52 protein-coding genes, 2 pseudogenes and 1 riboswitch (1 of these 55 cut by a window edge) are annotated in these 56,038 nt (G+C 71.3%); of the genes and pseudogenes, 26 read left to right on the plus strand and 28 right to left on the minus strand.

Annotated elements, in window-relative coordinates; all coding sequences use genetic code 11:
* Positions 1–120: 120 nt before the first annotated feature.
* Positions 121–843 carry a M50 family metallopeptidase gene (locus tag ACWC9T_RS22730; protein ID WP_449822871.1) on the minus strand — a complete coding sequence of 241 codons (723 nt, stop codon included), beginning with the start codon at positions 841–843 and terminating at the stop codon, positions 121–123.
* 138 nt (positions 844–981) lie between these two features.
* On the opposite strand from ACWC9T_RS22730, the gene ACWC9T_RS22735 reads away from it, so the two are divergent.
* The 8 genes and pseudogenes from ACWC9T_RS22735 to def form a co-directional block, all read left to right on the plus strand.
* Positions 982–1,734, plus strand: coding sequence for an SOS response-associated peptidase (locus ACWC9T_RS22735; protein WP_449822872.1), 753 nt, complete (start codon positions 982–984; stop codon positions 1,732–1,734).
* A gap of 54 nt (positions 1,735–1,788) precedes the next feature.
* A complete protein-coding gene (locus ACWC9T_RS22740; RefSeq protein WP_449822873.1) occupies positions 1,789–2,427 on the plus strand; it encodes an alpha/beta hydrolase family protein in 639 nt (212 codons plus the stop codon).
* Positions 2,428–2,735: 308 nt separating this feature from the next.
* Positions 2,736–3,479, plus strand: a complete 744-nt coding sequence (locus ACWC9T_RS22745) for a sigma-70 family RNA polymerase sigma factor (protein WP_449822874.1) — start codon at positions 2,736–2,738, stop codon at positions 3,477–3,479.
* Positions 3,476–3,769, plus strand: a pseudogene (gene rsrA / locus ACWC9T_RS22750) (mycothiol system anti-sigma-R factor); the annotation flags it as partial. The gene ACWC9T_RS22745 and the pseudogene rsrA, both read left to right, overlap by 4 nt.
* 482 nt (positions 3,770–4,251) lie before the next feature.
* Positions 4,252–5,685 carry an HD-GYP domain-containing protein gene (locus ACWC9T_RS22755; RefSeq protein ID WP_449822875.1) on the plus strand — a complete coding sequence of 478 codons (1,434 nt, stop codon included), beginning with the start codon at positions 4,252–4,254 and terminating at the stop codon, positions 5,683–5,685.
* 59 nt (positions 5,686–5,744) lie between these two features.
* On the plus strand, positions 5,745–7,064 hold the full coding sequence (locus ACWC9T_RS22760) for an HD-GYP domain-containing protein (protein WP_449822876.1): 1,320 nt from the start codon (positions 5,745–5,747) through the stop codon (positions 7,062–7,064).
* Between the two features lie 284 nt (positions 7,065–7,348).
* On the plus strand, positions 7,349–8,335 hold the full coding sequence (locus ACWC9T_RS22765) for a tetratricopeptide repeat protein (RefSeq protein ID WP_449822877.1): 987 nt from the start codon (positions 7,349–7,351) through the stop codon (positions 8,333–8,335).
* 141 nt (positions 8,336–8,476) lie between these two features.
* Positions 8,477–9,016, plus strand: a pseudogene (gene def, locus ACWC9T_RS22770) (peptide deformylase); the annotation flags it as partial.
* A gap of 61 nt (positions 9,017–9,077) precedes the next feature.
* Here def and ACWC9T_RS22775 read toward each other — a convergent pair.
* The 3 genes from ACWC9T_RS22775 to ACWC9T_RS22785 all read right to left on the minus strand — a co-directional run bounded on the left by ACWC9T_RS22775 (position 9,078) and on the right by ACWC9T_RS22785 (position 11,206).
* Entirely contained in the window at positions 9,078–10,115 is a 1,038-nt protein-coding gene (locus ACWC9T_RS22775; RefSeq protein WP_449822878.1) for a ferritin-like domain-containing protein, read from the minus strand.
* Positions 10,116–10,505: 390 nt separating this feature from the next.
* A complete protein-coding gene (locus ACWC9T_RS22780) occupies positions 10,506–10,778 on the minus strand; it encodes a hypothetical protein (protein ID WP_449822879.1) in 273 nt (90 codons plus the stop codon).
* Positions 10,775–11,206, minus strand: coding sequence for an ATP-binding protein (locus tag ACWC9T_RS22785; protein ID WP_449822880.1), 432 nt, complete (start codon positions 11,204–11,206; stop codon positions 10,775–10,777). Before ACWC9T_RS22785 ends, ACWC9T_RS22780 begins: the two co-directional genes overlap by 4 nt.
* A 216-nt stretch (positions 11,207–11,422) precedes the next feature.
* On the opposite strand from ACWC9T_RS22785, the gene ACWC9T_RS22790 reads away from it, so the two are divergent.
* The 3 genes from ACWC9T_RS22790 to ACWC9T_RS22800 all read left to right on the plus strand — a co-directional run bounded on the left by ACWC9T_RS22790 (position 11,423) and on the right by ACWC9T_RS22800 (position 13,958).
* A complete protein-coding gene (locus ACWC9T_RS22790; protein WP_449822881.1) occupies positions 11,423–12,280 on the plus strand; it encodes a helix-turn-helix domain-containing protein in 858 nt (285 codons plus the stop codon).
* A gap of 17 nt (positions 12,281–12,297) precedes the next feature.
* Entirely contained in the window at positions 12,298–12,486 is a 189-nt protein-coding gene (locus ACWC9T_RS22795; RefSeq protein ID WP_449822882.1) for a DUF397 domain-containing protein, read from the plus strand.
* Between the two features lie 299 nt (positions 12,487–12,785).
* Positions 12,786–13,958 (plus strand): protein-L-isoaspartate O-methyltransferase family protein, encoded by a 1,173-nt coding sequence (locus ACWC9T_RS22800; protein ID WP_449822883.1) that lies wholly within the window; start codon positions 12,786–12,788, stop codon positions 13,956–13,958.
* A gap of 3 nt (positions 13,959–13,961) precedes the next feature.
* Here the strand turns inward: ACWC9T_RS22800 and ACWC9T_RS22805 are convergent, their stop codons facing one another.
* The 5 genes from ACWC9T_RS22805 to ACWC9T_RS22825 all read right to left on the minus strand — a co-directional run bounded on the left by ACWC9T_RS22805 (position 13,962) and on the right by ACWC9T_RS22825 (position 21,997).
* On the minus strand, positions 13,962–14,978 hold the full coding sequence (locus ACWC9T_RS22805; protein ID WP_449822884.1) for a ribonucleotide-diphosphate reductase subunit beta: 1,017 nt from the start codon (positions 14,976–14,978) through the stop codon (positions 13,962–13,964).
* Positions 14,978–17,383 carry a ribonucleoside-diphosphate reductase subunit alpha gene (locus ACWC9T_RS22810; protein WP_449822919.1) on the minus strand — a complete coding sequence of 802 codons (2,406 nt, stop codon included), beginning with the start codon at positions 17,381–17,383 and terminating at the stop codon, positions 14,978–14,980. Before ACWC9T_RS22810 ends, ACWC9T_RS22805 begins: the two co-directional genes overlap by 1 nt.
* A gap of 194 nt (positions 17,384–17,577) precedes the next feature.
* Positions 17,578–17,740: riboswitch (cobalamin riboswitch) on the minus strand.
* 41 nt (positions 17,741–17,781) lie between these two features.
* Positions 17,782–19,500, minus strand: coding sequence for a glycosyltransferase family 39 protein (locus ACWC9T_RS22815; protein WP_449822885.1), 1,719 nt, complete (start codon positions 19,498–19,500; stop codon positions 17,782–17,784).
* Complete coding sequence (locus ACWC9T_RS22820; RefSeq protein WP_449822886.1) at positions 19,500–20,573, minus strand: glycoside hydrolase family 26 protein; 1,074 nt, start codon at positions 20,571–20,573, stop codon at positions 19,500–19,502. The genes ACWC9T_RS22815 and ACWC9T_RS22820 overlap by 1 nt, the downstream gene beginning before the upstream one ends.
* 5 nt (positions 20,574–20,578) lie before the next feature.
* Positions 20,579–21,997: a glycosyltransferase family 2 protein gene (locus ACWC9T_RS22825; RefSeq protein ID WP_449822920.1), complete on the minus strand. Its 1,419-nt coding sequence runs from the start codon at positions 21,995–21,997 to the stop codon at positions 20,579–20,581.
* A gap of 435 nt (positions 21,998–22,432) precedes the next feature.
* Here ACWC9T_RS22825 and ACWC9T_RS22830 point away from each other — a divergent pair, with 435 nt between their 5' ends.
* From ACWC9T_RS22830 to ACWC9T_RS22840, 3 genes are all read left to right on the plus strand, one after another.
* Positions 22,433–23,650: a ricin-type beta-trefoil lectin domain protein gene (locus ACWC9T_RS22830; protein WP_449822887.1), complete on the plus strand. Its 1,218-nt coding sequence runs from the start codon at positions 22,433–22,435 to the stop codon at positions 23,648–23,650.
* 379 nt (positions 23,651–24,029) lie between these two features.
* A complete protein-coding gene (locus tag ACWC9T_RS22835; RefSeq protein WP_449822888.1) occupies positions 24,030–25,040 on the plus strand; it encodes a LamG domain-containing protein in 1,011 nt (336 codons plus the stop codon).
* 159 nt (positions 25,041–25,199) lie between these two features.
* Positions 25,200–26,894 carry an ArnT family glycosyltransferase gene (locus ACWC9T_RS22840; protein WP_449822889.1) on the plus strand — a complete coding sequence of 565 codons (1,695 nt, stop codon included), beginning with the start codon at positions 25,200–25,202 and terminating at the stop codon, positions 26,892–26,894.
* A 37-nt stretch (positions 26,895–26,931) separates the two neighbouring features.
* Here ACWC9T_RS22840 and ACWC9T_RS22845 read toward each other — a convergent pair whose 3' ends face one another.
* From ACWC9T_RS22845 to ACWC9T_RS22865, 5 genes are all read right to left on the minus strand, one after another.
* A complete protein-coding gene (locus ACWC9T_RS22845; RefSeq protein WP_449822890.1) occupies positions 26,932–27,426 on the minus strand; it encodes a GNAT family N-acetyltransferase in 495 nt (164 codons plus the stop codon).
* Positions 27,427–27,690: 264 nt separating this feature from the next.
* Entirely contained in the window at positions 27,691–28,488 is a 798-nt protein-coding gene (locus ACWC9T_RS22850; RefSeq protein ID WP_449822891.1) for a histidine phosphatase family protein, read from the minus strand.
* A gap of 155 nt (positions 28,489–28,643) precedes the next feature.
* Positions 28,644–30,254, minus strand: a complete 1,611-nt coding sequence (mctP, locus tag ACWC9T_RS22855) for a monocarboxylate uptake permease MctP (RefSeq protein WP_449822892.1) — start codon at positions 30,252–30,254, stop codon at positions 28,644–28,646.
* Positions 30,251–30,514, minus strand: coding sequence for a DUF3311 domain-containing protein (locus ACWC9T_RS22860; RefSeq protein ID WP_449822893.1), 264 nt, complete (start codon positions 30,512–30,514; stop codon positions 30,251–30,253). Before ACWC9T_RS22860 ends, mctP begins: the two co-directional genes overlap by 4 nt.
* A 405-nt stretch (positions 30,515–30,919) precedes the next feature.
* On the minus strand, positions 30,920–31,711 hold the full coding sequence (locus ACWC9T_RS22865) for a GntR family transcriptional regulator (protein ID WP_449822894.1): 792 nt from the start codon (positions 31,709–31,711) through the stop codon (positions 30,920–30,922).
* Positions 31,712–32,047: 336 nt separating this feature from the next.
* On the opposite strand from ACWC9T_RS22865, the gene ACWC9T_RS22870 reads away from it, so the two are divergent.
* The 6 genes from ACWC9T_RS22870 (at position 32,048) to ACWC9T_RS22895 (ending at position 40,178) form a co-directional block, all read left to right on the plus strand.
* Positions 32,048–33,334 (plus strand): extracellular solute-binding protein, encoded by a 1,287-nt coding sequence (locus tag ACWC9T_RS22870; RefSeq protein WP_449822895.1) that lies wholly within the window; start codon positions 32,048–32,050, stop codon positions 33,332–33,334.
* Positions 33,335–33,423: 89 nt separating this feature from the next.
* Positions 33,424–34,452, plus strand: coding sequence for a carbohydrate ABC transporter permease (locus ACWC9T_RS22875; protein WP_449822896.1), 1,029 nt, complete (start codon positions 33,424–33,426; stop codon positions 34,450–34,452).
* On the plus strand, positions 34,449–35,276 hold the full coding sequence (locus ACWC9T_RS22880) for a carbohydrate ABC transporter permease (RefSeq protein ID WP_449822897.1): 828 nt from the start codon (positions 34,449–34,451) through the stop codon (positions 35,274–35,276). Before ACWC9T_RS22875 ends, ACWC9T_RS22880 begins: the two co-directional genes overlap by 4 nt.
* A 6-nt stretch (positions 35,277–35,282) precedes the next feature.
* Positions 35,283–36,836, plus strand: coding sequence for a glycoside hydrolase family 3 protein (locus ACWC9T_RS22885; protein ID WP_449822898.1), 1,554 nt, complete (start codon positions 35,283–35,285; stop codon positions 36,834–36,836).
* Positions 36,837–37,043: 207 nt separating this feature from the next.
* A complete protein-coding gene (locus tag ACWC9T_RS22890; RefSeq protein WP_449822899.1) occupies positions 37,044–38,102 on the plus strand; it encodes an SIS domain-containing protein in 1,059 nt (352 codons plus the stop codon).
* Positions 38,103–38,657: 555 nt separating this feature from the next.
* Positions 38,658–40,178: a sensor histidine kinase gene (locus ACWC9T_RS22895; RefSeq protein ID WP_449822900.1), complete on the plus strand. Its 1,521-nt coding sequence runs from the start codon at positions 38,658–38,660 to the stop codon at positions 40,176–40,178.
* A 495-nt stretch (positions 40,179–40,673) separates the two neighbouring features.
* Here ACWC9T_RS22895 and ACWC9T_RS22900 read toward each other — a convergent pair whose 3' ends face one another.
* Together ACWC9T_RS22900 and ACWC9T_RS22905 are read right to left on the minus strand one after the other, a co-directional pair.
* Positions 40,674–40,925 (minus strand): WhiB family transcriptional regulator, encoded by a 252-nt coding sequence (locus ACWC9T_RS22900; protein ID WP_014138019.1) that lies wholly within the window; start codon positions 40,923–40,925, stop codon positions 40,674–40,676.
* A 369-nt stretch (positions 40,926–41,294) separates the two neighbouring features.
* Positions 41,295–42,266, minus strand: a complete 972-nt coding sequence (locus ACWC9T_RS22905; RefSeq protein WP_449822901.1) for a diacylglycerol/lipid kinase family protein — start codon at positions 42,264–42,266, stop codon at positions 41,295–41,297.
* 50 nt (positions 42,267–42,316) lie between these two features.
* On the opposite strand from ACWC9T_RS22905, the gene ACWC9T_RS22910 reads away from it, so the two are divergent.
* Positions 42,317–42,733, plus strand: coding sequence for a hypothetical protein (locus ACWC9T_RS22910; RefSeq protein ID WP_449822902.1), 417 nt, complete (start codon positions 42,317–42,319; stop codon positions 42,731–42,733).
* A gap of 71 nt (positions 42,734–42,804) precedes the next feature.
* On the opposite strand, the gene ACWC9T_RS22915 is transcribed toward ACWC9T_RS22910, so the two are convergent.
* The 6 genes from ACWC9T_RS22915 to sodN all read right to left on the minus strand — a co-directional run bounded on the left by ACWC9T_RS22915 (position 42,805) and on the right by sodN (position 46,279).
* On the minus strand, positions 42,805–43,797 hold the full coding sequence (locus tag ACWC9T_RS22915; protein ID WP_449822903.1) for a SigB/SigF/SigG family RNA polymerase sigma factor: 993 nt from the start codon (positions 43,795–43,797) through the stop codon (positions 42,805–42,807).
* A gap of 152 nt (positions 43,798–43,949) precedes the next feature.
* Positions 43,950–44,360 (minus strand): anti-sigma regulatory factor, encoded by a 411-nt coding sequence (locus tag ACWC9T_RS22920; RefSeq protein WP_449822904.1) that lies wholly within the window; start codon positions 44,358–44,360, stop codon positions 43,950–43,952.
* Positions 44,361–44,590: 230 nt separating this feature from the next.
* The gene (locus ACWC9T_RS22925) at positions 44,591–45,067 is read right to left on the minus strand and encodes an N-acetyltransferase family protein (protein WP_449822905.1); all 477 of its coding nucleotides are present in this window, start codon (positions 45,065–45,067) and stop codon (positions 44,591–44,593) included.
* Between the two features lie 9 nt (positions 45,068–45,076).
* Positions 45,077–45,460 (minus strand): nuclear transport factor 2 family protein, encoded by a 384-nt coding sequence (locus ACWC9T_RS22930; protein WP_396246991.1) that lies wholly within the window; start codon positions 45,458–45,460, stop codon positions 45,077–45,079.
* Positions 45,461–45,575: 115 nt separating this feature from the next.
* Positions 45,576–45,767: a hypothetical protein gene (locus ACWC9T_RS22935; protein WP_449822906.1), complete on the minus strand. Its 192-nt coding sequence runs from the start codon at positions 45,765–45,767 to the stop codon at positions 45,576–45,578.
* Positions 45,768–45,883: 116 nt separating this feature from the next.
* Positions 45,884–46,279: a superoxide dismutase, Ni gene (gene sodN, locus ACWC9T_RS22940; protein ID WP_030057980.1), complete on the minus strand. Its 396-nt coding sequence runs from the start codon at positions 46,277–46,279 to the stop codon at positions 45,884–45,886.
* Between the two features lie 265 nt (positions 46,280–46,544).
* Between sodN and sodX the strand changes: the two genes are divergently transcribed.
* A complete protein-coding gene (gene sodX / locus ACWC9T_RS22945; protein ID WP_396247145.1) occupies positions 46,545–46,907 on the plus strand; it encodes a nickel-type superoxide dismutase maturation protease in 363 nt (120 codons plus the stop codon).
* On the opposite strand, the gene ACWC9T_RS22950 is transcribed toward sodX, so the two are convergent.
* On the minus strand, positions 46,908–47,504 hold the full coding sequence (locus ACWC9T_RS22950; protein ID WP_449822907.1) for a CGNR zinc finger domain-containing protein: 597 nt from the start codon (positions 47,502–47,504) through the stop codon (positions 46,908–46,910).
* 207 nt (positions 47,505–47,711) lie between these two features.
* Between ACWC9T_RS22950 and ACWC9T_RS22955 the strand changes: the two genes are divergently transcribed.
* Positions 47,712–48,047 (plus strand): hypothetical protein, encoded by a 336-nt coding sequence (locus ACWC9T_RS22955; RefSeq protein WP_449822908.1) that lies wholly within the window; start codon positions 47,712–47,714, stop codon positions 48,045–48,047.
* 54 nt (positions 48,048–48,101) lie between these two features.
* Positions 48,102–48,431 carry a hypothetical protein gene (locus tag ACWC9T_RS22960; RefSeq protein WP_449822909.1) on the plus strand — a complete coding sequence of 110 codons (330 nt, stop codon included), beginning with the start codon at positions 48,102–48,104 and terminating at the stop codon, positions 48,429–48,431.
* A 71-nt stretch (positions 48,432–48,502) separates the two neighbouring features.
* Here ACWC9T_RS22960 and ACWC9T_RS22965 read toward each other — a convergent pair whose 3' ends face one another.
* The 4 genes from ACWC9T_RS22965 to ACWC9T_RS22980 all read right to left on the minus strand — a co-directional run bounded on the left by ACWC9T_RS22965 (position 48,503) and on the right by ACWC9T_RS22980 (position 52,635).
* Positions 48,503–49,306: an amino acid ABC transporter ATP-binding protein gene (locus tag ACWC9T_RS22965; protein ID WP_449822910.1), complete on the minus strand. Its 804-nt coding sequence runs from the start codon at positions 49,304–49,306 to the stop codon at positions 48,503–48,505.
* Positions 49,303–50,277, minus strand: coding sequence for an amino acid ABC transporter permease (locus ACWC9T_RS22970; RefSeq protein ID WP_449822911.1), 975 nt, complete (start codon positions 50,275–50,277; stop codon positions 49,303–49,305). The genes ACWC9T_RS22965 and ACWC9T_RS22970 overlap by 4 nt, the downstream gene beginning before the upstream one ends.
* Before the next feature lie 37 nt (positions 50,278–50,314).
* Positions 50,315–51,238, minus strand: coding sequence for an ABC transporter substrate-binding protein (locus ACWC9T_RS22975; protein ID WP_449822912.1), 924 nt, complete (start codon positions 51,236–51,238; stop codon positions 50,315–50,317).
* Between the two features lie 470 nt (positions 51,239–51,708).
* Positions 51,709–52,635: an ABC transporter substrate-binding protein gene (locus ACWC9T_RS22980; protein ID WP_449822913.1), complete on the minus strand. Its 927-nt coding sequence runs from the start codon at positions 52,633–52,635 to the stop codon at positions 51,709–51,711.
* A 572-nt stretch (positions 52,636–53,207) separates the two neighbouring features.
* Here ACWC9T_RS22980 and ACWC9T_RS22985 point away from each other — a divergent pair.
* Together ACWC9T_RS22985 and ACWC9T_RS22990 are read left to right on the plus strand one after the other, a co-directional pair.
* Positions 53,208–54,404 carry an NAD(P)-dependent malic enzyme gene (locus ACWC9T_RS22985; RefSeq protein ID WP_449822914.1) on the plus strand — a complete coding sequence of 399 codons (1,197 nt, stop codon included), beginning with the start codon at positions 53,208–53,210 and terminating at the stop codon, positions 54,402–54,404.
* 92 nt (positions 54,405–54,496) lie between these two features.
* Positions 54,497–55,459, plus strand: coding sequence for a zinc-binding dehydrogenase (locus tag ACWC9T_RS22990; RefSeq protein ID WP_396246999.1), 963 nt, complete (start codon positions 54,497–54,499; stop codon positions 55,457–55,459).
* Positions 55,460–55,520: 61 nt separating this feature from the next.
* Here ACWC9T_RS22990 and ACWC9T_RS22995 read toward each other — a convergent pair whose 3' ends face one another.
* Positions 55,521–56,038, minus strand: partial view of a PadR family transcriptional regulator gene (locus ACWC9T_RS22995; RefSeq protein WP_449822915.1) — the 3' portion only. The gene runs 508 nt beyond the window's last position; 518 of the gene's 1,026 nt are visible here — the last part of the coding sequence; the start codon falls outside the window, past its right edge — the gene reads right to left on this strand; it ends in the stop codon at positions 55,521–55,523.

A 56,038-nucleotide genomic window follows, 5' to 3' on the forward strand; every position in this document is an offset into this window, starting at 1 on the left:
GGCGCTCTGACCCGGTGCCGACGGTCGGCGCTCCGGCGCTCGTGCCTCGCTGGTCGCTTCTCCCTTTCGGCACCGGCGCGCCCCTTCGGCTCGGGACGGCCCGTCGCTCCCGCGGTGGGGTCACAGGGGTTGGAGGAGCCAGCTGGCGCCGAGGGCGAGGCAGGCGAGGGCGACGAGCAGGAAGACGGTGACCCAGGCGAGGGCGGGGACGTGGGTGAGCCGGGCGAGCTGGTCGGCGTCGGAGTCGCGGGCCCAGCCGATCCGGCGCTGGTGCTGGAGTTCCAGGACGGGGCGTACGGCGCCGAACAGCAGGAACCAGCAGCCGAGGTAGGCGAAGCCGGCCTGGACCTGGGCGCTGCCGAACCAGGAGACCAGGAAGAAGGCGCCGCCGGCGACCAGGACGGTGAACAGGCCGAAGGCGTTGCGGACGCGGATGAGCAGGGCCAGCAGCAGGGCGACGGCGAGCCACAGCAGCAGGGTGATCCGGTCGGCGGCGAGCAGGGCGGCGCAGCCGAGGCCGAGCAGGGCGGGGGCGGTGTAGCCCGCGGCGGCGGTGAGGACCATGCCGGGGCCGGTGGGGCGGCCGTAGGAGAGGGTGAGGCCGGAGGTGTCGGAGTGCAGCCGGATGCCGGCGAGTTTGCGGCCGGTGGCGAGTGCGGCGAGGCCATGGCCGCCCTCGTGGGCGATGGTGACGGCGTTGCGGGCGACGTGCCAGAGCGGGCGGGCGAGGACGGTGAGCAGGGCGGCGGCGCCGGTGGCCAGGACGAGCCAGCCGGGCGGGGCGGTCTGGGTGCCGGTGACCTGGTTCCACAGGGCGCCGAGGTTCTGGTCGTTCGGGTTCATCGGGGGGTCTGCGCCTCCGTTCGCTGCGTTGGGCCGTTCGGGGCAGCCTCCCATGCGGGGACGGGTGGGCGGGAACGGGCGGTTCCGGCCGGTGGATGAGGAAGTGGTGAGGAGGGGCGGCGTGGCAAGCTGGCCCGCATGTGCGGTCGCTTCGCAGCCAGCAGCAAGCCCGAGGACATCGTCGAGCTGTTCGACGTGGAGTTCTGGGATCCCGGGGAGGCCCTGGACCCGAACTGGAACGTGGCGCCGACCAACAGCGCGTTCGTGGTGCTGGAGCGGCTGTCCAAGGAGCGGGCGCGGCCGGTGCGGCAGCTGCGGGCGCTGCGCTGGGGACTGGTGCCGCAGTGGTCGAACTCCGCCGAGACGGCGGTGAAGATGATCAACGCCCGGTCGGACACGGTGCACGAGAAGCCCGCGTACCGGCAGGCCTTCGCCTCGCGGCGGTGCATCCTGCCGGTGGACGGCTACTACGAGTGGCAGATGGTGCCGGGCGAGCGGGGCAGGGCGCGCAAGAAGCCGTTCTTCGTCTCCCGGGCGGACGGTGTCCCGCTGGCGCTCGCCGGGCTGTACGAGTTCTGGCGCAACCGGGCGGTGCCCCCGCAGCATCCCGAGGCGTGGTTGGTGACGTTCACGATCGTCACCACGGACGCCGAGGAGGCGCTGGCGCCGATCCACGAGCGGATGCCGCTGTTCCTGGACCGCGAGTCGTGGGGCGAGTGGCTGGATCCGCGGCCGGGCGACCCGGACGGGCTGCGCCGGCTGCTGATACCCCCGCCGCCCGGCGCGCTGCTGGCCACGCCGGTGTCCCCGGCGGTCGGCAACATCCGCAACAACGGCCCGGAGCTCAAGGAGCCGTGGGCCGAGGCCGAGTACGAGACCACCCTGTTCTGAGAATTGATGCACCTGAGAACTGACGGAGTCCGACCTTTCCTTGGAGCCGCCAAGATGACCACCTCCGAACTCGTTGCCACCGAGGCCGGCGAGGCCCGGATCACCTACCACCGGGCGGTCGCCCCGAAGGCCGTGCTGGCGCTCGGGCACGGCGCGGGCGGCGGGATCGAGGCCCGGGACCTGGTGGCGTTGGCCGAGCGGCTGCCGCCGCGCGGGATCACCGTGGCGCTGGTCGAGCAGCCCTGGCGGGTGGAGGGCCGCAAGCTGGGCCCGGCGCCGAAGACCCTGGACCTGGGCTGGCGGCCGGTGGCCGAGCACCTGGCCGGGCAGGGGCTGCCGCTGGTGGTCGGAGGGCGCAGCGCCGGGGCGCGGGTGGCCTGCCGTACGGGGGCGGCGACCGGGGCGGTGGGGGTGGTGGCGCTGGCGTTCCCGCTGCACCCACCGGGCAAGCCGGAGAAGAGCCGGGCGGAGGAGCTGCTGGAGTCGGGGCTGCCGACGCTGGTGGTGCAGAGCGCGGCGGACCCGTTCGGCGGGCCGGAGGAGTTCCCCGAGCTGCCGCAGGGGCACGAGCTGGTGGGGGTGCCGTACGGCAGTCACGGGTTCGCGGTGCCCAAGCGGGCGCCGATGGGGGAGGACGAGGTGCTGGGGCTGGTCTGCTCGGCGGTGGGGGACTGGGTGCTGCGGCTGGTGTGAGCGCTTCGCCGCCGGGACGGCTGTGAGCAGGGAGTTCGCAGTCGCTCACCCCTGCGAGTGAACGGGGTGCGGGGGCGGGAATGCGGGCGGGGTGTCGGTGGTTGTCGTCTCCGTCAGCACGAGTCACCGGGTGAGAGGTAGGGCAGATGGGTTCGATCGCGTGCCCGGAACGGCCTGAGGAGCGCGAGGTCGCAGCGGCGTTCGCCCCCTCCTGGTCGGAGTGGCTTGACGCGGGCGAGAAGCCCGTCAGCCCGATATCCTCCATTTCTGGGCGGCCCGCCGTGGGCCGTGCCCGTCATGCCGAGGAGGTGGGTCCGGTCGTCGGGACCGAGCACGAGGCCGAGCCGGGCCGTGGCCCGGACGAGGGCCTGCCTGCGGACGAGGCGCTCACCGGTGAGGAGCTGGCCGAGGCGATCGGCGAGGACACCTTCCGGGTGTCGGCGGAGGAGACCGAGGTGGCCCGGCGGGAGCGCTTCGAGCGCGACGCCCTGGGCTACCTGGATCCGATGTACTCGGCGGCGCTGCGCATGACGCGCAACCCCGCGGATGCGGAGGACCTGCTCCAGGAGGCGTTCGCCAAGGCGTACGCGTCCTTCCACCAGTTCCGTGAGGGTACGAACCTCAAGGCCTGGCTGTACCGCATCCTCACCAACACGTTCATCAACTCGTACCGCAAGAAGCAGCGGGAGCCCCAGCGCACCGCGGCGGAGGAGATCGAGGACTGGCAGCTGGCCCGGGCCGAGTCGCACATGTCGACCGGTCTGCGCTCGGCCGAGACCCAGGCGCTCGACCACCTCCCCGACAGTGATGTGAAGGACGCGCTCCAGGCCATTCCGGAGGAGTTCCGGATCGCCGTCTATCTCGCGGACGTAGAAGGCTTTGCGTACAAGGAGATCGCGGACATCATGGGTACTCCCATCGGTACGGTGATGTCCCGGCTGCACCGCGGCCGCCGTCAGCTGCGCGGCATGCTGGAGGATTACGCCCGTGAGCGCGGGCTCGTCCCGGCCGGCAGCGGGGCAGGGCAGGAAGCGAAGGGCTCGGGCTCATGAGCTGCGGCGATCCGCACGAAACGGAGTGTGGCGAGGTCCTCGACCACCTCTATGAATTCCTCGACAACGAGATGCCCGAGGGCGACTGCGCCAAGCTGCGCGTGCACTTCGAGGAGTGCTCGCCCTGCCTGAAGCAGTACGGGCTGGAGCAGGCGATCAAGGCGCTGATCAAGCGTTCCTGCGGCTGCGACGACACCCCGGCCGACCTGCGCAGCAAGGTCCTGGCCAGGATCGACTCGATCCGGTCCGGACAGCGTTCGGGCGAGCAGGTGGTGGTCGCCGTGGAGACCTCGGCCGAGGTGCACGTCGAGTCCGCGCGGCCGGCGCCGACCCTGGCGCAGGAAGGCGCGGCCGAGGAGCCGGCCGTGCGCCCCGGTGCGCCGGTCGAGGCCGCCGCCCAGGCGGAGTGACCGGCCGGTCGACGCGCGGCGTGACGGCCACCGGCCGGGCGAGGTAGTCCGTCGGCCCGTCGACGAGGGTGGGCCGAGCGGTTCGGGCAAGGAGTTCAGCGGCCCCGGGAGCGTGCGCTTCCGGGGCCGCTCCCGTTCTGCCCGCATGCGCCGTCACTCGTTCGAGTGAGTTGGTGGTGCGCCAACTGCGCCATTGCGCGATCATGCGTCCCCGCGCCCGGACGGCGGCCTATCCTCCTGACGGACGCTCACCGTCGGTATCCCCGGCGCGTTGAGGCAACACGGGCCCGGATGGCGGGGAGGTCGAGATCGCTACCGACAGTGGAGGCGCGACCCTGCCGCAGAGCGCGGCGCGCTACCTGGTGGCCGTCCCGGTGGCGGCGCTGTGCTGCCTGCTGCCGCTACTGCCCGCCGCCGCGGCGCCCGGGGTGCCGCGCTGGCTCGGCCACCCGGTGGACTGGCCCAAGGTCGGGCTGCTGGCCTTCCTGCACGGCTGCTGGGAGTCGCTCGCCCAGGGCCTGCCCGCCCCCTGCCGACTCCTCGTGCGCCGACTGCTGCGCCGCCCCGCGCCGGCGGAGCGAGCGCCGGCCCGGCCCGGGGTGAACGCCTTCTTCCCGGTGCTGTTCGCCGGGGTGCTGATGCTCCCGCCGGCTGCCGCCGCCCTGGTCGCCGCCCCCGCCGCGCTGCTCGGCGGCCCGGCCGGCCCCGGCTGCCGCCGGCGCCAGCTGTTCAACGGCTCCCAGCTCGCGCTGTGCGCCTTCGCCTCCTCCGTCGCCTTCCACCTGCTGCGCGGCCCGCAACTGCTGCTCGGCTCCCGCTTCCCGGCCGCGCTGCTGCCCGGCTTCGCCGCCGTCGCCGCGTTCTGCCTGGTCAACGGCGCGGTGGTGGGCGTGATGCTGATGCTCAGCGAGGGCCGCGGGGCCGGGGTCGTGCTGCGCGGGGCCTGCTCGGTGTGTGGGCTGCCGGTGCTGGTGCACGCGGCCGGCGGGCTGATGGTCACGGTGCTCTGGCAGGGCCCGTACGGGGCGTTCGCCGCGCTGCTGGCGCTGCTGCCGCTGTCCATCTCCGCCTGGGTGTTCGCCCAGGGCCAGCGCGAGCAGGACGCCCACCAGGCCACCGTGCAGTCGCTGGTGCAGGCAGTGGAGATCAAGGACGCGTACACCCGCGGCCACAGCGAACGGGTCGGCCGGGCCTCGGTGCTGATCGCCACTCAGCTCGGCATGGAGGCCGAGCGGCTGCGCACCCTGCGCTTCGCCGGGATCCTGCACGACGTCGGCAAGCTGGGGGTGGCCACCGAGTTGCTGCGCAGAAACGGTCCCCTCAGCGAGGACGAGCGCCGGGCCGTGGAGATCCACCCGGTGTACGGGTACGAGCTGGTGCGCGGGATCGACTTCCTCGGCGAGGCGCACGCCGGGATCCTGCACCACCACGAGCGGATGGACGGGCGCGGCTACCCCAGCGGCCTGGCCGGCGAGCAGATCCCCGAGTTCGCCCGGATCATCTCGGTCGCCGACGCCTTCGACTCGATGACCTCCACCCGCTCCTACCGGCGCGGCCGCCCGGTCACCGAGGCGGTGGCCGAGCTGGAGCGCTGCTCGGGCAGCCAGTTCGACCCGGCCATGGTGCGGGCGCTGATCGACGCGCTGGCCGTGCACGACTGGCAGCCGGTGGTGCACTCCGAGGACTGGGTGCGGGCCGTCCCCGACATCCCGCTCGGGGTGCCCGAGCCGGCGCGGGCCGCGCCGGTCCGGGTGCCCGCCCAGGGCAGGAGCGTCCCCGCGGCCGGGCAGCTGTGACGGGCCCCAGGCCGGGCGGCCCCGGGCGCGTCGGCTCCGCCCGTACCGCGTCCGCCCGTATGCCCGGTCGTGCGGCCCGCGCCGTGCACACCGCCCGCGCCGTGCACACCGCCGCCGTCGTACTGCTGGCGTTCGCGCTCGGCACGGTCGCGCTGCGCGGGGTCGCGGAGCCGGGGGTCGCGCTGGCGTTCACCGCGTTGATCGCGCTCGGCGAGTGCGTCCGGATCACCCTTCCGGGCGACCGCGAACAGGCGCCCATCGGCGCGGCCGGTGCGCTGGCGTACGCCCTGCTCGGACCGCTGCGCGGGGTGCCGACCGCGCACGGCACCCTCCAGGTGGTCGCGGTGACCGGGGCCGGCCTGCTGCTGGCCTGGCTGCCCGGCCTCGCCCTGCCGCACCGCCCCGAGCGCCCGCACCGGCGCCCGCCCTGGGCCGACCCGGCCCGCCGGGACAGCGCCGCCCGCCGGCTGCTCGCGGTCGGCTTCGCCGCCGCCGTCTTCCAGCCGCTCTACAACGGCGGCCCGGTCGACCGCTTCTCGCCCGAGGGCCCGGCCTACGGGGCGTTCCTGACCACCGTCGCCGCGCTGGCCGCGCTCTGCGACGCCACCCTGGCGGCGCTGCTGCGCTGCTCCGCTTCCGGGCTGCGGTTCCCGGCGGCGCTGGAGGACGAGCTGCGCTCGCTGTTCGGGATCGGCTCGGCGATCGTCGCCACCGGGATGCTGGTCAGTCTCGCGGCCGGCGAGGTCGGGCTGTGGGCGCTGCCGCTGTTCTGCACCCCGCTGCTGCTCGCCCAGGTGTCCTTCCGGCGGGCCGCCGCGGTGCGGGCCACCACCGGGCAGACCATCGCGACCCTGGCCCGAGCCACCGAGGTGGCTGGCTACACCCCGCACGGGCACGCGCGCAGGGTCGCGGACACGGCGTGCGCGCTGGGCCGCGAGCTGGGGCTGGGCACCCGGGAGCTCGCCCTGCTGGAGTACGCGGCGCTGATGCACGACGTCGGCCAGCTGTCCCTGGTCGAGCCGGTGCCGGACGGCGCCACCGCGCTGCTGCCCTGCGACGAGCAGCAGCGGATCGCCCGCCTCGGCAGTGAGGTGATCAGTCGCACCGGGGTGCCCCGGCAGGTCGCCGAGCAGGTCGCCCGGCTGGCCGATCCCTGCTCCGGACCGGTCGGCGGCGAGCGCCCGGTGCCGCTCGCGGCCCGGATCATCCGGGTCGCCAACGCGCACGACGACCTGCTGACCGCGGCCCGCGGCCGGGGCGTCGGCGAGGCGGTGGGGCGGCTGGAGGCGCTGGAGGTGCTGCGGCTGGGGCGCGGCCGGGTCTACGACGCCCGGGTGGTGGACGCCCTGGCCCGGGTCGGCGGGCAGACGCGCGGCTGAGCGCGCCCCGGGCGCGGGCGCAGCGGCGGCCGGGTCGGGGTGGAGGCCCGCTCGGCCTCCGATCGGGCCCGCGCGGCCAGGGGTTGAGGAGGCGTGCTCCGACGGGCAGGCTGGGGAGGGGCGGGCCCCAACCTCGGCGGTGGGGAGCGCGGGCGGGGGCGGGCGTGGTTGGATGCGGTCGTAGCGTGGAACACCGACCCGGAACACCGGGACCCGGGACCCGTCGAGGACGGGACGGGCCCGGCGGTACGGGACTTGAGCGGATGACGACGGCAGGGACGAACGTGAGGATCTTCCACCGGGCACGGCACCGGCCGTCCGCCACCTGGCGGCAGACGACCGACCGGGCCTTCACGCTGATCGGCGACGGCCGCTACGAGGACGCCGGCGCCCTGCTGGTGATGGCCGCCGACCTGGAGCCCTGGCTGTCCGACTCCTGGTTCAACCTCGCCCTGCTGCACAAGTTCCGCCGGGACTGGGAGCAGGCCCGCTCGGCCGGCCTGCGCGCCGTCGCCCTGCTGGACCGCGAGCACGGCGCCCCCGACTGGTGGAACCTCGGCATTACCGCCACCGCACTGCAGGACTGGCCGCTGGCCCGCCGCGCCTGGCAGGCGTACGGGCTCAGGCTGCCCGGTGGCCCCGGCGTGGACGGCCCGGTCAGCCTCGACCTCGGCACCACCCCGGTGCGGTTGTCCCCGGACGGCGAGTCCGAGGTGGTGTGGGGCCGGCGCCTGGACCCGGCCCGGATCGAGGTGCTGTCCATCCCGCTGCCCTCCTCCGGCCGCCGCTGGGGCGAGGTGGTGCTGCACGACGGCGCCCCGCACGGCGAGCGGGTCACCGACGGCGTCGCCTACCCCGTCTTCGACGAGATCGAACTGTGGGCGCCCTCCCCGGTGCCCACCTACGTGGTGCTGCTGCAGGCCGCCACGGCCGGTGACCGGGACGCCCTGGAGCGGCTGGTCGCCGACGCCGGCTACGCAGCCGAGGACTGGACCTCCTCGGTGCGGCTGCTGTGCCGGGCCTGTTCGGAGAGCCGGATGGCCTCCGACGACGGCGTCGTCGCCCACCACGACCCGCACGACGACGGCGACGCCGCCCACCCCGGGCACCTCAGCCACCTCAGCCAGGGCGGCGCCGCCGGGATGTCCTGGCTGGTCGAGCGCGAGTGCGGGATCGCCGCCCCGGCGCACCTGGTCCGCACCCTGCTGGACCGCTGGGTCGCGGCCTCCCCCGGGAGCCGGGCTTACCGGGATCTCGAAGAAGTCTGCTGAGTACCCTGGTGAGGTACGCGTAGACCTATGGAAGCGGAAGACATGGCGGAGCAGCACGACCACGAGCACGAGCACGACGTGGAGGGGGCGGCGCCCGAGGCGCCCGTCAAGGTGATCGGTGAGGAGCCCGACCTCACCAAGGGCACCGCGCGTCCGATCACCGTCGTGGGCAACCCGGTGCTGCACCGCGAGGTCAAGGACGTCACCGCCTTCGACGCCGAACTGTCCGCGCTGATCGACGACATGTTCCAGTCGATGTACGCCGCCGAGGGCGTCGGCCTCGCCGCCAACCAGATCGGCGTGGACCTCAAGGTCTTCGTCTACGACTGCCCGGACGACGAGGGCGTGCGCCACATCGGCCACGTGATCAACCCGAAGCTGGAGGAGTACCCGGCCGACCGCCGCCGCGTGCTCGACGACGGCAACGAGGGCTGCCTGTCCGTCCCCACCGCCTACGCCGAGCTGCCGCGCCCGGACTACGCGGCCGTGACCGGTGTGGACAAGGACGGCAACCCGATCCGGGTCGAGGGCACTGGCTTCTTCGCCCGCTGCCTCCAGCACGAGACCGACCACCTGTACGGGTTCCTCTACATCGACAAGCTGTCCAAGCGCGACCGCAAGGACGCGCTGCGGCAGATGGCCGAGGGCACCGCGCGCTACGCGACCGTGCCGAACGAGTAACGGCTGCTTGCACGTTGAAGGCCGGTGCGGACCCGTCCGCACCGGCCTTCGTGCCGTCCGGTTACACCAGGAGCCACTCGGGGCCGTAGGTGGAGCGGGGGTCGGCGGGGAGCTTGACGACCTCGATCTGCTGAGCCGTGTCGCGCATCTGGAACATCAGGCCGATCGCGGTGCCGATCGCGGACGGGTCGTCGCTCCAGGCGTGTTCGAGGGCGCGCAGCATGTCGCTGTACTGCTGGTTGAAGGCGTCCAGGAGCTTGGCGGTGGGCTGGTCGGGCGAGTTGGGGTCGCCTTTGCGGGGCCAGCCGCCCCTGGGCACCCGGGCGACCGGGGAGGTGTCCGGCAGCGGGACGTCGGCGCCGGTGAACTCCCACTTCTGCGACCCGTCGTTGAAGACGAGCTTCTTGCCGACGGCGAGTTCCTTGAAGGCGTAGTAGTGGGCGAGTTCGCCCGGGACGTTGGGGAAGGGGTCCTCCGGGGAGGCCGTGGTCCCCTCGCCCTGGGTCTGGATGACGTGGATCGCGCTCAGCACGTCGTCGATGGTGTTCATCGGGTTGATGACGCGGTTCCCGATCGAGGTGGTCACCTGCCGCTGACCGGTGAGGAGGTGGGCGTACCTGGGGAAGACGTTGGCGATGCGCTGGTAGAAGGCGCCGATCGTGTTGCCGTCGACAGCGAAGGCGAGCGGGTTCTCGGGCTTCTCGATGTCGGAGAAGAGCTTGGCCGAGTCGCGGGTCAACCCGCTGAGGTAGACCTCCAGCCCGGGGTTGACGCCACCGGGAAGCTCGCCCGGGTACTTGGGGACGGCGGCGGGGTCGGTGACGACGACGGTGCCGCCGATGCTGGTGAGCATGTTGCAGACCAGTCCGAAGTGCGCCATCTCGTCGAGGATGATGTCGTGGACGGTCTGGCGGACGGGCTTGGTGTTGTCCGGGTCGGTGATCGACCAGAGGGCGGTGGCGTACGGCGGGACGGTGGCCAGCTCCAGCAGGATCGCGTGCTGGAGGGCGTCCTTGAGCTCCTGTTCGGTCCAGTCCTCCTCCGCCATGCTCATGAGCTGGACGATGCCGTCGCCCGCGTAGTCCAGAACCGTGGCCATGGGTGCCCCTTTCGTTCGACTGTGCGCCGGACGGTAACCGGGGGCCGGTCGTGCGCATGCGCGGGAAGCCGGTGTGGCCCGGGAGTTCATTCGGACGGGCGGCGCGCGGGGGCGGGGAAGCCTGCGGCTTCGTCGGAGGGCCGTCCAGGGCGGCCGACAAGATCACCGGCCGGCGTTGCCGGCGTTGCCGGGGTCGTCCGGGCCGCCAGGGCCGGGGACGCCATGCTGAGCGAGGCCCGGCCCCGCGCACCGGGGTGGGAGGACCACGGCTGACGCGGTGCGCAGGAAGTCGGCGGGGCCTGATTTCCTGCGCACGGCACCGCGCGGGTGTGCCGGCGCCACCCGGCGTGAACTCGGTGTTGAGGAGCGCGCGCAGTGGTGCGGGGGCGTTCAGGGGTGGTGGGTGGTGATGGTGATGGGGTGGGCGGTCCAGTCGGTCATCTCGCCGACGTAGAGGGTGGTGCTCCAGCTGCCGCTGCGGGTGAGGCAGCGGGCGACGCCGTTGCCGCCGCCCGGGCCGATGCAGCAGCGGATGAAGTCCCGGTGGGCCTCGCGGATCGGGAGCGTGCGCACGCGCTCCCAGAGGACGGGCAGCGCGTGGTCGAGGCTGGGGAAGAGGGCGGGCGCCATGATGCCCACGATCCCGGCCCGGACGGCGCTCACGCGGCGGCCGCCTCAGGGGTGATGTGACACCAGATGAACTTGCCGATGCCGCCCTCGCGCGGGGAGCAGCCCCAGCTCTGCGCCAACTCCTGGACGAGGAACAGGCCCCGGCCGGCCTCGTCGGAGTCCGAGGCGTCGCGGAACGTGGGCTTCTCGCTGTCGGCGTCGTGCACCTCGATGCGGAGGGTGTTGTCCGGGGAGAGATGGAAGCGGACGAAGACCAGGCGGCCGCGCGGGGTGCGGGCGTGCTGCACGGCGTTGGTGACGAGCTCGCTGACCAGCAACTCGCCGGTGGGGAGGAGGGGTTCGCCGGCGGGGTGGGGGAGGAGGAAGGAGCGGAGCTCCTGGCGGGCGGTGCGGGGGGACTTGCGGTGCCGGGGCAGCCAGCAGGTCTGCTCGGTGGGGATGGTGGAGACGGTCTCAGGCATGGCGGGGCCACCTCTGGAGTGTGCAGGTGAGAGCGGCTGAAGAAGGCATGGGGATGCCCGGGGGAGAGTCGCCGTGATCACTCTGTGGCGATCCAGTGACTACGTGTAGTAGCTTGCATCCGCTCGCGTTCCATTCGCAACTGAGACTTTGGAACTCGTTCCAAGATTCTTCTGCGGCGGTACGCTTGTACTGGTCCAGGTGTGAAAGGACGTCAAATGAGCGATGTGCGGCCGACGGTGCGCCGTCGGAGGCTGGCTGCCGCGCTGGTGAAGTTGCGAGAAGAGGCGGGCAAGACGCCCGAGGAGGCGGCGCAGCGGATCGGTTGCCATCGGACCAAAATCAGCCGGATCGAGAACGCCAGATTGGGAATCTCGCTTGGCGAGCTGCGTGATCTGTTGACCTTCTACGGCGTTGTTGACCAGGCGTACGTCGATGACATGGTGGCTATGGCTCGTCGCGGTCGCGAGCCGGGCTGGGTGCAGCGTGCGAGCTTGGCGAGGCCGTCATACTCGGATTTCATCGGCTATGAGGAGACGGCTGACTACATCCGGTCGTTTCAAAATGTGCTGGTGGCAGGCCTGCTGCAGACCCCGGACTATGCCCGAGCTGTGCTTCAGGCGCGACCGTCCACGCTGAGCAAAGACGAGGTGGAGGCCCTCGTAACTGCTCGGATTGCGCGGCAGGAGGTGTTGAACCGTGCCGATCCGCCACGTGTTTGTGTGATCGCAGGGGAAGCGGCGCTGCGAGTCCAGGTAGGCGGAGTGAAGGTCATGAGCCAGCAGCTCGACCGGCTCTTGGAGATGGCGGAGCGGCCCAACATCGAGCTGCAGATACTGCCGGATCGGGCCGGAGCGCATGCCGGGCTGATGGGGGCGTTCGTCTTGTTCAGCTTTCCTGTGTCGACATACTCGGACGTCGTGTGCGTCGAACATCGAACGGGGACGCTTTACATGGAGACTCCGGCGGAGACTGAGGACTACACGCTGATCTTCGATTCGCTTCGCTCGATCGCCTTGAGCCCGGCTGACAGTCTCGACATGATCGCTCGGGTACGGCAAGAGCTGTACCGCTAAGCAGTAGGGAGGTAAGCATGTTGGTGTGGCGTAAGAGCAGCTACAGCGGACAGGGCGGCGACTGTGTTGAGGTGGCCGATGGTGTGATCGGCCTTGTGCCGGTCCGTGACTCGAAGGATCCTGGCGGGCCGGCTCTGCTTTTCCCGGCTGACGCCTGGTCCTCGTTCCTCGCCGGGGTCAAGTCCGGCGACTTTCCGACCGACTGAAACGCCAGTGATGCCCCGCACGGGCTGTGGCCGTGCGGGGCACCACTGTTCATTTCTCATGCTCGGCCGAATCAGCGCGCGTCTCGGGTCGGCACGCCCCGGGTGCGCGCCTGTGCCACCTACCGCCGCCCATCGGTGCCGCGCAACGATGGGCGACCGGACGGGTTCCGCCTCTGGAAGGAGCGACGCATGGGTGAGCACGAGAAGCCACCACCGGACCCGGGGCAGGGGAACCCGCCGCCGGGCAACGCCGATGGGCAGGTGCCGCCTCCGCCGCCGAGCGACGGAAAGCACAAGAAGTGACCGATGACCTGGTGGGCCGCCGCAAGCAGATGGACGCGGCGATGGAGGAGCGTGGGGCGTGGCCGCCCTCCGCACCCTGGGTGCGCGAAGCCATGGCCGCGCTGCCTCGCGACGCGTTCGCGCCGGATCGGCTGTGGCGGTGGGGCGGCCACTCCTACGTGCCGCTCGACCGTACGACTGACCCGGCCGGGTGGGCGGACGAGGTGTACGCGGGCCCGGACGACGCGGCGGTCACCCAGGTCGCCGACGGACTTCCGTCGTCCAGCCTCTCAGCACCCGCCGTGGTGGCGGACATGCTGGACAGCCTGGTGCTGGAACCCGGTCACACCGTGTGGGACATCGGCACCGGGCAGGGGTGGAGCTGCGCTCTTGCCGCTTGGCGTGCCGGGCCCGGACTGGTCGTCTCCACCGAGATCGACGAAGACCTCGCCGTGCTCGCGCGCCGACGGCTCGCCGCCGTCGGGGTCGATGCCGAGTTGCTCGTCGGCAACGGCACCAGCACTGTGCCGCCCGGCGGCCCGTTCGATCGGATCCACGCGACCTACGCCGTCGAGGCCGTTCCGTACGAATGGATCGAAGCCGCCAGGCCGGGCGGTCGGATCGTCTACCCGTGGGGACGGCTCGGGCACGTGGCACTCACGGTGGCAGCCGACGGGCGAAGTGCCAGCGGTTGGGTACAGGGCCTCGGCCAGTTCATGGCCGACCGGTCCGGCCCGCTCCCGGCCTCGGCTGGCTACGCGAAGGTGCGCGGTACCGGCGGCCCTGACTCCGAGCGGATCACCGAGCGCGACCTCGCCCCGCTAGCCGACAACTGGGACCTGCGCTTCGCGGTGCGGGTCGCCGTTCCGGACGCCGTCGTGATGACCGGCCGGGACGAGGACGGAGTCAACGCCTGGATCCACGACGGCAACGCCTCGTGGGCGGCCCTGTCCGCGCGTGGCGACGGCAGTGCCGTACTGCACCAGGGCGGCCCGCGCCGCATCGGCGACGAGGTGCTGACCGCCTGGTCACAGTGGGAGTCGCACGGCCGGCCGACGCCGTACGACTACGGAATCACCGTCGTACCGGAGCGCCAGTCGGCGTGGCTGCGCGATCAGGACGGCCCCCGCTGGCCCGTCACCGACAGAGGGGGAGCGCCGAGCGGCGCTCCCCCTCTGCCAGGGCTCTGACTCCTAGAAGTCGTCGTCGAAGGAGACCGAACCCTCGACGGCGACCTGGTACGCGGAGACCCGGCGCTCGAAGAAGTTGGTCAGCTCCTGGACGTTCTGCAGCTCCATGAAGCCGAACGGGTTGGTCGACCCGTAGCGGATCGGCATGCCGAGGCGGGCCAGGCGCTGGTCGGCGACAGCCTCCAGGTACTGGCGCATCGAGTCGGTGTTCATGCCGGCCAGGCCGTCGCCGCACAGGTCCTGGGCGAACTGGAGCTCGGCCTCGACGGCCTCCTCCAGCATCTCCGTGACCTGCTTGGCCATCTCCTCGTCGAAGAGGTCGGGCTCCTCCTCGCGCACGGTGTCGACCACCGACATCGCGAAGTCCATGTGCATGGACTCGTCGCGGAACACCCAGTTGGTGCCGGTCGCGAGACCGTGCAGCAGACCCCGGCTCCGGAACCAGTACACGTACGCGAACGCGCCGTAGAAGAACAGGCCCTCGACACAGGCCGCGAAGCAGATCAGGTTCAGCAGGAAAGCCCGCCGATCCTCCTTCGTCTGCAGCGACTCGATGTGGTCGACCGCGTTCATGTACTTGAAGCAGAACTTGGCCTTCTGCGCGATGGAGGGGATGTTCTCCACGGCGGCAAAGGCAGCCGCGCGGTCCTCCGGGTCGGGCAGGTAGGTGTCCAGCAGCGTCAGGTAGAACTGGACGTGCACGGCCTCCTCGAACAGCTGACGGCTCAGGTACAGCCGCGCCTCCGGGGAGTTGATGTGCTTGTAGAGGCTCAGCACCACGTTGTTGGCGACGATCGAGTCGCCCGTCGCGAAGAAGGCGACCAGGCGGCCGATCAGGTGGCGCTCGCCCTCGCTGAGCTTCGCCAGGTCGGCGACGTCCGAGTGCAGGTCCACCTCCTCGACGGTCCAGGTGTTCTTGATCGCGTCCCGGTACCGGTCGTAGAACGACGGGTAGCGCATCGGGCGCAGGGTCAGCTCGAAGCCGGGGTCGAGCAGCATCTTGCGGTCGTCGGCAGTCATTACTGGCAGGCCTCGCAGGACTCGGGGTTCTCCAGGGAGCAGGCGATGGCGGCTTCCTGCTCCGGGGTGAGGGCGGGGGTGTTCACCGGCACGGGCGCGGCGGCGCGCGCAGCACCGGAGGCGGCCTGGGCGATGCGGGTGGCCGGGCGCGAGCGCAGGTAGTAGGTGGTCTTCAGACCGACCTTCCACGCGTAGGCGTACATCGAGCTGAGCTTGCCGATGGTCGGCGCCGCCATGAACAGGTTCAGCGACTGGCTCTGGTCCAGGTACGGCATACGGGCCGCGGCCAGGTCGATCAGCGCGCGCTGCGGCAGCTCCCAGGCGGTGCGGTACAGCGAACGGACTTCGGCGGGCAGCCAGTTGAACTCCTGGACGGAGCCGTTGGCGTCGCGCAGGGCGTCGCGGGTCTGCTGGTCCCAGACGCCGAGCTCCTTGAGCTCGCGCACCAGGTACGGGTTGACCTGGAGGAACTCCCCGCTCAGGGTCTCGCGCTTGAACAGGTTGGACACCTGCGGCTCGATGCACTCGTACACGCCGGCGATGGACGCGATGGTCGCGGTCGGGGCGATCGCGAGCAGCAGCGAGTTGCGCAGGCCGGTGACGGCGATGCGGGCGCGCAGCGCCGTCCAGCGGTCGGCCCACTGCGGGGCGGCCGTCGGGAAGTGGTCGATGTGCAGCTCGCCGCGGGCGGCGCGGGTCTCGCCGTACGCCTCGTGGCGGCCCAGCTGCTCGGCCAGGTCGGCGGAGCGCTCGTAGGCGGTGAGCATGATGCGCTCGGCGATCAGCGTCGACAGCTGCTTCGCCTCCGCCGAGTCGAAGTCGATCCGCAGCTTGAAGAAGACGTCCTGCAGGCCCATCACGCCCAGGCCGACCGGGCGCCAGCGGGAGTTGGAGGTGCCGGCCTCGGTGGTCGGGTAGAAGTTGATGTCCACCACGCGGTCGAGGAAGGTGACGGCGGTGCGGACGGTGGCGTCCAGCCGCTCCCAGTCCATCGCACCGAGCAGGTCCTCGACCGAAGCCCCGTCGGCCACGTGCGCGCCGAGGTTGACCGACCCCAGGTTGCAGACGGCGGTCTCGGAGTCGTCCGTGACCTCCAGGATCTCGGTGCACAGGTTGGAGGAGTGCACCGTGCGGCCCGGCAGCGCGGTCTGGTTGGCGGCGCGGTTGGAGGCGTCCTTGAAGGTCATCCAGCCGTTGCCGGTCTGCGCCAGGGTGCGCATCATGCGGGCGTACAGGGTCTGCGCCGGGATGGTGCGCACGGCCTTGCCGGCCAGCTCGGCCTTGCGGTAGGCCTCGTCGAACTCGGCGCCCCACAGGTCGACCAGCTCGGGGACGTCGGCGGGGGAGAACAGCGACCAGTCCTGGTTGGCGTTGACCCGGCGCATGAACTCGTCCGGGATCCAGTGCGCCAGGTTGAGGTTGTGGGTGCGGCGCGCCTCCTCGCCGGTGTTGTCGCGCAGCTCCAGGAACTCCTCGATGTCGGCGTGCCAGGTCTCCAGGTAGACGCAGGCCGCGCCCTTGCGGCGGCCGCCCTGGTTGACCGCGGCGACCGAGGAGTCGAGGGTGCGCAGGAACGGGACGATGCCGTTGGACTTGCCGTTGGTGCCGCGGATCAGGCTGCCGCGCGAGCGGATGCGCGAGTAGGACAGGCCGATGCCGCCGGCGTGCTTGGACAGGCGGGCGATCTGCGCGTAGCGGTTGTAGATCGAGTCCAGGTTGTCCAGCGGGGAGTCGAGCAGGTAGCAGCTCGACATCTGCGGGTGCCGGGTGCCGGAGTTGAAGAGCGTCGGCGAGGAGGTCAGGTACTCCAGGCGGCTCATCAGGCCGTACAGCTCGGCCACCTCGCGCACCGACTGCTCGGAGTCGCCGACCGCCAGGCCGCAGGCGACGCGGAGCAGGAAGTGCTGCGGGGTCTCGATCACCTTGCGGGTGATCGGGTGGCGCAGCAGGTAGCGGGACTGGACGGTGCGCAGGCCGAAGTACTCGAAGCGGTCGTCGCCGGTGGCGTCGATCAGCGCGTCCAGGGCGGCGGCGTGCTTGGCGACGAAGGCCGCGGTGGTGTCGCCGATCAGGCCCTCGGCGTGGCCGACGGCGATCGAGGCGGAGAAGGAGACCGAGCCCTGGCTGTTCGCCTCGTCGACGATCTCCAGGGCGAGCAGGCGGGCCGCCAGCTTCGAGTACTGGGGGTCCTCGGCGATCATCGACGCGGCGGCGTCCACGGCCAGCCCGCGCAGCTCGGCGAAGTCCGAGCCCGCGTGGCGGCCGCGCAGCGCGGCGGCGGCGACATGGCCGGGGTCGACCTCGGTGAGGTCGGCGCTGCGGTCGGTGAGCAGCCGCAGCAGCGCGCCTCCGGGGTCGGAGACCGTCGGGTCGGTGAAGGCGGTACCGGAGCCCTGGGCGGGCAGGGTGGCTGAGGCAGCGGTGGTCAAGGCGCTCTCTCCTGGCGGCGATCGGCGGCGGTGATCGGGTGGCGCCGGGCCGATCCGGGCAGGGGAGCACGGCGCGAACGCAGAACGCGTCGCGCGACGGTGTCTCCCCGGCCCGCCCGCGAGGCCCGGAGGGGTACTGCTCGTGCTGGCGCGGCCTCTGCGGGAGGGCCGTGGCGCACGCTGTTCGGCAGGTACTCGGACTCGCGGGCACGGCTGCTGGAGCCGCCCGCACACCGCTGCGGGGCAGTCCCGGACTCCCACCGGGTTCCCCTGCATCGACAGCAGGAGTGAGCATACATGTAGTGCCGAGGGACTGAGGCGGCACCATATGTTGTGCCTGTTGTGTCGCGGACGCCAGCGGTTTCGGCGGGCTGTCAGTGCTTCAGGTACACCTTGTACGTACTCGAATCACCGGTCGGGGAGGTGAACTGGGCGATCAGCCGGTACTGCCCGCTGGCGGTCAGGGCGGCGCTCAGGGCCCGGTCGGTGGCCTCCGGGGCGGTGCTGTCGAGGACGACCACGGTGAACCAGCCGTCCCGGATCGCGGCCGTGCTGCCGTCCTCGCCGTGGTGCTGCACTCCGGCGCCGTCGCGGTAGTCCGTCCCGGCCCGCGCCGAGACCCACTGCTCGGGTTTGCTGACGCTGCCCAGGTAGTACTCGGCGAGGCCGTCGACCTCGGTGAGGTAATGGCCCTGGGGGACGGCGTGCGCCCGCAGGACGGCCAGCAGGCGGCCGGAGTCGGGCCCGTTCTGGTAGCGCAGGGCGGACTGTTCCATGCCGAGGGCCAGCAGCGCGACCCAGACCAGGATGCCCAGCTGGGGGTGGCGGAAGTGGGCACCGACCAGCCGGGTGAGGCCGAGGCCCGCGAGCGGGGCGGCGAGCAGCATGCCGTAGCCGAGGTGGCGGAACAGCGCCCCGGAGGTGCCGGTCCACAGGTGGACGGCCGGGATCAGCAGCGCGGTGGCGGTCAGCACGGTGCCGAGCAGGGCGCGCTGGGCGCGGGTGGTGGCGGCGCCGTCGTGCTCGGGCGACTCGTGTTCGCTCATCTGCTCGCGGCGGGCGTACGCGACCGTGCCGGCCACCGCGAGGAGGGTGAACAGGCCGCCCCACTGGACGGTGCCGAGCAGGACGGAGCCGGTCGAGCCGGGGGCGTTGCCGCGCGAGGGGGACCAGTGGACGACCTTCCCCAGCAGGCCGTAGGGCAGCAGCAGGAGGGCGGTGCCGGCGGCCAGCAGCAGGGCGCGCAGGGCGGCCGGGCCGGGCCGGCGGTGGGGCCAGGCGCAGGCCAGGGCCAGCAGGACCAGGGCGGGGACGGCGAAGGCCGCCGAGTAGGCGACGGCACAGGCCAGTGCGGCGGCCGGGGCGGCCAGCAGGACCAGGGCCGGGGAGCGCCGGGCGGTGAACACCGTGGTCCAGGCCGCGAGGGCGACCAGCAGGACGGCGAGGGACTCGGGGGCGCCGTAGAAGCCGACCACGACGGTGGACTGCAGCACGGCGTAGGCGGCTATGCCGCAGATGGCGACCCGTTCGTTGAAGAGCCGTCGGGTCAGCGAGTACAGCAGCACCGTCGTGAGCAGCGCGAAGCCGAGGCTGAGCAGCCGGGTGCCCCAGATGCCGCCGGCGTTCGCGGCGGCGCCGGCCAGCGGCGGGTACAGCCAGGGCGAGCCGGGGACGCGGTCGAGCAGGTTGGTGGTGACCGGGGTGCCGTGCAGGAGGTGGGCGAGCTGCTGGCGGCCGGCGACCATGGCGGCGGCCTCGTCGGGGTGCGCGGCGGCTAGCAGGCGCAGGGAGAGCGCGGTCTGGACGCCCAGGACGGCGCCGAGCAGGCCGCGGGCGATCCAGCGGCGCCGGGGGCTGGAGGCCGGGTCCCAGCCGATCGCGGGGACCTGCGGGATGGTGTACGGGGCCAGCTCGACGGCATCGGGGTTGTCCACGGCCACGGGCACGGCCACGGCCACGGCCACGGGCGCGTCGGTGGTCGGGGCCCGGCGGGGCGCGGGCACGTCCGCCTCCGGCGCCTCGGCGTCGGGTGCCTGCCGGGCGGGGGTCTTCGGCGCGCGGGAGAACGCGGAGAACTCGGGCTCTGTACTCATCATGGGTTCCGGATGTCGAAGCCGTAGCGGGGGGCGGACACGCGCTTTTTGAAGACGGCGAGGGTGTCCGGAACGGTCTCGACCCGCCAGTCCGCCCGCTTGATCATGTTGAACCAGATGAAGCCGACGATGTCGTCGTGCGCATCCATCCCGGAGAACAGCTGGTCGACGAAGGCCTGCTGGTGCCTGCCCTGCTCGGTGGCGGTCTCGCTGATGAAGAAGGGCTTCTTGCAGAAGGTGCGGATCTCGGCCATGGTCGGGCCGTACAGGGCCTCGAAGGTCTTGGGGCCGTCGTTGGTGAAGTAGCCGGTCATGCCAGCCCAGTCGACGTAGTTGTCGCCGGGGTAGTACGGCGCGAGGCGGGTGTTGGGCGCGGGCACGGTGATGTTGGGGCTCCAGACCCAGATCACGCTGGTCGCGCCGGCCTGGTCGAAGATGTCGTGGACGTGGCGCCAGGCCGCGACGAAGTCCTGGGCGCTGGCGGTCTTGCGACCCCACGGGTACCAGTCGCCGTTCATCTCGTGCGCGATGCTGATGGCGATGGGCAGGTTGAGCTTGGCCACCGCCTTGGCCACGCCGCGCACGTAGTCGTCGGTGTCGCCGGCCGCGATCGAGGCGAGCGAGTGGTCGTACGGCTCCCAGGCCATGAAGGGCAGTGCCCCGGCCTCGTAGATCCGGCGCACGCCGGCGGTGTCGAAGCCGCCCTTCCAATGGGCGTAGTACTCCAGGACGTTGGGCTGCTTGCCGACCGCGGAGGTGTAGCCGGGCAGCGCGTCCATCGAGGCGGGCACGCCGGTCAGGGCGGCGCCGAGGTACTTGCGGCTCGGCTTGAGCAGCGGGGTGATGTCGTACGGGACGCCGGCGGGCAGGGCCTTGGGCTTGGCGGGGGCGCTCGGGGCGGGCGCGCCGGGACCGCTGGCGGTGGCGGTCGGCGCGGGCTGGGCCATGTCCTCCTGCAGCGCGAAGCCCGGGTCCGCGGGGCCGCAGCCGGTGGCGAGCAGCAGGGCGGCGGTCAGCAGCGGGAGCGCCAGCCGACGACGGGGCAGGCCGGCCCGTCGGGGATGGGCGGACATGGTGATCACACTGCTTCCGTGGGGCGCGGCTGGACGAGGACCCGGCCGACGATGGTGGCGTAGAAGAGACCGGAGGCCAGGACGAGGGCGAAGTTCAGCGGGCCCATGGTGAGCATCCGCCAGATGCTCGCCCCCACCCAGAGCAGGGCGGTCCCGCCGCCCCAGACGATCACGCCGAGCCAGAACCTGCGGGTCTTGTTCTTCTTGGCACCGCTGGAGCCGGTCGGCTGCCAGGCCATCCGGTTGCGGCGCACGATGTCCCAGATGGCGAAGACGTGCGCCCAGCCGTACATCATGCGGGCGGCCCAGGCCTCCAGCCGGTAGGGGTTGCGGTGCCAGAGCGGGAAGATGACCGTCGCGTAGATCAGGCCGGGCAGCACCAGCGCGGTGTTCTGCCAGCGGACCAGGTCGGGCCGGGCGAGCAGCAGGATGATCGGGACGAGCGGCGAGACGATGGTGAACAGCGCCGTGTGGATGTAGTAGAAGAACCCGGACAGGTAGCAGGCACGGGTGACCGGCCGCAGCTTGGTCTGCCAGAACTTCCGGCTGCCGAGCAGGCTCATGGAGCCGGTGCACCAGCGGTACTGCTGGTTGAAGAAGCCGCCGACGTTGTCGGGGCAGACGCCGGTGGCCAGGGCGACGGGTATGTACTGCAGGTCCCAGCCGAGGCGGCGCAGGTCGAATCCGGTGTGCACGTCCTCGGAGTGGCCGATCAGCGTGGTGCCGCCGTTCTCCTCCAGGGCGGCCCGCCGGTATATCGCGCAGCTGCCCACGCAGATGGCACCGTCGTTGCGCTGCCGGGAGACCTGGACGGTCCGGTAGAACAGCTCCTGGACGGCGCCCGCGCCGCGCTCGATCCAGTTCTGCGAGTCGAGGATGCGGAAGAACTGCGGGGACTGGACGATGCCGAGGCGGGGGTTGGCCTCCATGTAGGGGAGCATCTCGTCCAGCAGGTCCGGCCGGGGCGCGAAGTCGGCGTCCAGGATGAGGATGTAGTCGCTGTCGGAATTGCGGAAGCCGAACTGCAGGTTCCCGGCCTTCTTGAACCAGCCGAGCTTGTCGCGGGTGCCGTAGACGAATTCGAAGTCGACGGCCATCTGCGCGAGCTGGGGGCTGTTGCTGTCGTCGAGGACGTACGGGGTGACCTCGCCCGGGTACTGGTCGCGCAGCCGGGCGACGTGGGTCCAGGTGTTGTGCAGGACCTCGATCGGCTCGCCGGCGACGGGCAGGAAGATGTCGACGGTCGGATAGCGCTCGGGCTGCCAGGACTTGACCAGCGCGCGGTGCGCGGCGATGTCGAAGGTCTCGTTGAAGCCGTGCACCCACCGGGAGATCAGGTAGTACACGACGGTGAAGGCGAGCGGCGGGACGAAGACGAAGAACCACGGCGTCGCGCTGAGCAGACCGATCTCGCTGGCCACCATGCAGGCGAAGCTGATCAGGGAGAAGCAGGTCAGCACCCACAGGTGGGTGTGCGCGTACAGGTACTTCTCGGTGTTGTCCGGCGGCTGGGGGAGCAGGCCCCACTGGTTGCGGGCGGCCGGGTCGCGCCGGCTCCGGCGTCGTGAGACGGGTGGTTGACCGCTGCCCGCGAGTCGCGCGCTCTCGGTGACAGTCACGTGCTCTACTCCCCCGAAGCCGTACCGATCTGAACCCTCCCCGCGGGCCGGCCGTTGCCCGGTCGGGCTGCGGGGGGACGCCAGGATCGTACGGGACCCATCGTTGTGAATTCGCTCCCCCCTCTCCGTCAGCCGTCCGGAACCGATATCGAGTTCCGATCGTGATGTGAACCGGAGTGCCGGCGGAGCACTTGTGTACGGTTGTCCGCCCAGGGGGCGAGGACGGTTCGGGGAAGCGTGATGAACATCGAGGTCGGTGGGGCCGGGCGCGCGGTGCGCAGGCTGTGGGCGGTCGCCGCGTTCGGCGTGGTCGCCGCGCTGCTGGCCGGGTGCAGCGGCGAGGTCGGGGCGGTGGAGCAGCCGCCGACCGCCACCGCGTCGGCGGCGGCGAGCCAGTGCTCGACCCCGCAGAACCCCTTCCCCAAACTGGCGTTGGACGGCGGCTCGAAGATCCTCGAACCGAATCCGTGGAACACGGCGGGCACGGTCTGCGTGGACCCGGTGGGCGAGACCGGCTTCACGGTGTCCCAGATCCGCGACTTCGTCCCCAAGAACCCGCTGGCCCCGGGCGCCTACCCCAATGTCTCCACCGCCCCCGGCGCGAGCGGGCTGCCGGTGCCGGTCAGCGCGCTCGGCGACGCGACCGCCGACTGGGACGCCAACGGCCGGGTGAGCGGCTCCTTCAACCTGTCCTTCGACCTCTGGTACGGCTCCAGCCCGGACAACTGCCTGCCGGGGGAGAGCGCCGAGTTGATGGTGTGGCTGGACGCCACCGACAACGTGCGCCCGGCCGGGGACAAGGTCGCCGACGCCCAGCCGTTCGGGGACGCCGCGTACAACGTGTTCCAGGCGCCGATCACCAGCCCGCACAGTGTGATCAGCTATGTGCGCACCACGCCGACCCACACCACCCGGGGCCTCAACCTGCGGCTGTTCACCGCCGACGCGATGGCCCGCGGGTACGTCCCCAAGGGCTCCTACCTGTGCCGGGTGCAGGCCGGCTTCGAGGTGTGGAGTGGCGGCACCGGCCTGCGCAGCGAGTCGTTCGCCTTCCACAACCGGGTCGGGCTGCCGGTCGGCGAGATCCCGGCCGGGGCGCCCGGGATCTGCCTGCGGCACGGCGGCGGCGGGCCGGCTGGCGCCCCGGTGACCGTCGGGGCCTGTGGCGACCTGGGCTCGTCGACCAGCTGGACAGTGGGCAACGACGGATCGCTGCGCGGGGGAGCGGCCTGCCTGGCGCCGGGCGCCGACCGGACCTCGGTCACGCTCGCCGGGTGCACGGGCGGATCCGGGCAGCGCTGGGTGCCCACCGCCGGGGGGCAGCTGACGCACCAGGACTCGGGGTTGTGCCTGGGCACTGCGGGCGGCGCGCTCGCGGACGGGACGGCGGCGCAGCTGCGCCCGTGCGCGGACGTGGTCTCCCAGCGCTGGAGGATCCCGTACAACGGGGTCTCGTGAGGCGGGCTGCTCCTCGCCCCTTGACAGCACTGACGCTTCGTCCGCGCACCCGCCATGGGCGTGGCCGGGCTGATGCCCTAGCATTCCGGCCATGAGCGATCGACCGGTACCGAGTGGCGAGCCGGGCCAGCCCTACCCGCCACCGCAGCAGGCACCGGCCGGGGGGCCCGCTCCGGCCACCGGTGTGCCACCGCAGTCTCCGAGCGGTGCGTTCGGCCCCGCGACCGGCTTCGGGCCGCCGCCCGGTGCGCCTGCCCAGCCACCCCAGCAGATGGCGCCCCGTTCGTCGTCGCAGCCGGTGCCCCCGGTGCCGCAGCCGGGCGGAGCCGCCCCGGTGCAGCCCGGGCCGGTGGCGCCGCAGCCGGTGCAGCCTGGCCCGGTGGCGCCGCAGCCCTTCCCGCAGCAGGCGCAGCCCGCCGCCGCCCAGCCGCCGCAGCCCGCGCCGCAGTGGCAGCAGCAGCCCGGCTTTGCGCCGCCGGCCTCCTCGTCCGGAACGCCGGACTGGGAGGCGCTGGCCGAGCAGAACGAGAAGGCGGCCAAGCGCGGGCGTCGGCTCAAGCTGATCGGCGCGGTGACCGCCGTGGTGGTCGTGGCCGGCGCCGGCGCGGGTTTCTGGCTGTACAAGAAGGACAGCGGCAAGAAGCCGGGCCCCGTCGTCTCGGCGAGCAGCTCCGCCTCGAACGGCCCGTCCTCCTCCGCGAGCAGCGCCCCGCCGGTCAAGGGCATCACCAGCCCGCCGACCGTCGGCACCCTGCCGGCCAAGAAGGGCCCGGAGCTGAACCTTGGCGCCGACGCCAAGCCGGGGACGATGAGCGGCTTCTCCGGACAGGTCCTCAAGCTGCCCAGCGGCCCGGACTCCTTCGCCTCGACCTCCGGCCAGGTAGTCGACGTGAGCAAGAGCTTCACCGTCTCCGCGCGGGTGCTGGTCGACAAGCCCGACGGCAACCGCAGCGCGATCAGCCAGGGCGACGGCCAGTACTACGCCTACTCGCTGGGCCGGGCGAACAACAACGGGCACGACCAGTGGTACTTCAAGGTCCAGATCCCGGGCGGCGGTTCGGCGATCGCCTGGTCCAAGGCCGACGCGACGGTCAACCAGTGGGTGCTGCTGACCGGGGTGTACGACGACCCGTCGCAAACGCTCACCCTGTACGTCAACGGCGCCCCGCAGTCCTCGGCCAAGTCGGCCGGGGTGCAGCCGTCCGGCAACAACACCCTGCAGGTCGGGCGGCTGAGCTCGAACGGGCAGTGGTCCGACCCCTGGCACGGCGCGGTGGCCGACATCCAGACCTGGGACCAGGTGCTGCCGGAGGCCGACATCGTCAAGATCGTGGCGGGCCCGAGCTCGCCGCCGTCGGTCCCGCCGACCGGCGCCTGGCTCAACGGCTGAGCCGGCCCGGGGCCGACCGCCCCGGAGCCCGTCCGGCCCGAGAACGTCAAGCCGCCGCCCCGCACCGCCACGGCAGTGCGGGGCGGCTGGCGCACGCCCCGGAGCGTGTCGCGCCCTGTGGCGCATCCGGATGCAGAGCCCCAGATAGGAGCGGTACTGATGAGCGCGGACGGTCGCTGGATCCGGCCCGAGTCCACCCGCAAGCCCGTCCTGGGCCCCGCCGGGGCCCGCCCGGGCGGGGGCGTGGCGCTGGGCGAGCGCGACCGTGCGGGCGCGGTGGTGCCGCCGCCGTCCCCGACCGACCGGCGGCGCCGCAAGCCCGGACTGCCGCGGGTGCCGCAGCCGCCCCGGCCGGCGCTGCGGGCGGACTGGCTGCCGCTGCTGGCGGTGCTGCTGGTCCAGGGCGCGCTCTCGTACCACCTGATCGTCAGCAACACCGCTTTCATCGACGAGGGCACCTACATCTACTCCGGGTACCAGGAGATCGCGCACCTGCGGCACGGCACTGCGGTGTCGACGTACGAGACCTTCTTCTCCGGCTCCCCGCTGATCTATCCGGTGGTCGTCGCCCTGGCGGACTTCGTCGGCGGGCTGAACGGCGCCCGGTTGCTCAGTCTGGCGTTCATGCTCTCCGCGACCGTGGCCGTCCACCTGGCCACCCGGCGGCTGCACGGCTCGCTCGCGGCCTTCTGCGCGGCGGCGGCCTTCGCCGCGCTCGGCCCGACGCAGTTCCTGGGCGGCCTGGCCACCTACGACGCCATGGCGCTGGCGATCCTCGCCTGGGCCGGTTACCTGGCGGTGCGGCTGACCACCGGCGGCGGGTACCCGAGCCTGGTGGGCTCCGGGCTGTTGCTGGCCCTGGCCGGTGCGACCAAGTACGCGGCGCTGCTGTGGGTGCCGGTGGTGTGCGGCATCGCGGTGCTGGCCGGGACGGGCGGCTCGGCGCGCTCCTGGGCGCGCTGGCGGCGCGGGCTGCTGGTGCTGCTGACCTTCGCGGTGGCGGTCGGCGCGGCGGCCCTGGCGGCCGGTCAGCGGTACGTCGACGGCTTCAACCACACCACGCTCCAGCGCGCCCCGGGCCATGACGCCTACTCCTACGTGGCCGGGGAGGCCGCCCGCTGGGTCGGCCCGCTGCTGGTGGTGGCGCTGCTCGGGGTGCTGGCTCAACTGGTGCGGGCGCGCCGTCGCGGCGGCGCGGCCTGGACGGAGTTCTGGCTGGCCCTGGTGCTGCTGGTGGCCGGTCTGTTGGCGCCGGTGAACCAGGTCCGCATCCACACCTGGCTGTCGCTGCAGAAGCACGTGGACTTCGGCGCCTGGTTCTCGTGCATCGTGGTGGGCGCGATCCTGGCCCGCACGGTGCTGTGGCTGAGGGGCCGCTTCCACGTCACGGCCGGGATCGTGGCCGCGGCGCTGGTGGTGGGCCCGCTGGCCTGGGCGGGCGCGGCCCAGGGCCGGGAGATGTTCGGCGAGTGGTCGAACTCGAAGGAGTTCGTCGCCGCGCTGGAGCCGTACATCGTCAAGGGCGACGACCGCTACCTGGTCGAGAACTACAACGTCCCCGCCTACTACCTGCGCAAGCAGAGCAACTGGCAGCAGTGGCACGACCTGGTGGCGGTGTTCCGCCGGGACCCGGCCACCGGCCAGATGCAGAACGGGGTGCCCGCCATCCAGGCCGGGATCGAGGCGCACGAGTGGAAGGTGGTGGTCCTGGACTTCACCCAGACCGGCGCCACCGACAAGGCGGTCCAGCCGACGCTGAAGGCCGCCGGGTACCGGGTGGCCACCGTGGTGAAGAGCGGCGAGCACGGCCGCTACACCGTCTACGTGGCCCCCGGGTACGACAAGCGGCCGTGACCGGTGCTCAGGGCGCCGTAGTCCGAGGTGCGGTGGTTCAGAACGCCATGGTGTAGACCATCAGCTCCATCCCCGGGTACGGCGCCCAGTCGCGCCCGGGGGTACGCAGGAAGCCGATGCGCTCGTAGACCCGGTGGGCGGCGGTCATCTCGGGGCGGGTGGAGAAGGCCATGCCGGTCAGGCCGAGTTCGCGGCTGCGGGTGACGGCGGCGCGCACCAGCGCCTCGCCGACGCCGCGGCCGCGGGAGGCGGCGGCGGTGGCGAGCATCCGGATCTCGCCCTCGCTCGGGGTGGCGATGTCGGCCCATTCGGTGCCGCCGACGGCCAAGGTCACGCAGCCGAGGACCCGTTCGTCGGCCGCGTCGACGGCGACCAGGAGTTCGGCCTCCCGGGAGCGGCGTTCGGCGTCGCGCAGCAGCTCGACGTAGCTGCTCGTGGGCCTGGTGTAGCCGTCGCCGACGAAGGCCTCGACGGTGACCCGGCCGGCGTCTTCGAGGTCGCACGGGAGGGCCTGGCGGATGAGGAAGTCCATCGGGCCAGTGTGCCGGAGCCGTGCGGGGTGCTGATCCGGGGGGTTCGCAGGGGTCCCGGGGCGAGGGGTACCGGGAGGGGGCCGGGTCGGCGGAGGGACGCCAGCGGCCGCTGGAGTCCACCACCGAGCCGGTGGACGCGATCGCCGCGCGCTGCGGCTTCGGCAACGCGGCGGCGCTGCGGCACCCCTTCGGGCGTCGGCTGGGCACCACGCCGCTGGCCTACCGGCGCTGCTTCGCCGACTCCTGCTGATCCCGGCCGGCCGTCAGTCGGTGTCGGCGGCCAGGTGGTCGACGGTGTTCCAGCGGTCCGGCCGCAGCCGCCCCTCCTGGGCCCGCCAGAGGCTGGTGGAGCAGTTGTGCACCGGTCCGAGCGCGGTGAGCTGCTGCTCGGTGAGCCGGTCCAGCGCGTAACGGAGCATCAGCACCGTGCAGTCGTGGGCGACCAGCAGGACGGGCCGTCCGGCCTCCTCCTCGCAGACGTCCCGCAGCAGGCTGCGCATCCGCAGCGCGACGTCGGCCCAGGACTCGCCGCCGGGCGGGCGGTAGTAGAGCTCGCCCATCTTGCGCCGCCGGGCCGCCTCCTCCGGGTGCTTGGCCTCGATGGCGGCCTTCGGCAGCATCTCCAGGACGCCGAGCTCGCGGTCGCGCAGCCGCTCGTCGTAGCGGACGGCCAGCGTGACGGGGACGGCGCCGAGCCCGGCGGCCTGGGCGAGCGCGATCCGGGCGGTCTCGGCGGTGCGCGCGTACGGCGAGCACCAGACGCTGCGCGGGCGGTCGGCGCTGGGCAGGGCGGCCCACCAGCGGCCGAGCGCCTGGGCCTGCTGCTGGCCGCGCAGCGACAGCGGGATGTCGGCGTCGCGGCAGCTGATCGGGACGCTGAGGGCGCCGACGGCCTCGGCGAGCTGGAACTCGACGTTGGCGGTGGACTCGCCGTGCCGGGTGGCGATTAGCACGGACGGCAGCCGGGTGGCCGGCGAGCCGTTCGCCCCGACCGGGGTCAGGGTGGACTGGTGCTGGGCGGACTTGTACTGGCCGTTGAGGGTGGTGCCGAGTTCTGCCATGGCCGCGAGCTCCCCGTGGGTCGATCAGGTTCCGGCCGGTTGCCGGTCCGGTCTGGTGGTGCCCGGCGTGCACGCCTGTTCATGCATATGATCGCGCCGCCTTCTCCAGTGTTCACGGAGAAGGCGGCGCGATCACAGGGCGCGCGCAGCGGCAATCAGTGCGCCGCTACGGGCTCCGGCGCGTTCTTCGGCTCTTCGTCGCCGGCCTCGGCGCTGTAGTCGGACGGCTTGGTCTCGTCCGGGCCGTCCGGCGCCTTGACCGCCCGCAGCACCAGGGTGAGCGCCACCGCCACGATCAGGTTGAGCGCGAAGGCGGTCAGGCCGATGTAGCCGATCTCGCCGATGCCGGGGATCTCGGCCGCGTTACCGCCGAAGTGCTTGGTGGCCGGGCTGGCGATCCCGTACGCCTTCCAGGTGCCGTAGACCATGCCGGCCGCCCAGCCGGCGAACAGCGCCCAGTGGTGGAACCAGCGGGTGAACAGGCCGCCGACGATGGCCACGAAGGTCTGCAGGATCCACAGGCCGCCCAGCAGCTGGAGGTTGATCGCGGCCTGCTTGTCCATGCCGAGCACGAAGACCAGCGCGCCGACCTTGACCAGCAGCGAGACCAGCTTGGCGGTGCGGGTCTCGTCGGCGGGGGTGGCGGCGGGCTTGAGCCACTCCTTGTAGACGTTGCGGGTGAACAGGTTGGCCGCCGCGATGGACATGATGGCGGCCGGTACCAGCGCGCCGATCCCGATCGCGGCGAAGGCCACGCCGGTGAACCAGTCCGGGAACATGTTCGCGAACAGCTGCGGCACCGAGAGCTGGGAGTTGAAGCCCTTGACGCCGCTGCCGACGCCGGCCGCGACGGCCATGAAGCCGAGCAGCGCCAGCAGGCCGAGCATCAGCGAGTACGCGGGCATGATCGCCATGTTGCGGCGCACGGTGTTGCGGGACTTGGAGGCCAGCACGCCGGTCACCGAGTGGGGGTACATGAACAGCGCCATCGCCGAGCCGAGGCCGAGCGTCGCGTACGTCCACTGCTTGTTGTCCGGGATGGTCATCGAGCCGGTCTTGACCTGCCTGAAGTGCTCCGTGGCCACGTCGAAGACGTGCCCGTAGCCGCCGAGGCGGATCGGGATGTAGATCACCGCCACGATGATCACGATGTAGACCAGGGCGTCCTTGACGAAGGCGATCAGTGCCGGGGCGCGCAGGCCGGAGGAGTAGGTGTAGGCGGCCAGCACACCGAAGGCGATGAACAGCGGCAGGTCCTTGACGAACCAGTTGGCGTTCTCCCCGCCGCCGACGCCGAGTACGTCCAGCACCGCCTGGATGCCGACCAGCTGCAGGGCGATGTACGGCATGGTGGCCAGGATGCCGGTCAGCGCGACGACCAGGGACAGCGGCCGCGAGCCGTACCGGCCGCGGACGAAGTCGGCCGGGGTCACGTAGCCGTGCACCCGGGAGACCGACCAGAGCCGGGGCAGGAACAGGAAGACCAGCGGGTAGGCGATGATCGTGTACGGCACCGCGAAGAAGCCCGCCGCGCCGGTCGCGTACACCGCCGCCGGGACCGCCACGAAGGTGTACGCGGTGTAGAGGTCGCCGCCGAGCAGGAACCAGGTCACCCAGGTCCCGAAGCTGCGACCGCCCAGGCCCCACTCGTCCAGGTGGGCCGCGTTGTCCGCGCGGCGCCAGCGCGAGGCGAGGAAGCCCATCACGGTGACCAGGGCGAAGAAGAGGACGAAGACCACGAGGGCCGGCACGTTGACGTCCTTCATCGCGCACCGCCCGTCCGGGCCGCCTTGCGGGCCTTCTCGTCCCGGTTGATCAGCAGGTAGGCGGCGACGGTGAAGACCGCCGACACCGGCACCCAGAGCAACTGGTACCAGTAGAAGAACGGCATCCCGGCCACCGCCGGGTCGGGCTTGTCGTACGAGGACACCCAGAGCATCGAGACGATCGGCACGAGCAGGGCGAGCCCGGCCAGCACCCGCTCGGGGGTCACCGCCGGGACGGGCCTCCCGGCTGGCTCGGGCACCACATCTCCGATGTGATCGGGATCAGAAGCTTCGGTGGGTGCTTGGTCAGACGGCATCTTCGGCTCCGCTCCGGAGGGTTATCCCCGTCGGCGCCGCAGCCCCCGGGGACGCCGCACACCCCCGTGAGCCCGCCGAGCAGCACCATCGGTGATCAGCAGTCAGTACGGCTGCGCAATCTAGGGCATGGGGTGATCCGTGTCACCGGAAATGACGGAACTTCCCACCAGCCGGACGCGGTCGACCGAAGTCCGTCGCCGCCGTGACGCGAACGGGCACCGGCGCGCGGGTCGCGTGCGCCGGTGCCCGTGGTGCGAAGGGGCCCGAAAGGGGGAGTGCGATCGCTCCCGGAGGAGTACCCCTGGAGGAGTACTCCCGAGGAGTACCCCGGGGTGCACCCCGGACGGCTACTCCGGGCGCTTCAGCCGGGTGATGAACTTGTAGCGGTCGCCGCGGTAGATCGAGCGGACCCACTCGACCGGGTTGCCCTCGGCGTCGAAGGAGTGCCGGGACAGCTGGAGCATCGGCAGGCCGAGGTCGGAGCCGAGCAGTCCGGCCTCGCGCGGGTTGGCCAGGGTGGTCTCGATGGTCTCCTCGGCCTCGGCCACGGTGATCCCGTACACCTCGCGCAGCGCCGCGTACAGCGAGTTGTGCTTGGCGAGGTTGCGCCGCAGGGCGGGGAAGCGCTTGGCGGACAGGTGGGCGACCTCGATGGCCATCGGGTCGCCGTTGGCCAGCCGCAGCCGCTCGATCCGCAGCACCCGGCCGCCGGGCTTGATGTCCAGCAGCGGGGCGAGCCGGTCGTCGGCGGTGATGTAGCCGATCTCGATCAGCCGGGAGGTGGGCTCCAGGCCCTGGGCGCGCATGTCCTCGGTGTAGGAGGTCAGTTGCAGGGCCTGGGCGACCTTGGGCTTGGCCACGAAGGTGCCCTTGCCCTGGATGCGCTCCAGCCGGCCCTCGACCACCAGCTCCTGCAGGGCCTGGCGCACGGTGGTGCGCGAGGTGTCGAACTGGGCGGCGAGCGCCCGCTCGGGCGGGACCGGGGTGCCGGCGGGCTGGGTCTCGGTCAGCTGGAGGAGGTGGCGCTTGAGGCCGTAGTACTTGGGGACGCGCGCGGTCGGGTCGGCGCCGGCCTGCGTCGGGAGGTTCTTCACCTCGGGGTCGTCGGCCTGGGCGGTGGTTCCCCCGTCGCTGCTCATCGGACCTGTTCTCCCGCTTCTCGCGGGGCCCTTTACAGCCCCGCCACATCGTTAACGGGTCACATCGTTGCATGTATGGCAACGGAACGAATACCTCATCACGCGATGAACGATGTGCGGTGTCGGCTTGATAACGGGTGGTCGAGATCGGTCGAACAGCCGTTGACAGGCCCATTGGTCTAGGCCAAGCTCCAGGCATCTGGTCTACACCACTAGGCCGGCAACGATGAATCCCCCACCCGTTCGCAGGGGTCCGCGGCACCTGTTCTCCCGCTTCGCGTGGGTCTGCCGCTGCCGCCCGACGGGGGCAACCCAGGCATCCCTCAGGAGGATGGCGTGAAGCGTCAGCTCATCGCGGCGGTCGGCGTCGCGGCAATGGTCGTCGGTCTGGCGGCTTGCGGCTCGGACGGCAAGGAGGACGGTGACTCGAAGTCGTCCTCCGCCTCGGCCGCCGACAAGTACAAGGGCAAGACGCTCAAGGTGTGGATCATGACCGGCTCCGCCCCCAAGGGCTGGACCGACTCGGTCAAGACCGAGTTCGAGACCACCTACCCGGGTTCGAAGGTCGACTTCCAGGCCCAGGAGTGGACCGACATCGGCCCGAAGATCACCGCCGCGCTGTCCGAGGGTTCGGCCGACGTCCTGGAGCTGGGCAACACCCAGACCTCCGGCTACGCCGCCTCGGGAGGCCTGCTGGACATCACCAAGGACAAGTCCGCGCTGGGCGGCGACGCCTGGGCCGCCAACCAGAACGAAGCGGCGATGCTGGACGGCAAGCAGTACGCCGCCCCGTGGTGGGTCTCCAACCGCGTGGTCGCCTACAACAAGGACCTGTGGGCCAAGGCCGGCCTGACCGACGCGCCGAAGACCCTGGACGAGTTCTACGCCGACCTGGACAAGCTGAAGGCCACCCCGGGCGTCACCGACCCGATCTACCTGCCGGGCCAGGAGTGGTACACCTACTTCGGGCTGCTCACCGGTGAGGGCGGCAAGATCGCCAAGAAGGACGGCGACAAGTGGGTCGGCGGCCTCTCCTCGCCCGAGGCGCAGAAGGCCTTCGAGACCTACAAGAAGCTGCAGGGCTACTCCGCGACCGGTCCGAAGGACAAGGACGAGGCCACCCCGCAGCAGAAGGACGTCTTCGGCAAGGGTGACATCGGCACCATGATCGCCCTCGGCTGGGAGCTCCCGGACGAGAAGACCATGGCCAAGGACAAGATCGGCTTCTTCCCGATCCCGGGCAAGACCGCCGACAAGCCCTCCGGCGTCTTCATCGGCGGCTCGAACCTCGCGATCGCCTCGCAGAGCAAGAACACCGAGATGGCGAAGGACTTCCTGAAGATCGCCCTCAACGACAAGAACGAGGGCATGGTCGCCGCGGCCGGGAACATCCCGAACAAGCCGGCGCTGAACAGCCAGCTCACCGGCGACTTCGCGAAGGCCGCCCAGGCGGCCACCGCGGTCGGCGGGATCACCCCGAACACCCCGAACTGGGCCAGCGTCGAGAACAAGCCGAACCCGATCAAGGACTTCCTGACCGCCGCCCTGCAGGGCGGCGACTACGCGGCCACCGCCAAGAAGTACGACGACGAGATCGCCAAGCGGCTCAACGAGAAGCAGTAACGCATGAGCGGCGTCGCTCACTGGCTCCCGGCGGGGGACCGGTGGGCGGCGCCTGTCCGTCGTGGCCGGGTTGTTAGGAAGTGAGAACGATGGCTGTGCATTCGGAGCGGGTGCAGACACGGTCCCCGGAGTCAGGGGCGGCTGTTGTGGCCAGTATTGACACCAGTGCCGGCGGCGGTGGGGCCGAGGGCACCGCGCCGAAGCGCACCAGATCCGCGGGCGGACCGGGCCTCGGCTCCCGCCTCGCCCCGTACCTGCTGCTGCTGCCGGCCACCGTGGCGACCATCGCCCTGCTGGGCTGGCCGTTGCTGAAGACCGTCCTGCTGTCGTTCCAGAACCTCAACCGGCGCCAGCTGGTCATGCATCTGACCGAGTGGACCGGCTTCGACAACTACAAGGAGCAGCTGACCGACCCGGAGTTCTGGGCGGTCACCGGGCGCACCGTCGCCTTCACCCTGGTCAACGTGGTGCTGATCATGGTCGGCGGCACCCTGATCGGCCTGCTGCTCAACCACCTCGGCAAGCGGATGCGGCTGGCGCTGTCGATTGCGCTGCTGATGGCCTGGGCCATGCCGGTGGTCGCCGCGACCACCGTCTACACCTGGCTGTTCGACGAGCAGTGGGGCGTCGTCAACTGGCTCCTGGACCAGCTGGGTTGGCACTCGATGGCGCACTACAACTGGATGAGCGACGAGTACTCGACGTTCTTCGTCGTCATCCTGCTGATCGTCTGGATGTCGATCCCGTTCGTGGCGTTCAACATGTACGCCGGACTGACCACCATCCCGAAGGAGCTCTACGAGGCCGCCCGGATGGACGGCGCCACCTCCTTCAAGATCTTCAGCCTGGTGATCTTCCCCAACCTGAAGCCGTTCTTCCTGGCCACGACCTTCCTTGAGGTCATCTGGGTCTTCAAGTCCTTCACCCAGGTCTACGCGATCAACGGCGGCGGTCCGGAGAAGCTCACCCGGACCCTGCCCGTGCACGCCTTCCTGGAGGGCTCGGGCGGCCAGCACTACGGCGTCGGCGCCGCGATCGCCGTGCTCACCATCCTGATGCTGGGCGTGCTGATGGCCTACTACTTCCGCGTCATGATCAAGCAGGAGGACGAGCTGTGAGGCGCTCTCTCTTCGGACGTACCTGGCCGAACGTGATCGCGGTCGTCCTCATCGTCTTCTTCGTCTTCCCCGTCTACTGGATGATCGCGACCGCGTTCAAGCAGGACCGCGACATCATCAGCAAGACGCCGGTCTTCATCCCCTTCGACGGGACCTTCCAGCACTTCACCACGGCGGTCGACGCGCCCGACTTCTGGACGTACGTGGTCAACAGCGTCACCGTCACGGTCGGCGCGGTGCTGATCTCGCTGGCGATCGCGACCCTGGCGTCCTTCGCGCTCGCCCGGATGAGGTTCCGCGGCCGCAAGACCTTCGTGCTGGTCATCATGATGGCGCAGATGGCGCCCTGGGAGGTCATGACCATCGCGGTCTACATGATCTCCCGCGACAACGGCATGCTGAACAGCCTGGTGCCGCTGACCCTCTTCTACATGATGATGGTCCTTCCCTTCACCATCTGGACGCTGCGGGGCTTCATCGCCGCGGTGCCGAAGGAACTGGAGGAGTCGGCCATGGTGGACGGCTGCACCCGTTCCCAGGCCTTCGTGAAGGTGATCTTCCCGCTGCTGGCCCCGGGCCTGATGTCGACCTCGCTGTTCGGCTTCATCACGGCGTGGAACGAGTTCCCGCTCGTCCTGATCGTCAACAAGGACGAGGGCAAGACCCTGCCGCTGTGGCTGTCCTCCTTCAAGACCGCCTTCGGCAACGACTGGGGCGCCACCATGGCGGCCTCCACGATGTTCGCCATCCCCGTGCTGATCCTGTTCATCTTCCTGCAGCGCAAGGCGGTCGGCGGTCTGACCGACGGCGCCGTGAAGGGCTGAGCCAACGTGAGCATCCTCGTTCCCACCGCCCCGGGCAGCGACCAGCTGCACCGCGACGCCCTGACGGTCCTGCAGCCCGGTTTCGTCGGCACCGAGCCGCCGGCCTGGCTGCGCCGCCACCTGGCCGCCGGGCTCGGCTCGGTCGCCCTGTTCGACCGCAACGTGGTCGCCCTCGACCAGCTCTCCACGCTCACCCGGGCACTGCGCTCGGAGAACCCCGACCTCCTGATCGCCATCGACGAGGAGAGCGGCGACGTCACCCGGCTGGAGGCGGGCTCCGGCTCGTCCTGGCCCGGCAACCTGGCGCTCGGCGCGATCGACGACCCGGCGCTGACCCGGGACGTCGCCCGCGAGCTGGGCCGGGCGCTGGCCGCGGCCGGCGTCAACTACAACTGGGCGCCCACCGCGGACGTCAACTCCAACCCGCGCAACCCGGTCATCGGCGTCCGCTCCTTCGGCGCCGACCCGGAGCTGTGCGCCCGGCACACCGCGGCTTGGGTCGAGGGCCTGCAGTCGGCGGGCGTGGCCGCCTGCTCCAAGCACTTCCCCGGCCACGGCGACACCGCGGTGGACTCGCACCACGGCCTGCCGGTCATCGACGTTGACCTGGACGTCCTGCGCGCCCGCGACCTGGTGCCGTTCCAGGCCGCGATCGCGGCCGGCACCAAGGCCGTGATGACCGCCCACATCATGATCCCGGCGCTGGACCCGAAGCTGCCGGCCACGCTGAGCCCGACGGTGCTGCGCGACCTGTTGCGCGCCGCCCCGGCCGACGGCGGCCTCGGTTACCAGGGCCTGATCGTCAGCGACGCGATCGAGATGGGCGCCATCGCCGACACCTTCGGCATGGGCGAGGGCACCGTGCTGGCGCTGGCGGCCGGCGCGGACGCGATCTGCGTCGGCGGCGGGCTGGCCGACGAGGAGACCGTGCTGATGCTGCGCGACGCCATCGTGGCGGGCGTGCGCTCCGGCAGGCTCGCCGAGGAGCGGCTGGCGGACGCCGCCGACCGGGTTCGGGCGCTGGGAAGTTGGGGTCGGATCTCGGTCCAGGGCGAGCGGCCGGAGCCGGACCTCGCGGTCGGTCTGCGGGCCGCCCGCCGGGCGCTGAGGGTGGTCCGGGCGCCGGGCCGCGAGGTGCTGCCGGTGAGCGAGCGCCCGTACGTGGCCTCGTTCTCGGACGAGCCGAACATCGCGGTCGGCGACGTCACCCCGTGGGGCGTGGCCGACATGCTGGCCGACCGCTTCCCCGGTACCCGCACCCGCGAGGTGTCGGCCGCCGAGGCCGCCCCGGAGCTGCTGGACGCCCTGGTCGCCGAGCTGGTGGCCGGCGCCGAGGGCCGCCGTCTGGTGCTGGTGGTCCGCGACGCGCACCGGCACGCGTGGATGTCCGCCGCGCTGACCCGCCTGGTGGCGGCCCGGCCGGACGCCGCGGTGGTGGAGATGGGGCTGCCCCAGTCCGGGCCGGTCGGCGCGCTCCACATCGCCACCCACGGCGCCGCCCGGGTCTGCGGACTGGCGGCCGTGGAGGTGCTCACCGGGCAGCCGGGAGCGATCGGCTGAAACGATTGACGAGACGTCACCGGCCGGTCAGGCCGGAGGGGGCGCGCGGGCGGGGGCGGTTCGGGGGTGCCCGGCGGTGGGCGCCCTCGTAGGATTGCGCCAGGAATCCAGGAAAACCGCAGCGAGTGTGCGGACTCGCCGCCGTAGAGGTCCCCGTCGGGCAACTTCCCGGGCGGGGTGGACCCATCTCATCGGAGGCACATCCAGATGTCCGACCCGCAGACCGATTCCGTTCCCGGCCGGATCATGGCGGCGGAGATGGCCGAGCAGCCGGCCGTCCTCCGGCGCATCCTCGACGAGGGCGCCCCGAAGATCCGCGAGATCGCGGCCGAGATCGCCGCCCGCAGCCCCCGCTTCGTCCTGCTGACCGCGCGCGGCACGTCCGACAACGCCGCGCTCTACGCCAAGTACCTGATCGAGATCCTGCTCGGCAAGCCGGCCGGCCTGACCTCGATGTCCACCACCACCGCGTACGGTGCCAAGCCGGACCTCACCGACGTCCTGGTCGTCACCATCAGCCAGTCCGGCGGCTCGCCCGACCTGGTGGCCTCCACCAAGGCCGCCCGCGAGGCCGGGGCGATCACCCTCGCCGTCACCAACAACCCCGACTCCCCGCTGGCCGAGGTCTCCGAGTTCCACATCGACGTGCTGGCCGGACCGGAGAAGGCGCTGCCGGCCACCAAGACCTACACCGCCGAGCTGCTGGCGCTCTACCTGCTGGTCGAGGGCCTGCGCGGCGGGGACGGTTCGGCCGCCGAGGAGCTGCCGGCCCTGGCCGCCGGGGTGCTGGCCCGCCAGGCCGAGGTGAAGGCGCTGGCCGAGCGCTACCGCTTCGCCCAGCGCCTGGTCATCACCTCGCGCGGGTACGGGTACCCGACCGCCCGCGAGGCGGCGCTCAAGCTGATGGAGACCACGTACATCCCGGCCACCCCGTTCTCCGGCGCCGACCTGCTGCACGGCCCGCTGGCCATGGTGGACAACGTCTCGCCGGTGATCGCGATCGTCCCGGACGGCAGGGGCGGCGAGGCCCTGCAGCCGGTGCTGGACCGCCTGCGCGGGCGCGGCGCGGACCTCGTGGTGATCGGCCAGCAGGCCCAGGTGGACGCCGCCTCGGCGGGATTCGGGCTGCCGGCCGGCGTGCCCGAGGAGGTCCAGCCGATCCTGGAGATCCTGCCCCTGCAGCAGCTGGCCTACGAGGTCACCATCGCCCGCGGCCAGGACCCGGACGCCCCGCGCGCCCTGGCCAAGGTCACCGAGACGCGCTGAGGCGGCGACTCGCCCGCTCGCCTCCGGGGCGCTCCGACCCGGTGTCGACGGTCGTCGCTCCAACGCCCTCGTCCCTCGGGCCTCCTCGCTCCTCCCTTTCGGCACCGGCGCGCCCCTTCGGCTCGGGGCGGCGACTCGCCCGCTCGCCTCCGGGGCGCTCCGACCCGGCTCCCTGTCCACAGCGCTGTGGACAGGGAGCCGGATCTTTGAGCGGCTGAACATGGTTTCGATGGGGAGCCCGGAAAGCACTACGGGCCACGGCGCCGACACGGGACCCTCAACCCGTGCGGCACCGCAGCCCGGAGCTGTCGTCGGGCACCGGGACCGACCGGGGACTGTGCGGGGTCCTCGCTCGGCGGTGTCCGACCGAGGAGGGCGCGGGCGCGGTCAGGGCAGTTGCGCGGCTGGCCTCTCCTTGGTGCCCTGTCATTGTGGACTAGACCAATCTTGATTGTCCAGGCCGCCCCTGCAAATTGGTCTATACAACTTGCCGGGCGGTCGGCCCCGCCCCGGTCCGCCGCGCCCGGCCCCGACCAGCGGCGCTACCCTCGCCATGTGCCCTCGTTGAACGAACTCGTCCGCCGCCACACCACCCTCACCGGGGCCGACGTGGAATGGCTTCACATGCTGGTCTCGGAGTGGCAGCTGCTCTCCGACCTCTCCTTCGCCGACCTGGTGCTGTGGATCCCGACCTGGGACGGCATCCGCTACGTCTCGGTGGCGCAGATGCGGCCCAACACCGGCCCCACCTCCTACCAGGACGACATGGTCGGCCACCTCGTCCCGCGCGGGCGCCGCCCGCTGCTGGACGCCGCCTTCGACGAGGGGCGGATCGTGCGCGAGGGCGACCCGGAGTGGCGCGAGGAGGTCCCGGTCCGGGTCGAGTCCATCCCGGTCCGGCGCGAGGGCAAGGTGCTCGGGGTGATCGCCCGCAACACCAACCTGCTGACCGTCCGCACCCCCAGCCGGCTGGAGCTCACCTACCTGCAGAGCGCCTCCGACCTGGCCCAGATGATCGCGGCCGGCAGCTTCCCGTTCCCCGGCGTCGAGCAGGCCGACATGGACGCCGCACCCCGGGTCGGCGACGGCCTGATCCGGCTGGACGCGGACGGCATCGTCACCTACGCCAGCCCCAACGCCCTGTCCGCCTACCACCGGCTCGGCCTCACCACCGACCTGGTCGGCAGCCACCTCGGCCGGACCACCGCCGACCTCGCCCCGCCGTCCCGCTCGGCCGTCCACGAGGCGCTGGTGAAGCTGGCCAGCGGCTGGGCGCCCCGGCAGACCGAGGTGGAGGCGCAGGGGGGAGTGGTGACCGTGCGGGCGATCCCGCTCAAGCCCAAGGGCTCCCTGACCGGTTCGCTGGTGCTCTGCCGGGACGTCACCGAGCTGCGCCGCCGCGACCGGGAGCTGATGACCAAGGACGCCACCATCCGGGAGATCCACCACCGGGTGAAGAACAACCTGCAGACCGTCGCCGCCCTGCTGCGGCTGCAGTCCCGCCGGATGGAGTCGGAGTCCGGCCGGGCCGCGCTGGACGAGGCGGTGCGCCGGGTCGGCTCGATCGCGATCGTGCACGAGACGCTCTCCCAGGCGCTGGACGAGCAGGTGGCCTTCGACGAGATCGCCGACCGGGTGCTGGCGATGGTGATGGAGCTGTCCCAGGACGGCCGGGTGGCGACCCGCCGCACCGGCAGCTTCGGCATCCTCTCCGCCGAGGTGGCCACCCCGCTGTCGATGGTGCTGACCGAGCTGCTGCAGAACGCCCTGGAGCACGCCTTCGGTCCGACCGCCTCCGGGAACCTGGAGGTGAGCGCGCTGCGCGGACGGGCCCCGGCGACCGGCATGGGCTGGTCGGACAGCTGGAACGGCGGCGCACGGCCGGAGGAGTACCTGCTGATCACGGTGCAGGACGACGGCCGGGGCATGCCGGAGGGCTTCGACCCGAAGACGGCGGGCAACCTCGGTCTGCAGATCGTCCGGACGCTGGCCACCGGCGAGCTCGGCGGGACCTTCGACATGGTGGCCGGCCCGGACGGCGGCACCAAGGTGATCCTGGAGATCCCGGTCCGCTGAGCCGCCGGTCCGCCGGGTCCCGGTCCGCCGGGAATTCGTTGCATCGGGGCGCCCGGTGGGGGCGTGCGTTCGGCGGGAGCGCCGGGTGCACACTCCGCAAGCCCTCGTGGCCGGGCGTGCAAACGGGTGCGGAAGCGGGCGCGAAAACGGGCGCGAAAACGGCGCCGAAACAGAAACGAGGCCCTGTCGACCGGGGGGGGTGGGTCGACAGGGCCTCTCAACCCGTTCCGGCCGTCGGGGGGAGTCGGCCGGAACGGGGGCTCTGGGTGGTGCGACACCTCGCCGGTGCGTTGCACACGGTGAGCGCCACAGCTCCACAATATTGCTCTAAGTGAACAGTATCAAGTGGCTGGGCGGTCCGGTGTCGCGGGACCTTGCCGGGCAAGGCCCTTTGTGCGGAAGGCTTCACCAGGAGGTGCAGGGAAGCCTTTGATCATGTGTTGATCGGCACTGCGGCTACTGCCGGTGCTACGGCGTGTGATCAGGCGGGGCTGATCAGGCGGTGCGGGCGCGGTTGCGGGCGGCACGGCGCTTCATCGCGCGACGCTCGTCCTCGCTCATACCGCCCCAGACGCCGGCGTCCTGGCCGGTCTCGAGAGCCCACTGGAGGCACTGCTCCATCACCGGACAGCGGCGGCACACGGCCTTGGCTTCCTCGATCTGCAGCAGAGCAGGACCGGTGTTCCCGATCGGGAAGAACAGCTCCGGGTCCTCTTCGCGGCAGACAGCGCGGTGGCGCCAGTCCATGGTCGTCCAACTCCTCCTGCCGCGGGGGTGGCCCGATCGGCATAATCGAATGGCTTGTGAATGTGAACGCTTTCACGAATCCCACAACAGCAAAAGAGACCAAAGGCCCACCGGGCCCGGGCGGTCTGTGCTGGAAGGGGATTCGGCGATTCGAGGGACACTTCGCGGTCGGCGCTCCTGTGGTTCCGGAGGTGCCGTCGCTGCGATGTGTCCCGATCGCCATGTAGAGGTTCGCAAACCTCAGGCTCGGATACAACCCCCTTCGGGGAGGAATTTTTGATTCTTCGGTGTCGCCTAGCTCACAGCCAGTACTTCGATGGAGTGAAGGGGGATTGTGCGTTCGAGAAGAAGGGCGAACCCCACTTCCGGTCACACAATCACACGCAGTGCCCGCCGTACGCCTGTGAAACTGACGCGACTCCGGTCTCCAAGATGGTCCCCGTCGACCTGGAACGGGACGGGTTCCTGGGAAACCAAGGTGAAGTGTCTGACGTCGTGATAGGAGACGACGTGCTTTCCGGACGGGCCGGCCGGCGGGGCGCCGTCGCTCGAAGGCGCGTACGACCGCAGGATCTGACGGATCGTTCGAGCCGTACCGAACGCCGTCATCAGGGTGATGCCGAAGACGTCGAGGTCCGTGTCGAAGGAGGCGAGCGGCGAGGGATAGACCGGACGGTTGCCGAGGAAGGTCCACGGCGAGGTGTTGCTGACTATCGCCAGGACCAGGCCCGGCACGGCCTCGTGGCCCGGCAGTTCCAGGGTCACCGGGCCTCTGCGGCGCTGCTCACGCTGGGTGAAGAAGTGCCGGATCGCCTGCCCGACGTACAGGGCGTGGGTGGACTTGCGACCCGCCCGGCGCTGCTCCTCGACCCGGCCGACCACCCCGGCGTCGAAGCCCAGGCCGGCGGTGAAGGTGAACCAGCGGTCCGGCAGCCCGTCGGTCATCGCCTTGCCCAGACTGACCGGCCGCTCGCGCCCGTGCTCCAGCGCGTCCAGCAGGGCGCCGGTGGCCTCCACCGGGTCGTTGGGCAGGCCCAGGGCGCGGGCGAAGACATTGGTCGAACCGCCCGGCACCACGGCCAGTCGCGGGACCTTGTCGCCCGGGCCGTGCGCCATCAGCCCGTTCACCACCTCGTTGACGGTGCCGTCGCCGCCCAGCGCCACCACCAGGTCGACCGTGCCGTCCTGCGCCGCCTCGCGGGCCAGGTCACGCGCGTGGCCCCGGTACTGCGTCTCGGCGACCTCCAGCTTGAGGTCGCTGCGCAGGGCGTGGATCAGCACGTCCCTGGTCCGGCCACTGGTGGTGGTGGCCTTGTGGTTCACGACCAGGAGAGCGCGCATGGGGAAAGCCTACGGGTCGGTACGGACCACGCGGCGGCTACCCTGCTGGAGTGACCGCAGAAACCCCCGTACCCGCACCCACTCGCCCGGTTTCGCTCACCCTGGGCGCCGCCATCACCGCCCTGGAGGGCGTCGCGCTGGCCGTCGTCGGCGTCTCGGACATGGTGTCCGCGCTGTCCGGCCAGGCCAAGCAGCTGGCCCTGAACGAGTTCGGCGGCCTGGTCATCGTGCTGCTCGGCGTGCTGCCGATCCTGGCCGCCCGCGCGCTGCTCAAGGAGCGCCGCTGGGGCCGCAGCCCGGCCGTGCTGACCAACTCGATCTGCCTGCCGATCGCCTACTACATGGTGCAGAGCGGCGGTGCGATGATCGCGGTCGGCGTGGTGGTCGGCCTGCTCGGCCTGGTGGGCATCGGCTCGCTGCTGAACCCGAAGTCGACGGCGACCCTGTACACCCAGCACGAGGGCTGAGCGCACCGGGCCGCCGAAGGTCCTGAAACGTGCCGGACGGCCGCCGAGCCGGAGCTGAGCGGCCGTCAGTCCTACTCCTCCACCAGGAGCTTCTCCCGCAGCTGGGCCAAAGTGCGCGCCAGCAGGCGGGATACGTGCATCTGGGAGATCCCCACCTCGGCGGCGATCTGCGACTGGGTCATGTTCCGGAAGAACCGCAGCACCAGGATCTTCTGCTCGCGGGGCGGCAGTTGGGCCAGCAGCGGCTTGAGCGACTCGCGGTACTCGACGCCCTCCAGCGCCTCGTCGGTGGCGCCCAGGGTGTCCGCCACGGCCGGCGACTCGTCGTCGCTGTCCGGCACGTCGAGGGACAGCGTGGAGTACGCGTTGGCGGACTCCAGGCCCTCCAGGACGTCCTCCTCTGAGATCCCCAGGTGCTCGGCCAGCTCGTGCACCGTGGGGGAGCGGCCGTGCCGCTGGGAGAGCTCGCTGGTCGCCGTGGTGAGCGACAGCCGCAGCTCCTGCAGACGGCGCGGGACGCGCACCGCCCAGCCCTTGTCGCGGAAGTGCCGCTTGATCTCGCCGACGATGGTCGGCGTCGCGTAGGTGGAGAACTCGACCCCGCGCTCGTGGTCGAAGCGGTCCACCGACTTGATCAGACCGATGGTGGCGACCTGGGTCAGGTCGTCCAGCGGCTCGCCCCGGTTCCGGAAGCGCCGGGCCAGGTGTTCGACCAGCGGGATGTGCATCCGCACCAGCTGGTTGCGCAGCTCGACGCGCTCCGGGGAGCCCTCGGGCAGTGCGGACAGTCGGACGAACAGCGCGCGGGCGGCCTCCCGGTCCGGAGCGCCGGTGCGGTGCGAACCCTGGGCGGGCACGGCGCCGTGCAGCTCCACGGCCTCCTCCGCCGTGACCGGCGGGGGCGTGGAAGCGGGCGTCGGCTCAGACGTCGGCTCGGTCGGGTGGCTCATCCGGTGGGCGTCCTTCGGGTGCGCTTCGTCGTTGGCGGCGAGGCCGGGAACGCTCGCCTGGGTCGGTACGGCAGGGCCCGCCGTCGCGAGGCCGGTACGGTCCAGATCACTCACGGCCATTCCCCCGTTCCGTTCCGGGAGCACCGGGGCCGCGGCCCCGGTATCGTCTCGTTGGTCGTACCGCCCGGGGCGGTACCGGGAGCCGCCCGTCGAGCCCCGGTGGGGGAACGGCGGACGGCCCTTGCAGGGTGCTGCTCGGGGCCCGGCTAGTGGGCGGCGGATCCGCCGCGCTTCTTGTGCAGGCTGATCGACACGGTGTTGTCCTCGCCGACCGAGGAGTCGACCTCGCCGGCCAGGGCGGAGAGTACGGTCCACGCGAAGGTGTCCCGTTCGGGCGCTTTGCCGTCCGTGGTGGGAGCGGCGACGGTTACCTTCAGCGAGTCGCCGACCAGGCGGAACTCGCAGGACAACACGGAGCCGGGCACCGCCTGCTGGAGCAGGATGGCGCAGGCCTCGTCCACCGCGATCCGCAGGTCCTCGATCTCGTCGAGGGTGAAGTCCAGCCGGGCCGCGAGCCCGGCCGTCGCTGTTCGCAGCACGGAGAGGTAGGCCCCCGCCGCGGGCAGCCGGACCTCCACGAAGTCCTGAACTCCGAGACCGCTGTCGATCTGGGACACCCTTGCCTCCTGGGTGACGCGCTGTGCTTGGTTGGTACCTGTGCTACCCGTTGAGGGGCGCCTTGCCACCACTCGAAGGGGTGTCGATGCCGATGATCCGCCATCGCTGTTCGTGTCCCGCACCCCGGTGCGAGAGTTACTCATGGTAAGGCATTGCGACGCTGGGTGGCAGGGGCTTTGCCCGTACTCACCGGTCCGTTCGACGACTTCTCAGCGACTTCTAACGACTTCTAACGACTGCCGGCGGCGGTCAGTGCCTCGCCGGTGAGCCGGTAGACGGTCCACTCGTCCATCGGAACCGCGCCGAGCGACTTGTAGAAGTCGATCGACGGCTGGTTCCAGTCGAGCACCGACCACTCCACCCGCGCGTAGCCGCGCTCGACGGCGATCCGTGCGAGCTCCAGCAGGAGCGCCTTGCCGTGGCCGCCGCCGCGGGCCTGCGGGCGGACGTAGAGGTCCTCCAGGTAGATCCCGTGGGTGCCGCGCCAGGTCGAGAAGTTGAGGAACCACACCGCGAAGCCGACCGGCTCGCCGGTGCCGTCGTCCTCGGCGATCAGGCCGAACAGCGCCGGCTTGGCGCCGAACAGCGCCTCGCGCAGCTGCTCCTCGGTGGCCACCGCCTCCTGCGGGGCCCTCTCGTACTCCGCGAGTTCGCGGATCATGGCCAGGATGACGGGGACGTCGGCGACGACGGCGGTGCGGATCATGCCGCGAGCCTACTGCTCGGGCCCGGTCTCGTCCCAGGCCTGGATCGAGGTCTGGTCGACGATCCGGCCGTCCCGCAGGTCGGCCATCGAGGACATCAGCACCCGCACGCCGTCGGGGTAGCGGCAGGACTCCAGGAAGGCGACGTGGTCGCCCTGGACCACCACCTGCTCCAGCTTGTGGGTCATCTCGCGGCCGTAGATGTCGCTCAGCATGGCGCCGATCTCGTCCCGTCCGTGCATCACCAGGGGGTGGCTGGGCTGGGTCTTGCGGTCGACCACGCGCAGTTCGGCGTCCTCGGCGTACAGAGCCAGCAGGGCCTCCGCGTCGCAGCGCTCGATGCCCTCGCGCAGTGCCCGGGTGTCGAAGGCGGACGGCGCCGCCGTGGTGGTCATGATCTCGCTCCTCCGGTCGGGGTCCGTCGGCTCGTACCTCTGAGCGTACGCCCGACCGGAGGAGCGCGATCCGCGCCGGTCGGCGGGCGGGGACGGTGCGCAGTTCCTTCGGGCTTCAGGGGAGACGGTCGGACAGCAGCTGGAGGGTGCCGGTCTCCGGACGAGCGGGGTGGACTTGCCGCTGCCGTGCGGCCCGGCCAGGCGGACCACCCCGTCCGGCGGAGGCCTTGAGGCGCACCTCGTGGACCGGCCGGGTGCCGGCCAGTTCCACCGGGACGGCGACGACGGCCAGGTCCTCGGCCCTCATCACGTCCGGCGCCGACCAGCATCCGGGCCAGCCCTTACCGGATGCGGATCGGGTGAACGCGCGACCGCCCCCGTCCGACGGGCGGACGGGGGCGGTCGGGTGGCGACGCGTCAGGCTCAGGCCTGCTTGGTCTCCCAGAAGATCTTGTCGACCTCGGCGATCAGGTCCAGCAGGGCCTGGCCGGTGGCCGGGTCGGTGGACGCCTTGGCGGCCGAGGCGGCCTTCAGGGTGTCGTTGATCAGCTTGTGCAGCTGCGGGTACTTCTCGAAGTGCGGGGCCTTGAAGTAGTCGCTCCACAGCACCGAGATGTGGTGCTTGACGGCCTCGGCGCGCTGCTCCTTGATGATGATGGCGCGGGCGCGGAAGTGCGGGTCCTCGTTGGCCTGGTACTTCTCCTGGGTGGCCTTGACCGACTCGGCCTCAAGCTTGGCCTGCGCCGGGTCGTACACGCCGCAGGGCAGGTCGCAGTGGGCGTGAGCGGTGGCACGCGGTGCAAACAGACGAGAGAACATGGGAGTCCTTCCTTAGATCGTCTTCCCGCGCCCGAGATTACCCTTCCGCCCTCGGGGTTTCGCGATCGGGCGGTGGGCCTAGGGCAAAAGGCGGACCCGGAACCGGGGTAATCCGGACATCGAACGGATGGCGGTCCGTGCGGCAAACTGAGGCGGGCGGGCGGGCGGTCCGGGAGGAGGAGTCGTGGCGCGGAGTGCGGAGCCGGAGGGCGGCGCGGGAGGCGGCGCGGTGCCGTTCGGGCTGGTCGACGTGGCGGGCCCGTCGATGATCCCGACCCTGCGCGAGGGCGACCAGCTGCTGGTCCGCTACGGCGCGCCGATCCGGCCGGGCGCGGTGGTGCTGTTCCGGCACCCCTTCCAGCAGGACCTGCTGGTGGTGAAGCGGGCCGCCGAGCGCCGTCCGAAGGGCTGGTGGCTACTGTCCGACAACCGGCCGGTGGACAGCGACAGCCGCAGCTACGGGCCGGTCCCGGACGACCTGGTGCTCGGCCGGGTGCTGCTGCGGCTGCGCCCGAGCCCGGCCTGGCTGGCGCCGGGCCGGCGGCTGGAGCGGCTGCTGCTCAGCCCCCGGCTGGCCCGGGTACCGGGCCTGGCCCGCCGGCTCGGGGTCTGGGTGGAGGAGGTCTAGCTAGGGCCTCTGGTCCGTGGCGCTGAGCGCCGCCTCGGCCTCCTGCCGCTTGCGGGCCCGGTAGGCGGCCACGTTGGCGCGGGTCGCGCAGCGGTCCGAGCAGTAGCGGCGGGAGCGGTTGGTCGAGGTGTCCAGGTAGGCGTTGCGGCAGGGCGCGGCCTGGCAGATGCCGAGCCGGTCGGCGCCCAGCTCGGTGAGGTGGACGGCCAGGCCCATGCAGGCGACCGCGCTGAAGTGCGCGGTGGCGGTCGGTGAGTTGTCGGCCAGGTGCAGGTGCCAGCGCGGCCGCCCGGCGTCGTCCAGGTGGTCGTGCCCGGAGACCAGCGGGCTGACGGGGTACTCCATCAGCAGGCTGTTCAGCAGGTCGACGCCCCGGACCTCGTCGCCCTCGGCGGCGGCCTCGAACACCCCGCGCAGCCTGGTCCGCACGGCCCGCAGCCGGGGCACGTCGGACTCGTCGGCGAGCGCGGCGGCCCGGGAGGAGTCGGAGAACAGGGCGCGCACCGCGTCCACGGAGGTCAGCGTGTCGGTGCCGCGCTCGGGTTCCTCGGTGTTCACCAGCCGAACGGCGAGATCGGCGTAGGAGGCGAGCTCCACGGCAGTCCTTCCATAGATTTCGGTAACGGGCTGAATGCTTCCAGCCTATTACGGGGTGAGGGATTGTGTCGGGCTCTGCAGCCGGGGCTCCGTTGTGCCGATAACCCGGGGACGGGAGACCCAGTTGATGTGTAGTGTCCATGCCATTGCACTCGGGCTCGACCAGAGCGCCCGGTGCGCTTTCGAACGCTCGGCGAAAGGAGACCCGTGAAGCTTCGACTGGGCTGGAGTCGCGGTACTCGGCGCACGGCGGGCGCAGTGCTCGCCGCATTCCTCGGGGCGGTGCCGCTGGCGGTGGTCCCGGCCGGACCGGCGGCTGCCGACCCAGGCTTCTGCGGGGTGCGGGTGGACGGTCCGACGATCGTGCCCAACGCCGCGCTGTACGCCTACCGCGTGCGTAACAAGTGCGGTGAGGCACACGCGTTCAAGGTCTACTTCCCGGAGATCGGCAGGTCCACGTTCTGCGCGACCATCGACCCGTACGAGAGCTACTCGTACACGTACATGGGCGAGACGACGTGGTGGGAGGTCCGCAACTGCTAGTCGCCGCACGTCCGCGAACGCACTGAACAGACTCACCGAGAGAACGGACAGTACATGAGGGTGCGAAACACGGCGATCGGCCGGACGCTGGCCGTCGGCGCGGCCACGGCCGGGCTGGCGTTCACCGTCTCGGTCGCGGCTCCCGCCACGACGGCCTCGGCGGATCCCGGGTTCTGCGGGGTCCGTTCCGGAGTGAACGCCGGAGGGGACGAGGCGAGCATCATCTACACGGTTCGGAACAAGTGCGCCGACGAGCACAGCTTCCGGGTGCGCCTCCCGTCGTCGGGACGCGAAAGCGGCTGCCAGAACGTGCCGGGCTACGGCTACGGGTACTTCGCGATCCAGTTCGCCGACCGCGACTGGCAGATCATCGCGTGCTCGTGACCGGCTGACGCCGCGGTGACCCGGGTCGGCGCTCGGCAGGAAGGTGCCTGCCGAGCGCCGACGTCACGGGCTCAGAGCACCTTGGAGAGGAAGGCCCTGGTCCGCTCGTGCTGCGGGTCGGTGAGCACGTCGCGGGGGTTGCCGGACTCGACCACCACACCGCCGTCCATGAACACCAGCGCGTCGCCGACCTCGCGGGCGAAGCCCATCTCGTGGGTGACGACCACCATCGTCATGCCCTCCTCGGCCAGGCCGCGCATGACGTCGAGGACGTCGCCGACCAGCTCCGGGTCGAGCGCCGACGTGGGCTCGTCGAAGAGCATCAGCTTGGGCTTCATGGCCAACGCGCGGGCGATGGCCACGCGCTGCTGCTGGCCGCCGGAGAGCTGCGAGGGGTAGTTCTTCGCCTTGTTGGCGAGGCCGACCCGCTCCAGCAGGGCCATGCCGCGCTCGCGGGCCTCGGCCTTGCTCTCGCCCTTGACCTGGACCGGCGCCTCGATGACGTTCTCTATGGCCGTCATGTGCGGGAACAGGTTGAAGCGCTGGAACACCATGCCGATGTCGCGGCGCTTCAGGGCGACTTCGCGGTCCTTGAGCTCGTGGAGCTTGTCGCCCTTCTGCCGGTAGCCGACCAGCTCGCCGTCCACCCAGAGGCGGCCGCCGTTGATCTTCTCCAGGTGGTTGATGCACCGCAGGAAGGTCGACTTGCCGGAGCCGGACGGTCCGATCAGGCAGAACACCTCGCGCTGCTTGACCTCCAGGTCGATGCCCTTGAGGACCTCGACCAGGCCGTAGGACTTGTGCACCGCCTCGGCGCGGACCATGGGCTCGGCGGCCGCGACGGAGTCGGCGGGCGTCTTGGTCAGATCGGTCATACGTGACCACCTCCCTCAAGCCCCGGGACGACGTCGGCGGTCGTCTTCGGGGTGGGCTTCCCGGCGAACAGGCGCCGCAGTCGTTGCAGCGGTGTGGGCGGGAGGGTGCGGTTGGAGCCACGGGCGTAGTGGCGCTCGATGTAGTACTGGCCGATGGTCAGCACCGAGGTGAAGAACAGGTACCAGAGGCTGACCACGATCAGCAGCGGGATGTTCTGGTAGTTCCGAGAGTAGATGACCTGGCCGGCCCGGAAGATCTCCTCCAGGGAGATCACGGAGACCAGCGAGGTGGTCTTGAGCATCGAGATGGTCTCGTTGCCGGTCGGCGGGATGATCACCCGCATGGCCTGCGGCAGGATGATCCGCCGCATGGTCTGGAACCGGCTCATGCCGAGCGCGTGTGCGGCCTCGGTCTGGCCCTCGTCCACCGACTGGATGCCGCCGCGGACGATCTCCGCCATGTAGGCGGCCTCGTTGAGGCCGAGGCCCAGCAGTGCAGCGACGAAGGTCGGGATCAGGACGTTGGTCTGCTCCGACCAGAACTCCGGTCCCCACGGGACGCCGATCGACAGCTTGGCCCAGATCAGGCCGAGGAAGTTCCACATCACCAGCTGCACCAGCACCGGGGTGCCGCGGAAGACCCAGATATAGACCCAGGCGGTGCCGGCGAGCAGCGGGTTCGGGGACAGGCGCATCACCGCGAGGATGATGCCGCCGACCACACCCATGAGCATGGAGAGGGCGGTCAGCTCCAGCGTCACGACCATGCCGTGCACGATGCTGTCGTGGAACAGGTATTGCCCGACGATGTCCCACTTGAATGCGGGGTTGGTGAAGAGGGCGCTCAGCAGCATCGCCGCGAGCACGGCGATGACGACTGCGCCCGCCCAGCGTCCGGGGTGGCGAACCGGGATGGCCTTGATGGTCTCAGGCCGTCCCTGCTCAGCCGTCCCCTTGTCCAAAGAGTTCACGGTGTGGCCTCGGGGGAGAGATGGAGCGTACGAGGGGTCAGCTGACGGCGCCGTTGACGGTCGACTTGTCGATGGCGCCGGCCTCGACACCCCACTTGGTGAGGATCTGCTTGTAGGTGCCGTCGTCGATCAGCGACTGGACGGCACCCTGGATGGCCGGGGTGAGCTTGGAGCCCTTGGCCAGGGCGACGCCGTAGGGGGCCACGCCGTAGGTGTCGCCGACCTTCTCCAGCTGCCCGCCGGACTGCTTGATCGCGTAGTCGACGACCTGGGAGTCGGCCATCATCGCCTGGTCGCGCCCGGAGACCACGGCGTTGGTGACGTCCGTCTGGAGGTCGAACTTGTCGCCGTCGTTCTGGATGCCCGGCTTGCCCGCCTTGGCGCAATCCGGGTTGCGGGTGTCCTTGATCTCGTCGGCCTGGGTGGTGCCGGTCTGGACGGCGACCTTCTTGCCGCAGAGGTCCTTCGGGTCGATCTTCTCCGGGTTGCCCTTCTTGACCGCGACGGCGCTGCCGGAGTTGAAGTAGGTCACCATGTCGACGACCTGCTCGCGCTCCTTGTTGTCCGTGAAGGACGACATGCCGAGCTGGAACTTGTTCGACTGGATGCCGGGGATGATCGCGGTGAAGCCGGAGTCCTGGACCTCGGCCTTCAGACCGAGCTTGGCGGCGATGGCGTTGGCGAGGTCGACGTCCATGCCGATGACCTTGCCGCTGTCGTCCTTGAACTCGTCCGGCGCGTAGGAGGCGTCGGCGCCGACCACGAGCTTGCCGGCCGACTTGATGTCGGCCGGGACGAGGGCGACCAGCTTGTCGTCGGCCTTGACCTCATTGACGGTCGCGCTGGCGTTGGGCGCGCCGCCTTCGGTCTTGCTGCTGCTGCACGCGCTCAGCACGAGGGAGACGGACACGGCGGCCACGCCGGCCGCGAAGAGGCGGGTGCGCTGGGTACGGGCGGTCATGAGGGGATCTCCTCCTGGGGAGAGAAATCGGGCGGAGTGCGCCGCGGGAGCGGCGCCCTGGGCAGCTGGCCGTACGGAGCCGTACGGATGGGTATGTCGCTGTACGTCGTCGTACGGGCATGCCGGGGTGGTGCAGTTGCCTGGGCGCAGGGGGCCGCCCAGGGTGGTGCGGGTAGTGCTTTCCGCCACCCTCCGCCGAGGTGGACGTTGACCGGACCCGCCTCGACCAAAGGTCGGCTCGATCCGAGATGGGGGGAATCCTGCCATCTGATGACGGTCAGGTGGCCCTCATCCAGATCAAAATCGGATAACAAGGGCTCACACTATCCGCTATTCGGACGAATCGAGTGCCCCTGTCACCCTGTGTATAAGTATGCAGATCCCTCCGCACTCCGCCCGGAGGCCCGCCGGAGGCCCGCCGGGGGTCCGCCGGGGGTCCGCCCGTCCGCCGGTCCGGAGTGTCGCGTCGCTCAGATGCCCCCGTTGATCACCGCGTTCTGCGCCGCGCCGGCGCTCACGTTCCACTTGCCGAGGATCTTGTCGTACTCGCCGCTGCGGATCAGCTGGTCGACCGCCTTGGCCAGGGTGTCCCGCAGGTCGGTGTCCTGCTTGCGCACCGCGATCCCGTACGGGTTGGAGGTGGACTGTGCGCCGGTCACCTCGAAACGGCCGCCGCCGTCGTTGGTCTTCGCCGCGTAGGCGGCCACCGGGAAGTCGTTCAGGCCGGCCGCCGCGGCGCCGGAGGAGACCTCGGCCATCGACTTGGCGTCGGTGTCGAACTTGTGCACGGTCAGCTGACGGCCGGTTCGGGCGCAGACGGCCACCTGCCGGGTGGCGATCTCGTCCTGGGTGGTGCCCTGCTGGAGGGCGACGGTCTTGCCGCACAGGTCGTCCAGGGTCTTGATCCCCTTGGGGTTGCCCTTCGGGACGACGATCGAGGTGCCGGCGATGAAGTAGTCCACGAAGTCCACGCCCGGGTTGACCTGCTTGCCGGTGTCGTCCAGGCCCTCGCGGCGCTGGCGGACGTCGCTGAGCGCGGACATCGCCACGTCGAACTGCTTGCCCTGCAGGTTCGGCATCAGCTTGTCGAACGGGGTGTCCACGAACTCGATCCGCACGTCGAGGATCTTGCCGAGGGCGGTGGCGAGCTCCGGGTCGAGGCCGGTCGGCTTGCCGTCCTGGCCGCGGAACTCCACCGGCGCGTAGTTGACGTCCATGCCGATGCGCAGCACCCCGGCCGAGCGCTGTGCCTTGGGCAGCTTGGCGCGGATGTCCTTGACCGGGTCGCTCGCGGCGGCCTGCCCGTCGCCGCCGCAGCCGGTGAGCAGCAGGGCTCCGGCGACGGCCAGTGCGGCTCCGGTGAGGGCCGGACGGCGGACCTGGGGGACGTGAGGCATGAGGGTTGCTCCTGTGGGCGGGACGCGCGGTCGCCCCGGTGTCGCGGTGGTGTCCGTCAAACGGCGGACAAGCGATCCTGCCATCCCACCCTGCCGGGCCCGGCGGCGGGTGTGTCAGAATTCGGTACCGGGTGACCCCCGAACGCTCGAACCAGGCCGACGAGCCCCGACAGGCTCGGGGTGCCCAGGAACGGAAGTCATCACGTGGCTCCGTATCCGGGGTACCGACTCCCCTCCGGGTCTGCGTTCACTCCTGCGGGTGTGCGTGCGTTTTCGCCGTTGCCGTTGTTGGTGCCCGACGCTTCCGACGCCGGGTCCGGTTGACGCGACAGCACGGCGATGAACGGCACGTGACGAGGACGAAAAGGCATAGGTGCGATGCCTTTGTCCGACCTACGCTCGGCCCGGTAGCACAACGCGGACAACACAGACCCCATAAAACCCTCATCCGAGGGCGCCACCCGACGGGCGCCCCGACCCCCGGGTCCGCTTCGGCGTACCCGGTTTCCGGTTTCCGGACGGGTCGTCCTGTCGGCCGCGCACCTCGCCAGATCAATGACGAAGAGGTCATCGTGGCAGCGGAGATCATTCACAGCAGCACCCAGGACACCGACGATCCGGTCGACGCCGTTTTCGCGCTCCACCGCGGCGGCAAGATGGAGATCCGGGCGACGGTGCCGGTGCGCGACGCGGACGACCTGTCCCTCGCCTACACCCCTGGTGTCGCCCGGGTCTGCACGGCCATCGCCGAGCAGCCCGAGCTGGTCAACGACTACACCTGGAAGTCCAACACCGTCGCGGTGGTCACCGACGGCACCGCGGTGCTGGGCCTCGGCGACATCGGCCCGGAGGCCTCGCTCCCGGTGATGGAGGGCAAGGCCATCCTGTTCAAGCAGTTCGGCGGCGTGGACGCGGTGCCGATCGCGCTCGCCTGCACCGGGGCCGACGAGATCGTCGAGACCGTGGTGCGGCTGGCGCCGTCCTTCGGCGGCGTCAACCTGGAGGACATCTCCGCCCCCCGCTGCTTCGAGATCGAGCGCCGGCTCCAGGAGGCCCTGGACATCCCGGTCTTCCACGATGACCAGCACGGCACCGCGATCGTCACCACCGCGGCCCTGTGGAACGCGGCCGAGGTGACCGGCCGTGAGATCGGCGCGCTGCGGGCCGTCATCTCCGGTGCCGGTGCGGCCGGCATCGCCATCGCCAAGATGCTGCTGGCGGCGGGCATCGGCGACGTGGCCGTCTGCGACCGCAAGGGCGTGGTCCACGAGGGCCGCGGGGACCTGACGGACGTCAAGGCCGAGATCGCCGGGCTGACCAACCGCTCGGGCCTCAAGGGCTCGCTGGCCGACGCGCTGGCCGGCGCCGACGTGTTCATCGGCGTCTCCGGCGGCACCGTGCCGGAGGAGGTCGTCGCGACGATGGCCGAGGGCGCGTTCATCTTCGCGATGGCCAACCCCAACCCGGAGATCCACCCCGAGGTCGCGCACAAGTACGCGGCGGTCGTCGCCACCGGGCGCAGCGACTTCCCGAACCAGATCAACAACGTGCTGGCCTTCCCGGGCATCTTCGCCGGCGCGCTGCAGGTGCGGGCCTCGCGGATCACCGAGGGCATGAAGCTGGCCGCCGCCAAGGCGCTGGCCGGTGTGGTGGCCGACGAGCTGACGCCGCAGAAGGTCATCCCCTCGCCGTTCGACGAGCGGGTCGCTCCGGCGGTCAGCAAGGCGGTGGCCGAGGCCGCCCGCGCCGAGGGCGTGGCGCGGATCTGACGATCTGACGAATTCCTCCAGCCTGAGGCCGGGACGCGCGTCACACCCACGCGTGGTTCCCGGCCTCGGCCGTCCCGGCTATCGTCCGGGACATGTTTGCTGCCTACGCCGCACGTATCGACGCCGACGACCCGCTCAGCGGACTGGAGTTGGGCGAACTCCCCGAGCCGCAGGCCCGCCCCGGGTGGAGCGTGGTCACGGTCAAGGCCGCCAGCCTCAACCACCACGACCTGTGGTCGCTGCGCGGGGTGGGGCTGCCTGCCGAGAAGCTGCCGATGATCCTCGGGTGCGACGCCGCCGGGGTCGACGAGGACGGCAACGAGGTGGTCATCCACTCGGTGATCGGCCAGACCGGCCACGGAGTGGGCCCGAACGAGCCCCGGTCCATCCTGACCGAGCGCTACCAGGGCACCTTCGCCCAGCAGGTGGCCGTGCCCACCTGGAACCTGCTGCCCAAGCCCGCCGAGCTGAGCTTCGAGGAGGCCGCCTGCTTGCCCACGGCCTGGCTGACGGCCTATCGGATGCTGTTCACCAACGCCGGGGTCAAGCCCGGTGACACCGTCCTGGTGCAGGGGGCCGGCGGCGGGGTGGCGACCGCGCTGATCGTCCTCGGCAAGGCGGCCGGCCTGCGGGTCTGGGTCACCGGCCGGGACGAGGCCAAGCGTCGCCGGGCGGTCGAGCTCGGCGCGGACGCGGCCTTCGAGAGCGGCGCCCGGCTGCCCGCCCGGGTGGACGCGGTGATGGAGACGGTCGGCGCCGCGACCTGGTCGCACTCGGTGAAGTCGCTGCGCCCGGGCGGCACCATCGTCATCTCGGGTGCCACCTCCGGCCCGAACCCGAGCGCCACCGAGCTGAACCGGATCTTCTTCCTGGAGCTCAAGGTGGTCGGCTCGACCATGGGCACCAAGGAGGAGCTGGCCGGGCTGCTCTCGCTGTGCGCGACCACCGGCGTCCGTCCGGTGATCGACTCGGTGCTGCCGCTGACCGAGGCCCGGGACGGCTTCGCCCGGCTCGCCAAGGGCGACGTCTTCGGCAAGATCGTGCTCAATCCCTGAGGCACGGCGGCCCGGCGCCCCCGGAGGAGGGCGCCGGGCCGAGACCGTCAGGACCGCCGGCTCAGCCGAGCAGCCGCTTCAGCCGCTCGCCGGCCGCGCCCAGCACCGAGCGGGCCTCGGTCAGCTCGTCGGCGCTCACCCCGCCGTCCCGGGCCGCGTCGCGGACCTGGTCGCGGAAGCGGTCGAGCAGTCGCTCCAACTCGCGGGCCGGATCCTCGGCCGGGTCGGTGCGCGTCCACGTCGGCAGGTCGGCGGTGGCGGTGGCCCCCTCCTTGTCCAGGTCGATCCGGGTCACCGTGATCTTCTCGGCCGGCTCGTCCGCGGGCTGGCCCCAGCGGGCCGCGTCGGCCAGCCCGGCCAGGCCCTTGGTCAGCTCGGACAGGCCCTCGGCCAGCCCGGTCGGCCAGTCGCCCTTCGCGGCGTGCTCGCGCACCTGCTGCTCGACCCGGCGCTTGATCCGCAGCGCCTCCTGCTGGGCGGCGGTGCGGGAGGCCCTGGCCTGCTCGCGCAGCCGGCGGGCCTCCTCCTCGGCGGCCTTCGCCTTGGCCTTGGCGGCCTTCTCCTGCTCCCGGGCGCGCT

The organism is Kitasatospora sp. NPDC001159, from assembly GCF_053598235.1.

Excerpts from the sequence above, each read along its gene's own strand:
- ACWC9T_RS22845 (WP_449822890.1), bottom strand. The coding sequence starts at position 27,426 with ATGGACTTCCTCATCCGCCAGGCCCTCCCGTGCGACCTCGAAGACGCC.
- ACWC9T_RS22785 (WP_449822880.1), bottom strand. The coding sequence starts at position 11,206 with ATGCCTGAGACCGTCTCCACCATCCCCACCGAGCAGACCTGCTGGCTG.
- ACWC9T_RS22980 (WP_449822913.1), bottom strand. The coding sequence starts at position 52,635 with ATGCCTCACGTCCCCCAGGTCCGCCGTCCGGCCCTCACCGGAGCCGCA.
- ACWC9T_RS22790 (WP_449822881.1), top strand. The coding sequence starts at position 11,423 with ATGAGCGATGTGCGGCCGACGGTGCGCCGTCGGAGGCTGGCTGCCGCG.
- ACWC9T_RS22960 (WP_449822909.1), top strand. The coding sequence starts at position 48,102 with ATGAGGGTGCGAAACACGGCGATCGGCCGGACGCTGGCCGTCGGCGCG.
- ACWC9T_RS22820 (WP_449822886.1), bottom strand. The coding sequence starts at position 20,573 with ATGTCCGCCCATCCCCGACGGGCCGGCCTGCCCCGTCGTCGGCTGGCG.
- sodN (WP_030057980.1), bottom strand. The coding sequence starts at position 46,279 with ATGTTCTCTCGTCTGTTTGCACCGCGTGCCACCGCTCACGCCCACTGC.
- ACWC9T_RS22905 (WP_449822901.1), bottom strand. The coding sequence starts at position 42,266 with ATGCGCGCTCTCCTGGTCGTGAACCACAAGGCCACCACCACCAGTGGC.
- ACWC9T_RS22890 (WP_449822899.1), top strand. The coding sequence starts at position 37,044 with ATGTCCGACCCGCAGACCGATTCCGTTCCCGGCCGGATCATGGCGGCG.
- sodX (WP_396247145.1), top strand. The coding sequence starts at position 46,545 with ATGATCCCGACCCTGCGCGAGGGCGACCAGCTGCTGGTCCGCTACGGC.
- ACWC9T_RS22900 (WP_014138019.1), bottom strand. The coding sequence starts at position 40,925 with ATGGACTGGCGCCACCGCGCTGTCTGCCGCGAAGAGGACCCGGAGCTG.
- ACWC9T_RS22975 (WP_449822912.1), bottom strand. The coding sequence starts at position 51,238 with ATGACCGCCCGTACCCAGCGCACCCGCCTCTTCGCGGCCGGCGTGGCC.
- ACWC9T_RS22760 (WP_449822876.1), top strand. The coding sequence starts at position 5,745 with ATGCCCGGTCGTGCGGCCCGCGCCGTGCACACCGCCCGCGCCGTGCAC.
- mctP (WP_449822892.1), bottom strand. The coding sequence starts at position 30,254 with ATGAAGGACGTCAACGTGCCGGCCCTCGTGGTCTTCGTCCTCTTCTTC.
- ACWC9T_RS22935 (WP_449822906.1), bottom strand. The coding sequence starts at position 45,767 with ATGAGGGCCGAGGACCTGGCCGTCGTCGCCGTCCCGGTGGAACTGGCC.
- ACWC9T_RS22875 (WP_449822896.1), top strand. The coding sequence starts at position 33,424 with ATGGCTGTGCATTCGGAGCGGGTGCAGACACGGTCCCCGGAGTCAGGG.
- ACWC9T_RS22740 (WP_449822873.1), top strand. The coding sequence starts at position 1,789 with ATGACCACCTCCGAACTCGTTGCCACCGAGGCCGGCGAGGCCCGGATC.
- ACWC9T_RS22840 (WP_449822889.1), top strand. The coding sequence starts at position 25,200 with ATGAGCGCGGACGGTCGCTGGATCCGGCCCGAGTCCACCCGCAAGCCC.
- ACWC9T_RS22730 (WP_449822871.1), bottom strand. The coding sequence starts at position 843 with ATGAACCCGAACGACCAGAACCTCGGCGCCCTGTGGAACCAGGTCACC.
- ACWC9T_RS22815 (WP_449822885.1), bottom strand. The coding sequence starts at position 19,500 with ATGAGTACAGAGCCCGAGTTCTCCGCGTTCTCCCGCGCGCCGAAGACC.
- ACWC9T_RS22735 (WP_449822872.1), top strand. The coding sequence starts at position 982 with ATGTGCGGTCGCTTCGCAGCCAGCAGCAAGCCCGAGGACATCGTCGAG.
- ACWC9T_RS22850 (WP_449822891.1), bottom strand. The coding sequence starts at position 28,488 with ATGGCAGAACTCGGCACCACCCTCAACGGCCAGTACAAGTCCGCCCAG.
- ACWC9T_RS22795 (WP_449822882.1), top strand. The coding sequence starts at position 12,298 with ATGTTGGTGTGGCGTAAGAGCAGCTACAGCGGACAGGGCGGCGACTGT.
- ACWC9T_RS22865 (WP_449822894.1), bottom strand. The coding sequence starts at position 31,711 with ATGAGCAGCGACGGGGGAACCACCGCCCAGGCCGACGACCCCGAGGTG.
- ACWC9T_RS22930 (WP_396246991.1), bottom strand. The coding sequence starts at position 45,460 with ATGACCACCACGGCGGCGCCGTCCGCCTTCGACACCCGGGCACTGCGC.
- ACWC9T_RS22925 (WP_449822905.1), bottom strand. The coding sequence starts at position 45,067 with ATGATCCGCACCGCCGTCGTCGCCGACGTCCCCGTCATCCTGGCCATG.
- ACWC9T_RS22965 (WP_449822910.1), bottom strand. The coding sequence starts at position 49,306 with ATGACCGATCTGACCAAGACGCCCGCCGACTCCGTCGCGGCCGCCGAG.
- ACWC9T_RS22990 (WP_396246999.1), top strand. The coding sequence starts at position 54,497 with ATGTTTGCTGCCTACGCCGCACGTATCGACGCCGACGACCCGCTCAGC.
- ACWC9T_RS22805 (WP_449822884.1), bottom strand. The coding sequence starts at position 14,978 with ATGACTGCCGACGACCGCAAGATGCTGCTCGACCCCGGCTTCGAGCTG.
- ACWC9T_RS22775 (WP_449822878.1), bottom strand. The coding sequence starts at position 10,115 with ATGGCCACGGTTCTGGACTACGCGGGCGACGGCATCGTCCAGCTCATG.
- ACWC9T_RS22830 (WP_449822887.1), top strand. The coding sequence starts at position 22,433 with ATGAACATCGAGGTCGGTGGGGCCGGGCGCGCGGTGCGCAGGCTGTGG.
- ACWC9T_RS22825 (WP_449822920.1), bottom strand. The coding sequence starts at position 21,997 with ATGGTGGCCAGCGAGATCGGTCTGCTCAGCGCGACGCCGTGGTTCTTC.